This is a genomic window from Nocardia puris (assembly GCF_003315035.1).
In the GTDB taxonomy this organism is placed as follows: Bacteria; Actinomycetota; Actinomycetes; order Mycobacteriales; family Mycobacteriaceae; genus Nocardia; species Nocardia puris.
Map to the genome: position 1 here is coordinate 1 of NZ_QNRE01000020.1, position 57,671 is coordinate 57,671.

Annotated in this window: 44 protein-coding genes and 3 pseudogenes (1 of these 47 running past the window's edge); 25 read left to right on the forward strand and 22 right to left on the reverse strand. The window is 69.6% G+C overall.

Annotation, left to right across the window (positions count from 1 at the left end):
• The 4 genes and pseudogenes from DFR74_RS36365 to DFR74_RS31645 all read left to right on the forward strand — a co-directional run.
• A pseudogene (locus tag DFR74_RS36365) lies at positions 1–705 on the forward strand (hypothetical protein); the annotation flags it as partial.
• 3 nt (positions 706–708) lie between these two features.
• Positions 709–1,491 (forward strand): hypothetical protein, encoded by a 783-nt coding sequence (locus tag DFR74_RS31635; protein WP_067513715.1) that lies wholly within the window; start codon positions 709–711, stop codon positions 1,489–1,491.
• Entirely contained in the window at positions 1,488–2,780 is a 1,293-nt protein-coding gene (locus DFR74_RS31640) for an adenine nucleotide alpha hydrolase family protein (protein ID WP_067513714.1), read from the forward strand. The genes DFR74_RS31635 and DFR74_RS31640 overlap by 4 nt, the downstream gene beginning before the upstream one ends.
• Positions 2,781–2,803: 23 nt before the next feature.
• Positions 2,804–3,547, forward strand: coding sequence for a TatD family hydrolase (locus tag DFR74_RS31645; RefSeq protein ID WP_232331900.1), 744 nt, complete (start codon positions 2,804–2,806; stop codon positions 3,545–3,547).
• A 930-nt stretch (positions 3,548–4,477) separates the two neighbouring features.
• Here the strand turns inward: DFR74_RS31645 and DFR74_RS36370 are convergent.
• The 4 genes from DFR74_RS36370 to DFR74_RS31660 all read right to left on the reverse strand — a co-directional run bounded on the left by DFR74_RS36370 (position 4,478) and on the right by DFR74_RS31660 (position 7,790).
• Positions 4,478–4,615, reverse strand: a complete 138-nt coding sequence (locus tag DFR74_RS36370; RefSeq protein WP_157115880.1) for a hypothetical protein — start codon at positions 4,613–4,615, stop codon at positions 4,478–4,480.
• Positions 4,616–4,874: 259 nt separating this feature from the next.
• A complete protein-coding gene (locus DFR74_RS31650; protein WP_067513710.1) occupies positions 4,875–5,147 on the reverse strand; it encodes a hypothetical protein in 273 nt (90 codons plus the stop codon).
• An 896-nt stretch (positions 5,148–6,043) separates the two neighbouring features.
• Complete coding sequence (locus tag DFR74_RS31655) at positions 6,044–7,123, reverse strand: sensor histidine kinase (protein ID WP_113975377.1); 1,080 nt, start codon at positions 7,121–7,123, stop codon at positions 6,044–6,046.
• Complete coding sequence (locus tag DFR74_RS31660; protein WP_067513706.1) at positions 7,116–7,790, reverse strand: response regulator transcription factor; 675 nt, start codon at positions 7,788–7,790, stop codon at positions 7,116–7,118. The genes DFR74_RS31655 and DFR74_RS31660 overlap by 8 nt, the downstream gene beginning before the upstream one ends.
• Positions 7,791–7,879: 89 nt before the next feature.
• Here DFR74_RS31660 and DFR74_RS31665 point away from each other — a divergent pair, with 89 nt between their 5' ends.
• A complete protein-coding gene (locus DFR74_RS31665; protein ID WP_067513702.1) occupies positions 7,880–8,470 on the forward strand; it encodes a M15 family metallopeptidase in 591 nt (196 codons plus the stop codon).
• Entirely contained in the window at positions 8,467–9,759 is a 1,293-nt protein-coding gene (locus tag DFR74_RS31670; protein ID WP_067513701.1) for a DoxX family protein, read from the forward strand. Before DFR74_RS31665 ends, DFR74_RS31670 begins: the two co-directional genes overlap by 4 nt.
• A 12-nt stretch (positions 9,760–9,771) precedes the next feature.
• On the opposite strand, the gene DFR74_RS31675 is transcribed toward DFR74_RS31670, so the two are convergent.
• The 4 genes from DFR74_RS31675 to DFR74_RS31695 all read right to left on the reverse strand — a co-directional run bounded on the left by DFR74_RS31675 (position 9,772) and on the right by DFR74_RS31695 (position 13,530).
• The gene (locus tag DFR74_RS31675; protein WP_232331898.1) at positions 9,772–10,713 is read right to left on the reverse strand and encodes a sigma-70 family RNA polymerase sigma factor; all 942 of its coding nucleotides are present in this window, start codon (positions 10,711–10,713) and stop codon (positions 9,772–9,774) included.
• A gap of 10 nt (positions 10,714–10,723) precedes the next feature.
• The gene (locus DFR74_RS31680) at positions 10,724–11,908 is read right to left on the reverse strand and encodes an NAD(P)/FAD-dependent oxidoreductase (RefSeq protein ID WP_067513700.1); all 1,185 of its coding nucleotides are present in this window, start codon (positions 11,906–11,908) and stop codon (positions 10,724–10,726) included.
• Positions 11,909–12,090: 182 nt separating this feature from the next.
• On the reverse strand, positions 12,091–12,519 hold the full coding sequence (locus DFR74_RS36375; RefSeq protein WP_067513699.1) for a hypothetical protein: 429 nt from the start codon (positions 12,517–12,519) through the stop codon (positions 12,091–12,093).
• Between the two features lie 111 nt (positions 12,520–12,630).
• Positions 12,631–13,530, reverse strand: coding sequence for an alpha/beta fold hydrolase (locus DFR74_RS31695; RefSeq protein WP_067513698.1), 900 nt, complete (start codon positions 13,528–13,530; stop codon positions 12,631–12,633).
• A 464-nt stretch (positions 13,531–13,994) separates the two neighbouring features.
• Between DFR74_RS31695 and DFR74_RS31700 the strand changes: the two genes are divergently transcribed.
• Complete coding sequence (locus DFR74_RS31700; RefSeq protein WP_067513697.1) at positions 13,995–14,780, forward strand: alpha/beta fold hydrolase; 786 nt, start codon at positions 13,995–13,997, stop codon at positions 14,778–14,780.
• Here DFR74_RS31700 and DFR74_RS31705 read toward each other — a convergent pair.
• From DFR74_RS31705 to DFR74_RS31730, 6 genes are all read right to left on the reverse strand, one after another.
• The gene (locus DFR74_RS31705; protein WP_067513696.1) at positions 14,720–15,238 is read right to left on the reverse strand and encodes a M48 family metalloprotease; all 519 of its coding nucleotides are present in this window, start codon (positions 15,236–15,238) and stop codon (positions 14,720–14,722) included. The two genes, DFR74_RS31700 and DFR74_RS31705, sit on opposite strands and share 61 nt — an antisense overlap.
• A gap of 132 nt (positions 15,239–15,370) precedes the next feature.
• Positions 15,371–17,203 carry a glutamine--fructose-6-phosphate transaminase (isomerizing) gene (glmS, locus tag DFR74_RS31710; protein ID WP_067513693.1) on the reverse strand — a complete coding sequence of 611 codons (1,833 nt, stop codon included), beginning with the start codon at positions 17,201–17,203 and terminating at the stop codon, positions 15,371–15,373.
• Positions 17,204–17,218: 15 nt separating this feature from the next.
• Positions 17,219–17,488 (reverse strand): hypothetical protein, encoded by a 270-nt coding sequence (locus DFR74_RS31715; RefSeq protein ID WP_067513720.1) that lies wholly within the window; start codon positions 17,486–17,488, stop codon positions 17,219–17,221.
• A 271-nt stretch (positions 17,489–17,759) separates the two neighbouring features.
• On the reverse strand, positions 17,760–19,217 hold the full coding sequence (locus DFR74_RS31720) for a DHA2 family efflux MFS transporter permease subunit (protein WP_067513688.1): 1,458 nt from the start codon (positions 19,215–19,217) through the stop codon (positions 17,760–17,762).
• 6 nt (positions 19,218–19,223) lie between these two features.
• A complete protein-coding gene (locus DFR74_RS31725; protein WP_067513684.1) occupies positions 19,224–19,760 on the reverse strand; it encodes an NADPH-dependent FMN reductase in 537 nt (178 codons plus the stop codon).
• Positions 19,761–19,926: 166 nt separating this feature from the next.
• Positions 19,927–20,226 (reverse strand): MarR family winged helix-turn-helix transcriptional regulator, encoded by a 300-nt coding sequence (locus tag DFR74_RS31730; RefSeq protein WP_067513683.1) that lies wholly within the window; start codon positions 20,224–20,226, stop codon positions 19,927–19,929.
• A 382-nt stretch (positions 20,227–20,608) separates the two neighbouring features.
• On the opposite strand from DFR74_RS31730, the gene DFR74_RS31735 reads away from it, so the two are divergent.
• The 5 genes from DFR74_RS31735 to DFR74_RS31755 are packed head-to-tail and all read left to right on the forward strand — an operon-like array spanning position 20,609 to position 25,056.
• On the forward strand, positions 20,609–21,259 hold the full coding sequence (locus tag DFR74_RS31735) for an ABC transporter permease (protein ID WP_067513681.1): 651 nt from the start codon (positions 20,609–20,611) through the stop codon (positions 21,257–21,259).
• Positions 21,252–22,478 carry an ABC transporter ATP-binding protein gene (locus tag DFR74_RS31740; protein ID WP_067513678.1) on the forward strand — a complete coding sequence of 409 codons (1,227 nt, stop codon included), beginning with the start codon at positions 21,252–21,254 and terminating at the stop codon, positions 22,476–22,478. The genes DFR74_RS31735 and DFR74_RS31740 overlap by 8 nt, the downstream gene beginning before the upstream one ends.
• Positions 22,475–23,254 carry an ABC transporter permease gene (locus DFR74_RS31745; RefSeq protein ID WP_067513671.1) on the forward strand — a complete coding sequence of 260 codons (780 nt, stop codon included), beginning with the start codon at positions 22,475–22,477 and terminating at the stop codon, positions 23,252–23,254. Before DFR74_RS31740 ends, DFR74_RS31745 begins: the two co-directional genes overlap by 4 nt.
• Positions 23,251–24,237: a glycine betaine ABC transporter substrate-binding protein gene (locus tag DFR74_RS31750; RefSeq protein WP_067513665.1), complete on the forward strand. Its 987-nt coding sequence runs from the start codon at positions 23,251–23,253 to the stop codon at positions 24,235–24,237. Before DFR74_RS31745 ends, DFR74_RS31750 begins: the two co-directional genes overlap by 4 nt.
• 6 nt (positions 24,238–24,243) lie before the next feature.
• Positions 24,244–25,056, forward strand: a complete 813-nt coding sequence (locus tag DFR74_RS31755) for a hypothetical protein (RefSeq protein ID WP_232331897.1) — start codon at positions 24,244–24,246, stop codon at positions 25,054–25,056.
• On the opposite strand, the gene DFR74_RS31760 is transcribed toward DFR74_RS31755, so the two are convergent.
• Positions 25,032–25,451, reverse strand: coding sequence for an ArsR/SmtB family transcription factor (locus DFR74_RS31760; RefSeq protein ID WP_084538125.1), 420 nt, complete (start codon positions 25,449–25,451; stop codon positions 25,032–25,034). The two genes, DFR74_RS31755 and DFR74_RS31760, sit on opposite strands and share 25 nt — an antisense overlap.
• A gap of 85 nt (positions 25,452–25,536) precedes the next feature.
• Between DFR74_RS31760 and DFR74_RS31765 the strand changes: the two genes are divergently transcribed.
• Positions 25,537–26,412 (forward strand): NAD(P)-dependent oxidoreductase, encoded by an 876-nt coding sequence (locus DFR74_RS31765; protein WP_067513663.1) that lies wholly within the window; start codon positions 25,537–25,539, stop codon positions 26,410–26,412.
• 384 nt (positions 26,413–26,796) lie between these two features.
• Complete coding sequence (locus tag DFR74_RS31770; RefSeq protein WP_232331896.1) at positions 26,797–27,585, forward strand: hypothetical protein; 789 nt, start codon at positions 26,797–26,799, stop codon at positions 27,583–27,585.
• Between the two features lie 341 nt (positions 27,586–27,926).
• Here the strand turns inward: DFR74_RS31770 and DFR74_RS31775 are convergent, their stop codons facing one another.
• Positions 27,927–28,355, reverse strand: a complete 429-nt coding sequence (locus tag DFR74_RS31775) for a nitroreductase family deazaflavin-dependent oxidoreductase (protein ID WP_067513662.1) — start codon at positions 28,353–28,355, stop codon at positions 27,927–27,929.
• Positions 28,356–28,578: 223 nt separating this feature from the next.
• Here DFR74_RS31775 and DFR74_RS38175 point away from each other — a divergent pair.
• Positions 28,579–29,439: pseudogene (locus tag DFR74_RS38175) on the forward strand (SDR family NAD(P)-dependent oxidoreductase).
• A 137-nt stretch (positions 29,440–29,576) separates the two neighbouring features.
• On the opposite strand, the gene DFR74_RS31790 reads toward DFR74_RS38175, so the two are convergent.
• Positions 29,577–30,887: a S1 family peptidase gene (locus tag DFR74_RS31790; protein ID WP_067513661.1), complete on the reverse strand. Its 1,311-nt coding sequence runs from the start codon at positions 30,885–30,887 to the stop codon at positions 29,577–29,579.
• Between the two features lie 326 nt (positions 30,888–31,213).
• On the opposite strand from DFR74_RS31790, the gene DFR74_RS31800 reads away from it, so the two are divergent.
• Positions 31,214–31,972: a LysR family transcriptional regulator gene (locus DFR74_RS31800; RefSeq protein WP_067513660.1), complete on the forward strand. Its 759-nt coding sequence runs from the start codon at positions 31,214–31,216 to the stop codon at positions 31,970–31,972.
• 330 nt (positions 31,973–32,302) lie between these two features.
• Here DFR74_RS31800 and DFR74_RS31805 read toward each other — a convergent pair whose 3' ends face one another.
• Positions 32,303–32,890, reverse strand: coding sequence for a TetR/AcrR family transcriptional regulator (locus DFR74_RS31805; RefSeq protein WP_232331899.1), 588 nt, complete (start codon positions 32,888–32,890; stop codon positions 32,303–32,305).
• Between the two features lie 106 nt (positions 32,891–32,996).
• Here DFR74_RS31805 and DFR74_RS31810 point away from each other — a divergent pair, with 106 nt between their 5' ends.
• Positions 32,997–35,180 (forward strand): MMPL family transporter, encoded by a 2,184-nt coding sequence (locus DFR74_RS31810; protein WP_067513658.1) that lies wholly within the window; start codon positions 32,997–32,999, stop codon positions 35,178–35,180.
• A 132-nt stretch (positions 35,181–35,312) separates the two neighbouring features.
• Here DFR74_RS31810 and DFR74_RS31815 read toward each other — a convergent pair whose 3' ends face one another.
• Positions 35,313–36,164 carry an alpha/beta fold hydrolase gene (locus DFR74_RS31815; protein ID WP_067513657.1) on the reverse strand — a complete coding sequence of 284 codons (852 nt, stop codon included), beginning with the start codon at positions 36,162–36,164 and terminating at the stop codon, positions 35,313–35,315.
• 52 nt (positions 36,165–36,216) lie between these two features.
• Here DFR74_RS31815 and DFR74_RS31820 point away from each other — a divergent pair, with 52 nt between their 5' ends.
• The 3 genes from DFR74_RS31820 to DFR74_RS31830 all read left to right on the forward strand — a co-directional run bounded on the left by DFR74_RS31820 (position 36,217) and on the right by DFR74_RS31830 (position 38,612).
• Positions 36,217–36,816: a TetR/AcrR family transcriptional regulator gene (locus DFR74_RS31820; RefSeq protein WP_232331895.1), complete on the forward strand. Its 600-nt coding sequence runs from the start codon at positions 36,217–36,219 to the stop codon at positions 36,814–36,816.
• A 285-nt stretch (positions 36,817–37,101) separates the two neighbouring features.
• Positions 37,102–37,380 carry a hypothetical protein gene (locus DFR74_RS31825; protein WP_147266012.1) on the forward strand — a complete coding sequence of 93 codons (279 nt, stop codon included), beginning with the start codon at positions 37,102–37,104 and terminating at the stop codon, positions 37,378–37,380.
• 92 nt (positions 37,381–37,472) lie between these two features.
• On the forward strand, positions 37,473–38,612 hold the full coding sequence (locus DFR74_RS31830; RefSeq protein ID WP_067513655.1) for an AI-2E family transporter: 1,140 nt from the start codon (positions 37,473–37,475) through the stop codon (positions 38,610–38,612).
• Between the two features lie 54 nt (positions 38,613–38,666).
• On the opposite strand, the gene DFR74_RS31835 is transcribed toward DFR74_RS31830, so the two are convergent.
• The gene (locus DFR74_RS31835) at positions 38,667–40,304 is read right to left on the reverse strand and encodes a long-chain fatty acid--CoA ligase (protein WP_067513717.1); all 1,638 of its coding nucleotides are present in this window, start codon (positions 40,302–40,304) and stop codon (positions 38,667–38,669) included.
• A gap of 240 nt (positions 40,305–40,544) precedes the next feature.
• On the opposite strand from DFR74_RS31835, the gene DFR74_RS31840 reads away from it, so the two are divergent.
• Entirely contained in the window at positions 40,545–42,008 is a 1,464-nt protein-coding gene (locus DFR74_RS31840) for a flavin-containing monooxygenase (protein ID WP_067513650.1), read from the forward strand.
• Between the two features lie 30 nt (positions 42,009–42,038).
• Here the strand turns inward: DFR74_RS31840 and DFR74_RS31845 are convergent, their stop codons facing one another.
• Entirely contained in the window at positions 42,039–42,431 is a 393-nt protein-coding gene (locus DFR74_RS31845) for an SCO5389 family protein (RefSeq protein WP_067513649.1), read from the reverse strand.
• Positions 42,432–42,502: 71 nt separating this feature from the next.
• Positions 42,503–43,549 carry a nitronate monooxygenase gene (locus DFR74_RS31850; RefSeq protein WP_113975378.1) on the reverse strand — a complete coding sequence of 349 codons (1,047 nt, stop codon included), beginning with the start codon at positions 43,547–43,549 and terminating at the stop codon, positions 42,503–42,505.
• Positions 43,550–43,776: 227 nt separating this feature from the next.
• On the opposite strand from DFR74_RS31850, the gene DFR74_RS31855 reads away from it, so the two are divergent.
• The 4 genes and pseudogenes from DFR74_RS31855 to DFR74_RS31870 all read left to right on the forward strand — a co-directional run.
• Positions 43,777–44,643: a M23 family metallopeptidase gene (locus DFR74_RS31855; protein ID WP_084538155.1), complete on the forward strand. Its 867-nt coding sequence runs from the start codon at positions 43,777–43,779 to the stop codon at positions 44,641–44,643.
• A gap of 106 nt (positions 44,644–44,749) precedes the next feature.
• A complete protein-coding gene (locus DFR74_RS31860) occupies positions 44,750–45,730 on the forward strand; it encodes a helix-turn-helix domain-containing protein (protein ID WP_067513855.1) in 981 nt (326 codons plus the stop codon).
• Between the two features lie 198 nt (positions 45,731–45,928).
• Complete coding sequence (locus DFR74_RS31865; RefSeq protein ID WP_067513854.1) at positions 45,929–53,245, forward strand: non-ribosomal peptide synthetase; 7,317 nt, start codon at positions 45,929–45,931, stop codon at positions 53,243–53,245.
• Positions 53,246–53,416: 171 nt separating this feature from the next.
• Positions 53,417–57,671 (forward strand): annotated as a pseudogene (locus DFR74_RS31870) (amino acid adenylation domain-containing protein); its annotated part runs 11,093 nt beyond the window's last position; the annotation flags it as partial.

The following is a 57,671-nucleotide window of genomic DNA, read 5'->3' on the forward strand; positions in this document are numbered from 1 at the left end:
CTTGAAGGATCACGCGGTGGCCATCTCCTTTCCGGCTACGACACGCCGGTCACACCGGACGATCCGGCTGATACACCACCCTGCCGGACGCAACCCGCTGTTCAGGCTGCCGCGAACCAGGGCGAGTCGATCCCGGCATCGGATGAAGTCGCCAGCGGCACATCGGAAACCAACGACACGACGCCGGCTCCCGTCTTCACCGATGGACTGGTCAGATGGGCGAAACTTCCACCGCTGCTGGAGGCATCGGAAGTATCGTCTTATCTGTACTTGGCTGCCTCGTTCTCCAATACGCCACTGGTGGCCGAGGGGCTTCCGCAGAGGTTGCGTGATATCGCGGCGAACCTGACATCCAGCAGCAGGGTCGATCAGCAAGCGGTTTCCGACGATGACCTGCGCGCACTGGATGGTGCCGATGTACGCCAGCTGGTCGATTATCTCGCGCGATCCACCCGCGACCAGCCGGTGATTCAGAAGTTCACCGTGCAATCCATCCTTCGGATCATCGACTGCCACCCATCAGCGACCGATGCCGCTATTGCAGGGTTGAAACGGATTCCCGCGAAGGATCTGAAGCCAGCGACGGTCCTGCTGTTCCTGAACCGAGACAAGACCACTTATCAGCCGCTTTTCGATGACTGGTCGCAGGGCAATCCGCCGGTCCCTGTCCGCACCGCCATCGAACAGGTGAGCGGGAGCCGCTGACCGATGGGTACTAGCGGTTCGTTCGGCGGCAGTGGTGGCAAGGACGCGCAGGACCTGCGTGAATCGATAGCGGGCTGGCTCGATGACGACTCATCGACCGACCAAGCCGCCGACGCACAATCCGTCGATACGCGCAATATCGACCGGTTACGGCCGATGATCCGGATGCTGGCGAACTCCCGTGGTAGCGGGAGTGGCGGCGGCGGTGGATCAGCGGGTGGTTCCAGCGGTGGTGGTGGACGTTCGTCTGGAGGCGTAGCTCGTTCCGTCCAGCGGACCTCTCGCGTAGCGGGCAGAGCAGGCAGTCTCGCGTCGGCCTATGCCGCCGGTGATCGCGCGACGCTGGCTGCCGCCGGTTTGAACTACGACGAGCTGATAGCGCTCAATGATCCCCTCGAAGTCGGATCACGCATCGCGAAGGCTGCTCTGGATAGTCAGAGTGACGGAACCTTCGAGTCCGGTGAGGAACGTGTCATCGTCGCCGAACTCATCGCGTGGATTATCGAGAGTCCTCCTGATTCCGTGCCCCGACCTGATGAGGTTGCGCGGAAATCTATTGAACTGATCATCGCCGAGTGCTCCCTGTCGGAGGTGTCGGACACCCTGCGCTCCGGTCCGATGAATGCCAGCGAGCGCAGACAGGTCGAAGACGAGATCCGCGAGGCTGCTGGCGTTCTCGCTGGCCAGGCGAGGCTTTCGGCCACCGGGGCAACCGAAGCCGAAATCACACAGGCTATCCGGAACGGCATCGACATGCTGGTGAAAATCTATGGAGGTTCGGCATGACCTCGATTCTCTTCGAGGTATCCGAGGCGCGCGCGACCAGCGCAGCTGGGTTCGATGAGGTCTTCTTGTGGAATGAAACAGCTACCTCGACATTCCAAGGTCCGCTCAAGCCCTCACTGACCCAGCTCGGACAGGTGCAGCCGCTCAACTCCGATTTCGTACGAATCGCCTTGGCAGTGCTGGCGGCCGATCGCTCGGTGCTGCGCGCCCGCGGCGGATCGGAGTGGAACCGGCGGCAATTCGACCTCACCGTCGCAGTGGACCATCCCGATGTCTGGGTAGGCCAAGCAATTCACCTGGCACAGGTCGTTGGGTTCCTCACCGGTGACACATGGTCGTTCACCTTCGACCAAGCCGCCCCGCTGCCCACCCACACACCCGCTTCGGCCCTGGAGAATACATCCCGTGTCGTTCTCCTCAGCGGAGGCGCCGACTCGGCAACCGGCGCATTGATGTCCAGACACAACCTGTCCGAGGGCGAAGGCCACATCCTGATCTCGCAATTCAGCCAGCACGCCATCGCTGGCGTACAGGAAGCGCTTGCAGCACAGATCGAGCGCCTGGTTCCCGGCAGGGGACAGACGCATCACCGGATACAACTCACCCGTAAGAGCGAGCGGTTCGATGGCACTAGGTTCAAAGACGAGCGATCGACACGCTCCCGGTCGATCCTGTTTCTGGCACTCGGCCTTGCGGCAGCCTCGGTCACCGACACCCCACTGCGGATACCGGAGAACGGGTTCGCTTCGCTCAACCCTCCACTGGGTCCCGAACGTCGCGGCAGCCTGTCCACCAAGACCACCCACCCAAAATTCTTGAACGACCTGCGGCAACTACTGACCGACATCGGCGCGCATGGTGACATCGTCAACCCCTACGAGCAGATGACCAAAGGAGAGATGTTCCGTGACCTCGCCGACACCTTCGGCGATGATGCCGCCTCAACGTATCTAAGCAAGACCAACTCTTGCTCGCACGCGGATGGCAGATTTGCCGGCATCAGCCCCGGCAGTTCATGCGGTGTCTGCTTCGGATGCCTCGTTCGGCGAGCGTCCTTCCACGCCGCAGGACTGGTCGATCGAACGACCTACCTGAGCGACGACAAAACAGGAAAGTCAGCCGACTACGTGAAGGGCAAGTCCATCGAGGTCGCGATGCGGGACTTCGTATCAGCGGGCGTCAGTAATGCCATGATCATGGCGATGGACCTCCCAGATGGTTACTCGGCCAGAGACGCCCACGCCCTCTGCGTTCGAGGGGTAGCCGAACTCGCGGAGTTTCTGAAATGAGCCGACAACTTCCCCCGCTCGACATGCATGCCCACGTCGAAACCTCAGTGCCCCAACGAGACCTGGAAGGACTCGGAGCCGTCGTCTTCGCCGCTACCAGATCGCAGAAGGAGTTTACGCAAACTCTCGATCGGCATGACCAGATTGTCGTATGGGGTCTTGGATGCCATCCGGGAGTCCCCGTGGCACACGTCTCCTTCGACGCAGACGCATTCCGCGAGCAGCTCGCAGCCACACCCTTCGTGAGCGAGATCGGATTGGACTCGCGATCGAAAGTTCCTGCGGCCGAACAGCAGCAAACCTTCCGCTCGATACTTGAGCTCTGTAAGGGTTCGCCGCGAATCCTGTCCGTCCACAGCAGCGGACGAACACAACAGGTCCTGGACCTGGTCGAGGACGTACACATCGACGGTATCGTCCTACACTGGTGGCTCGGGACGGAGCAGGAGACCCGCCGGGCCATCGAACTCGGCTGCTACTTCTCCGTGAACTACGCAATGCTCGGCAAACCGCAACTAAACGCCATTCCCCACGACCGCCTACTGCTCGAAACGGATCACCCCTCCGGTGACCGACGCTCCTCCCGCCCACGTAGGCCAGGGAACACTCATACAGTCGAGGAGGAGATCGCCCGACTCAGTGGCAAAGACGTCGCGTTCGTCCGGGATCTCCAATGGCAGAATCTAGTGCGCCTGGTCGATCAACTCACGTTGACGCATCTGTTTCCGGTGGCGATTCAACGCATGCTTGCCTACAGCCGACGATAGAGGAATCCGCCGCATCTTTCCTCTCGGCCACCGCCGGCCGCATCCTTACCCCAGCTCGCTTCAACGCCTTCGCCACCGTGCTCGCATCCACCCCCAACTCCTTGCCGATCTGCGCCGTCGTCCACAACTCTTCGATGTACAACTTCGTCGCTCGCTCCACCAGCGACTCCGTCATCTTCACCATCGGTCGCTTCGCCACCCCAGCTCGCCGCAGGTGAGCTTCCACTGTGTTCCGATGTGCCCCATACTCTTCGGCTAGCTCCATCATCGAGGCTCCACGTCGATACCGCTCCACCAACGCCGCGACTTCGTCGGGTTGCAACTTCCGGTTCGGTCGATACGCCACCTCGTCGCCAGGTTTCTCACAAGCTCCCAGCTCAGCGCCCTCGACTTCAACTTCCAGCTCCTCCCCCAACTCCCGAACCAGCCGCGCTAACGGTGCAGGAAAAATTGAAAGGGATTCACGGAGGCGCACTTATCTGCGACGGCATTTCCGCAGGTCAACGATGCTTCGACTGTAGCCCCGAATAGCTCGACATCAGGAATTTCAGGTCACACGCGGTCCCGCTTGTACCGCCGCAGGGCGCACCGAACAGGGAACCCACTCCAACGTGATGCGATCACCCCGCCGGACGAGAAGCCGAGCAGACCCGGCGGTCGCGCGCACCGATCTTCTACGGGGGCGGGGTCAAGGCGAATCTGCTGTTCTTGTTCGACCGCGCCTGTTTGTGTCGGGTGCCGAAGAGGGGTCGGCGTTGACCTGATCGAAGATCAGATCCTGGCGCCCTGCTCGGTGATCCGCGTACGGATCCGGGTACACGTCGAAGGGGACGTTGTCCCCGTCGATCACCGGCTCCTCACAGGAGTACTCGCTGACCAGGTTCTCGCGCGCGAGCTACCGGCACGTGGCGGCCGAGTCGTTTTGAGGCTTCAGTCCGGGCCGGCGCGGAAGGCGCTCCACCGGTGCAGCACCTCACGGTCGATGCCGGGGGGCAACTCGGCCAGTAAGGATCCGTCGATGAGGTCCAGTGTCAAGCGCGCGGGCAGACGCGGGTCACGGGTCGCCATGGTCCATATCCCAAACCCGATGTACATGCGCGCACTGAGCGCACGAGAACCGATACCCGAATGCCTTGTCCACCAATTCTCAGGCCCCGCAAACGAACAACACCTCCCGCGCATCCTCGCCGTCCAGTGTGGCGACATCGGCACGTACCCACGCCCAGTCGAGCCGCGGGACCACACCGTAGGTGCGGGGCCGGAGAATCACCGCCACCGGGTGCGCCGGCGCCGTTCGATGCAGGCGGCGCACCAGCGTGTGCGTTCGTTACGGGGTGTAGAGGAAGTTCGTCCACTCGACGTCGTGGCCGTGGCAAGTGGCCCGGAACTCGACCTCAGGATGCTCGTCCATCGCCTGGTACCTGCTCACCAGTTCGGCAATCTTGGCGGCGGTGTTGAGCAATTTCGTTCCCTGCTCGGCGAACACCGCGCCCTCGGGGTTCGTCGGTTCGGCGACAGCTGTGCGCGTGACCGGGGAGAAGGTCTGCGGCCACGGGAGTCGATACACCCGCACCAGCGCCCCGGTCTCGGGGTGAGTCATCCGCCGGTCTCGACGCAACTGACCGTCGCTGTCCGCGGTGAGGACGGTGATGATCTGGGCGAGGTTGTAGACACAGTGGGTGCTGTGATCGTTGGGACGGCCCCCGCTGGACGGATTGCGGGCGAAATATGCTGCACGCCCGTGGTTTTCTCCGTCCGTGCGATCTCGGCCACAGGATGCACCCGCGCCCCGCACCCGATGGTGTGCAGGCCGATGGCTTCGGCCACGACTGCCCGTAGTCGGCGATCTGGGAGGCGAGCAGAATCGCGCCCGTGCCCGGGTGGCGAGCGCGTGACATCGCGGCCTTCGATGAATATTCTGCGCCTCTGCCATCACAGTCCGTCCGCCCCGCTTCGTGATCACGCTGCTCAATCCAGAGTAGGACCGAAACGAGCCAACCTTCGCCGAGGGCGACCGACCCGGCGTCGCGCTCATCACCTTCTTCGTCGGGCTCGCCTTTGCTCGTCCTGCTCGTGATCCGCCGGCTGTGCATGCCGGTGCCCATGATCAACGTCCGCCTCTTGCGGGGCCAGGCTTTCACCGGCGCGGCGGTCACCGACCTGCTGTCGATGTTCACCATGGTCTCGAGATCCTTCCAGTTGTGCTGCGCTACAGGGTGATACGCTCGGACAGTTGGGGAGCTCGGATGGTGGTGCCGATCGTTCACCACACTGTGGCATCCAGAAGGCTGATGCGCGCTGAGGAGTCGATTTCGGATGCATGGGCCGGAACCCGGAGAGTCGAGCCGCCTCGACCGAAAGATCGGCTCCGGGCGGCAGGGCCTAGCGCGAAAAACCGTCAATGATCGATATAGGGATCATCGACCACATCGGGCGCGAAAGATCTATATATGAATCATCGACGTGGGCGAATCTGCATCCCCGGGATCGCCACGCTTACCCCGCCCCAGGAAACCGCGCGACAACGACGAGTCCACCCCCCTCCCGCGCCGACAACGCAAGCGTCCCCGAATGCGCCCGCGTGATGCTGTCGGCAATCGCCAAACCCAACCCGACCCCCGCATGGTGGTTGCGCACCCGCTCCGCTCCTCTCTGAAACGGTTCGGTAAGCGTCGCAACAACTTCCGGCGACAACACCTGACCAGTGTTCTCCACGACGAGCGCCACACCTCCGGGATGCACGCCGGTCGTGACCCACACCGCCCCGCGCCCCGGCAGGTTGTGGACGATCGCGTTGTGGACGAGGTTCGTCGTGAGTTGGAGGAGGAGGGTGGGGGAGCCGAGGGTGGGGGCGACCACGCCGGAGGTTTCGAGGGTGATGCCGTGCCGTTCCGCAAGGGGCAGAAGGGTTTCGGTGGCTTCTTCGGCGAGGAGGGAGAGGTCGACGGGTTCGCGGGTGAAGGAGCGCTGGTCGGCGCGGCTGAGCAGGAGCAGGGCTTCGGTGAGGTCGATCGCCCGGGTGTTGACGGCCTGGAGGCGGTCCACGAGTTCGGCGCTGTCGTGGTCGCGGTCGTTGCGGGCCACGTCGAGCAGGGTCTGGGTGATCGCGAGCGGGGTGCGCAGTTCGTGCGAGGCGTTGGCCGCGAACCGGCGCTGTTCGGCGACGTGGGCTTCCAGCCGGGCGAGCATGGCGTCGAAAGTGTCGGCGAGCTCGCGCAGTTCGTCGCGGCGGCCCGGCAACTGGATTCGGTGCGAGAGCGACCCGTTCGCGGCCATGCGGGCGGCGGCGGTGATGCGCGTGAGGGGAGCGAGCATCCGGCCGGCGAGGATCCACCCGCCCAGCAGACCGAACATCAGCAGGAAGAGCAGCACCACCGCCATGAACGGCACGAAGGCGCGCAGGAGGAGCGAGCGGTCGATCCAGAAACTGTCGGTGGCGTTGATCCAGCCGGTGGGCAGGAAGTACAGGTAGAAGATCAGCACGGCGGCGAGCAACAGGACACCCGCGACCATGAGGAAGCCGGCGTAGCTGAGGGTCAGCTTGAGGCGGACGCTCAGTCCGGGGGCCCTATGCACGGCCGGTGTCCGCGTCGATGCGGTAGCCGACACCGGCGACCGTGGCGATGATCCACGGTTCGCCGAGGCGTTTGCGCAGCGCCGAGACGGTGATGCGCACGGCATTGGTGAACGGGTCGGCGTTCTCGTCCCACGCCCGCTCCAAGAGTTCCTCGGCGCTCACGACTCCGCCCTCGGCCGCGACCAGGACTTCGAGCACGGCGAACTGCTTGCGGGTCAGCGCGACGTAGCGGCCGTCGCGGTAGACCTCGCGGCGGAACGGGTCCACCCGCAGCCCCGCGATCTCCCGCACCGGCGGCCTGCTGTGGGCGCGCCTGCGGTCGAGCGCCCGGAGGCGGAGCACGAGTTCGCGGAGGTCGAACGGTTTGGTGAGGTAGTCGTCGGCGCCGAGTTCGAAGCCGGTCGCCTTGTCGTCGAGCCGGTCGGCGGCGGTGAGCATCAGGATCGGCATGCCGCTGCCGGAGGCGACGATGCGCCGGGCGATCTCGTCGCCGGACGGGCCGGGGATGTCGCGGTCGAGGACGGCGATGTCGTAGCTGTTGACGCTCAACAGTTCCAGCGCGGCGTCGCCGTCGCCCGCGATATCGGCGGCGATCGCGTCCAAGCGCAGCCCATCGCGGATGGCCGTCGCCAAATAGGGTTCGTCCTCGACGATCAGTACACGCATAGACCCTCGATCCTCCCAGCCGGGGTATATCGCCGGCGTATCGAAAACCGCATACGGGCCGGCAACGCCGCGCTGCCTTGACTGGGCGCATGAACTATCGCCAACCAGCACGAACCCGGCCAGCTGTCCTCCTGGCACTCGTGGTCGGCGCCGCCCTGCTCCTCGGTGTGCTCGCGTACCAGCCGCTCGCGTCGCTGGGCACGTCGTCCGTCGCGTCCATCGGCGTACCTCCCGGCGCCCACCATGATCCACCCGGTGTGTCGGTCTTCGCCGACGACATTCCGTCGGTGGCCAATCTCGATCCCGATCTGCTCCGCGCCCTGCGCCGCGCCGCCACGGACGCCGCCGACGACGGCGTGGAGTTCGTCGTCAACAGCGGCTGGCGTTCGCGGGAGTACCAGGCGCAACTGTTGCGCGACGCGGTGGCGGAGTACGGCTCGGAAACCGAGGCCGCGCGGTGGGTGGCCACCCCCGACACGTCCGCGCACGTGTCGGGCGACGCGGTCGACCTCGGGCCGGACGCGGCCACGGCGTGGCTGTCCAGGCACGGCGCGAGCTACGGACTGTGCCAGATCTACGCGAACGAGCCGTGGCATTACGAACTCCGCTCCGACGCAACTGATTACGGCTGCCCCACCCCGTACGCCGACCCCGCCGAAGATCCGAGGATGCATCAGTGACCACACCGGAATGGCGCCTGCCGACGCGAATTCTGTTCCGGTTCAGCGCTATCTACTTCAGCCTGTTCTGCCTGCTCGTCACGCCGATACCGTTCGCGCTGCTCGGTGTCCTCGCCCGCTGGGTTCCCGGACACGGCGGGCCGTGGGGCGCGACCGTGACCGACCCGGTCACCGGTTGGGTGGGCGAGACCGTATTCGGCGTGGATGCGTTGCTGCGCAAGGATTCCGGGGCCGGTGATCAGACGGCGATCTGGGTGCTGGTGTTCTGCGTGCTGGTCGTCGCGGTGGTGGGCGCGACGGCGTGGACGGTTTTCGATCGTCGCACGTCCCACCCCCGGCTCCGGGCTTGGTTCACGTTGGTCCTGCGGCTGTGCTTGGGCGGGCAGATGCTCTCGTTCGGCATGGCGAAACTGATCCCCAACCAAATGCCCGGCCCGAACCTGGCGCAACTGCTCCAGCCGTACGGCAGCTTCAGCCCGATGTCGGTGATTTGGCTGCAAGTGGGCAGTTCGCCCGCGTATGAGATGACGCTCGGTGCGGTGGAAGTCGCTGCGGGACTACTGCTTTTCGTGCCGCGGACCCAAGTGCTGGGTGCGGCGTTGAGCTTGTTGAGCACGGCGCAGATCCTGCTGATGAACCTTACGTTCGACATCCCGGAGAAGCTGCTCTCCGCGCACCTGCTGGGGATCAGCCTGGTGCTGCTCGCCCCGTATCTCCGGCGACTGTTCGATGTGTTCGTGCGACAACGCGCGTGCGAACCGCTGAAACCGCCCGCGCTGTTCACCGACGGCCGGAAGAACCGCACGGCGGCGTGGGTTCAAGTCGCCCTTGGTGTTTGGCTTGTGGTGAGCGGCAGTATCGACAACTGGCGGGTCTGGCAGGAGCAGCACAGCGCGGCGAGTCCCCGGTCTCCGCTGTATGGCATCTGGGAGGTGCGAGACTTCACCCTCGACGGACAGGCGATTCCACCGCTGACCACCGACGAGACTCGTTGGCAGCGGCTGGTTTTCGATGGCCCGGAGGAAGCGACCTACCAGCGGATGAACGGCGAACTGATACCCGCGCGCGCCGTCTTCCACCCCGACGGACGGTTGGAACTCACCACGAGAGACGAGCAGCAACCCTTCGCGACCGTGTTTACCGAGCGGCCCACCGCGGACCGGCTGATCATCCGCGGACACCTGAACGGCCGCTCGCTGACGATCACCTTGGATCGCGTGGACCTGAACACCTTCCCCTTGCGCAGCCGCGGATTCCACTGGGTGCAGGACTACCCGTACTTCCGCTAGGCGCGCCAACCGTCACCAAGTCGTGAGAATCGGTTCCGAGTGTTCGCGCTGCCGCCACAGTTCGCCGAGCCGGGCGACGCGGCTCGGGTAGCCGGCCGACGTGATGTGGGAGATCCGGTCGCCGTCGGTTTCGAGGACCAGGGCGCCGAGCACTTCGCCGTTCTCGCGTACGGCGATCGCGGCCGGGGAGCCGTTGACGATGTCGGCGTGGAAGGAGACCGGGCCGCCGAGGATCCGCCGTTTCGTCGCGGTGGCCTTGAAGGCGCCGCGCAGGGAGATGATCATGCGTCTCGGGTTCGGGTAGACCAGGATCTTGCCGGTCAGTCCGCCATCGGTGATACCGCTGGCGTCCTGGGTGAGCAGGGCGACGAGCTGCTCGGTGCGGCCCGACACCGCCGCCGCGAGAAAGGCCGTGACGATCTTGCGGGCGGCGGCGGGGTCGACGGCGCCGCCGCGCCGCGCGGACGCGACGTGGCGGCGGGCCCGGTGCGTGTGCTGCTGGCTGGCCGATTCGCTGATGTCGAGCATGTCGGCGATCTCGGCGTGGCTGTAGCCGAACGCCTCGCGCAGCACGTACACCGCGCGTTCGACCGGCGCCAGGCGTTCCAGCAGCACCAGCACGGCCAGCGAGACCGATTCGCGCTGTTCGGCGGTCTCGGCGGGGCCGAGCAGGGGATCGCCGTCCAGCAGCGGCTCGGGCAGCCACGATCCGGCGACGCGTTCGCGGCGCGCGGCCGCCGAGCGCAGCCGGTCCAGGCACAGGTTCGTGACGACCTTCGCCAACCAGGCCTGCGGCACGTCGATCCCGGACCGGTCGGCGGACTGCCAGCGCAGGAAGGCGTCCTGCACGGCGTCCTCCGCGTCGGCAGCCGAGCCGAGCAGGCGGTAGGCCAACGAGGCCAACCGGTCCCGGTCGGCCTCGAAGAGCTCCGTGGCGGCGTGGTCGATCGTCACTTCCGTCACTCTAGGCGGCGACTCTTTCCGGGAGCGGCGCGTCGGGCGACAGGCGGCGCTTGCGTTTCGGCATGCCGCCGCCCGCGCGCAGCACGTTCCAGGCCGCGCCCCAGAGTACGAACGCCTTGAAGCGCGCCGTCTTGCGGCCCGTGAAGGCCACCTTCGGCCGCAGGTCGGCCCCGACGGTCTGGAAGATCGCGTCCCGCTCGCCCAGGCCGATGCAGTTCCCGAGGTACTTCAGCGGTTCGACGTCGAACCGGCGCCCGGTGAGCCGGCCCTCGAGCGCGGCGACCGCCTGCATGCTGGAGAAACCGGCCGAGGCGCACGACATCGGCAGCGGCTGGCCGTTCGCTCCGATGACATGGACGCTGTCGCCCACGGCGTAGATCTCCGGATGCGAGACCGACCGCAGGCTGCCGTCGGTGACGATCCTTCCGGTGTCGCTCACCTGCACGCCCGCCGCCGCGGCGATCGTCGGAACGGTGAAGCCGGCCGCCCACACGGTGACGTCGGCGGGGAAGATCGTGCCGTCTTCGGCGACCGCCCGGGTGGGTTCGACCCGCGCGATCACGGTGTGCTCGTGCACGGCGATGCCCAGGTGGTCGAGCCTGCGGCGCAGGTGCTCCTTCGCCTTGGTCGACAGCCAGTCGCCGGGCGCGGTGCGGGAGGCGAGCGTGACCGCGAGATCCGGCCGGGTCTCGGCGATCTCGGTGGCGGCTTCCAGGCCGGTCAGACCACCGCCGACGACCAGGACTTTCGCGCCGTCGCCCAACTCCTGGAGTCGCTGTTGGAGTCGCAGCGCGGACGGGCGCCCGGCGATGTCGTGGGCGTACTCGGCCACGCCGGGCACCCCGTCGCTCGCCACCGCGCTGCCGAGCGCGTAGACGAGCGTGTCGTAGCCGATCTCCTCCTCGCACTCCTCGTCGGCCACCGTGACCGACCGGCGTTCGGGATCGAGAGCGGTCACCCGGGCGACCCGCAGCCGCACCCCGGTACCCGCGAAGGCGTCGGCGAGCGCGCGGGGCCGGTAGTCCCGGCCGACCGCCACCTGATGCAGGCGGATCCGCTCGACGAAGTGGGGATCGGCATTGACGACGGTGATCTCGAAGTCGTCCGGATGCAGTCGGCGGGCCAGGTTCCCGGCGGTGTTGGTCCCGGCATATCCGGCCCCGAGGACAACGATGCGGTGTGTCATGGTGTCGCTCCTGTCTGGTTCGCGTGCCCTTTGAACGAGACGGGAGGGGGATTCCTGACAGGGGCGGGTGTGGTGTGCGTCACGGGCGCGCGGCGATCACGAAGACCACGCCGCCAGGAGTTGCGCCCGATTGTAGGCCGCGTCGAGGCCCAGGCAGTCGATGCCGCTACGTGAAACAGCGATCACCGGCACGGGTTCGGGCGTGAGCGCGGCGCGGTGAACGGGGCCGGGGACTCGGCCGGGGCGGGACCTTCGTCGGTGACGGCCTGCTCGATGCCGACCGTCAGTTCGACCGGCAACCGCTCGGGAGCGCCGTCGGCGACGTGGGCCCATTCGAGGGCGAAGTAACAGCGTCCGCCCCCGCGGCAGGCGTCGGTGACGGGAGTGCCGGTCTTCGGTTGCGCGGCGCCGGTCCACGCCATGGCGCCGGTCAACGCGACGCCGTCGTCGGACCTGGTCGCGAGCGCGCTCTCGGAGACGCGGCAGTCCTGCCCCTGCGCACCGTGCACGCGCAGATCCGTGCGATTGTTGGCGAACATCGACGCCGCGGCGTTGCGGAGGAACGACAGGGTGCCGCCGAAGCACGCGGTCGCGCCGTCGGGGATGTCCACCGCGTAGAAGCGTTGTGCGCGGTGCCCGAGGACGTCCAGGTACTGTCCCGGCTCGGCGATCGCGTCGAAAGGCCCGGAGCCACGAGGTTCCGGGCCTGCTCCGGGGTCGGGTCAGGATTTCGCGGTCCGGTCGAGAAACGTGGTGATCATCGGGACCAGCAGTTCCGGGCGGTGGACGCCGGAGATGTGGGAGGCGCCGGGCAGGATGGCCAGTTCGGAGTCGGGGAGACCGGCGGGGGTGTCGCCCATGATGCCGCCGCCGCGCAGGCGGAAGATCTCGACGGCGTGCTCGGGGGTGACGATGTCGGAGTCGGCGACGATGGTGAGGGTGGGGGAGGGCATGGCGGCCACGGCGTCGGCCGGGAAGGTCGGTGTGTTCGCGTCCATCTCCTTCACCTTCGCCACCAGGGTCGGGAAGTCTTGCGGGCGAGGCGCATTGGCCAGGTAGTCGGTGTGGAACGGGGAGCCGTGCAGCATCTCCGGCTCGAGCTGGGTGATGCCGTCGAGCACGCCGGGATGCAGGCCCTTCGGCGAGAGGCCGACCGAGAGCAGGACCAGTTTGCGCACCAGGCCGGGATGGCGCAGCCCGATGTCGAGGGCGACGCCGGCGCCCATGCTGTAGCCGAAGAGGTCGGCCTGCTCGATGCCGATCTGGCGCAGCAGCGCGGCCGTGTCGTCGGCCATGTGCTCGGTGCGCAGCGGCCGGTCGATATCGGCGGTGCGCCCGTGCGCCTGCTGTTCGATCGCGATGATCTGGCGGTTCTCGGACAACCCGGGCAGCACGTCACCGAAATCGGTCCCGATGCCCGACAGCGCGCCGTGCAGCAGCACCAGCGGCGGCTGATCGCTCTCCTCCCCGTGCACCTCGTAGTACATATCGAGTCCGTTGACCTGGGCGTGGCGACCGGGCTGCGCGGCCGGCGATTCGCCCGCGCTATCGGTGCACCCGGTCAGCAGGGCGGTGGTGGAGAGGGCGAGGGCGGCAACCGCGGCCAGTGCGGGCTTGATCATGGTCTGCTCTTCTCAGTGCTGAAGGTGGTGGGCGAGGCCGCGGTTCCTCGCCGGTGTCAGTCATGGAGACGGGGGTCGAGAGGGGAATTCATCGCAGAGCGGAGATTCGTTGTCGCGCCTGCTCGTATCGGCACCGCCCTGGGCCGCTCGTGCCAAGGCTGCGGAGCTGGCATGGGGTTGAGCGATCTGATGCGCTGTGGCACCTCAGCCGGGCACACCGGGGCGGCGCTCGGCCGGATTTGATCCACCTCGCGGCCGGTCGCGACGCACGAGCGGTGGCGCGCTGGTCGGCTGGCGGAATGTAACCCAGTCGCTCGTTACATTTCCTGGTCGCGTGCACGAGATTCGTCGTGCGGGCGGTCCGGCGGAGGTGGAGCGTGCCGATGATTTTCGGCGCTGGATCGCGTCGTAGCCGGTAAACAGATGTGCGGGCCCGTGGGGTTCGTGGCGGAAGGAACGGGAATATGCCGGTGGTTGCGTCGAAGGACGGTACGGAGATCGCGTATGACATTGCGGGTGCGGGGCCGGCGCTCGTGTATATCACCGGTGCGACGTGCTTTCGGCGGTTCCGGCCCGTTGTCGCGGATGTGGATGTGTTCGCGAAGGGGTTCACGGTTTACAGCTATGACCGGCGGGGGCGTGGGGACAGTGGGGACACGTTGCCGTATGCGACGGAGCGGGAGGTCGAGGACGTCGAGGCGATCATCGATGCCGCGGGCGGATCGGCTGTGTTGTACGGGCATTCGTCGGGGGCCGTGCTGGCGCTAGAGGCCGCGAGCCGGTTTCCGGACAAGGTCGAAGGACTGGTGATCTACGATGCGTCGTACGTGCACGACGAGAGCGAGCGGGTGTCGTACGCCCGGCTCGCCGAGCAGGTCGGTGCGCTCCTGGCCGAAGGTGGAAATGCCAAGGCGCTCAAAGTGTTTCTCCAGGGGATCGGTATGCCGAGGGTGTTCGTCGCCCTGCTGCCGCTGATGCCGGGTTGGAAGTCCATGAAGGCGCTCGCCCCCACCCTCATGTACGACATCGCGCTCACCGCGGACCTGCCGCCCGTGGAGCGTTTCGCGAATCTCGACCTGCCCGTGCACGTGACCGTCGGGGAGAAGAGTCCGCCCGGTCTGCACGACGTGGCGCGTCAGCTGGCCGACGCCCTTCCGCGCGCGACCCACCGGATGCTCGCCGGGCAGGATCACATGGTGAGCGCGAAAGAGTTGATGCCGATCCTGGCGGAATCGGTCGCGCACCGCTGAACGAGAGGCTTCGACGCGGCCAGCCGGACGCGCTGATCCACCAGCAGGTGATGGCCCAGTTCGTGGGCGAGCACGGCTTCCAGCCGGCGCGGCCCCAGCGCGCCGACCGCCCAGCTGGTGACCGCGACGATCCGGGTAGGCCCGGCGTACGCGTTCAGCTGTCCCGACGGTTCGATCCACAGCGAATACGGCCACCCGTCCGCCTGCGCGATGCGGGTGACGTTCTCCCATGCGGCGGTGAGGGTTTCGAGTTCGCGTTCGGACGGCTCGCGAAACTTGAAGGCGGTGGCGAAGTTCTGGCGGCTCGGGCTGAACCACGCGGCGTCGAACAGCAATACGCCGACGAATACCCACAGCCCGGCCACCACCGCCGCGACCCAGGGCCCGACCCACAGCGCGAGAGTCACGAGGATCAGCGCACTCGCCGCCACGGCCGGCGCGCTGAGGAGCGCGCTCACCCATCGTGAGGATCCAGGAGATCGCGGATCATGCGGTCGTTCCACACCCGCCCCTCTCCACCGCGTATCCGAGTAGTACCCGCCCGTGACCGCCGATACTCCGCGTCCCGCACCCGGGGCGCAACTCGGCCCCTACTCCACCGTCACGCTCTTCGCGAGGTTGCGCGGCTTGTCCGCATCCCTTCCCAGCGCCAGCGCCGTGTGATACGCCAGCAGTTGCAGCGGGATCGTCAGCACGATGGGGTCGAGTTCGGGGGTGATGCGGGGGACGCGGATCACCTCGTCGGCGCAGTTCGGCGGGAGATCGGCGTTGGTCACGGCGATGACGGGGCCGCCGCGCGCCTTGATCTGCTCGATGGTGGCGAGGTTCTTGGACAGCAGTTCGTCGTCGGGGACCAGCACCACACTGGGCATCTCGGGGTCGATCAGGGCCAGCGGGCCGTGTTTGAGCTCGGAGGCCTGATACGCCTCGGCGTGGATGTAGGAGACCTCCTTGAGCTTCTGCGCGCCCTCGCGGGCGACCGGCCACATGCGCACCCGGCCGAGGAAGAACATGCTGCGGGCCTTGGCGTACTTGTTCGCGATGCCCGCGATGGCGGGCTCGTCGGTGAGGACCTGGTCGACGGCGCCGGGCAGTTCGCGCAAGCCCTCGACGATGCGCCGTCCGCCGGCCACCGAGAGATCGCGCACCCGGCCGAGCAGCAGCGCCAGCATGGCGAACGACACGGTCATGTTGGTCAGCGCCTTGGTGGAGGCGACCGACACCTCCGGGCCCGCGTGCAGGAACATGCCCGCACCGCACTGGCGGGCGATGGCGCTGCCCACCACGTTGACGGCGCCGATGACGCGCCCGCCCTTGCGCTGCAACTCCTGGACGGCGGCGAGGGTGTCCATGGTCTCGCCGGACTGGCTGATCGCGACATAGAGCGCATCGGGATCGACCACGGGGTTGCGGTAGCGGAATTCCGACGCGGGTTCGGCGAGGGCGGGGATGCGCGCCAGCTCCTCGACCAGCTGCGCGCCGAGCTGGCCCGCGTAGTAGGCCGACCCGCAGCCCAGGAACACGACCTTGCTGATGCCGCGCAGCTCGCGGGCGTTCATGTTCAGGCCGCCGAGGTGGGCGGTGGCGAACCGGTCGTCCAGGCGTCCGCGCAGGGCGCGGCGCACGGCCTCGGCCTGTTCGGCGATCTCCTTGCGCAGGAAGTCGGGGTAGCCGCCGAGCGCGTAGTCCTCGGCGCCCATCTCGATCGTGGTGGGTGTCTTGATCGTGCTCTGGGCCTCGTGACCCAGTGTGCTGGTGCGGAATTCGGTCGCGCGCACCGTGGCCAGCTCGCCGTCGTCCAGGAACACCACGCTCTGGGTGTGATGGACGAGCGCGGCGACATCGGAGGCCACGAACATCTCGCCGTCGCCCACGCCGAGGACGATCGGGCTGCCATTGCGCGCCACCACCATCTCGGCGGGGCGGCGCGCGTCGAGCACCAGCAGGCCGTAGGTGCCCTGGACCCGCTGCAACGCGGCGCGCACCGCGTCCTCGAGTGAGTCCGATTCCTCCAGTTCGGCGGCGACGAGGTGGGCGATCGCCTCGGTGTCGGTGTCGGAGACCAGGCGGGTGCCGCCTTCGGTCAGCTCGGCTCGGAGCTGTTCGGCGTTCTCCACGATTCCGTTGTGCACCACCGCGATTCGCCCGCCGCTGTCGGTGTGGGGGTGGGCGTTGACGTTGCTGGGCTCACCGTGCGTGGCCCAGCGGGTATGGGCGATACCGGCTTTGCCGCGCAGCGCCGCCACATCGGCCATATCGCGCAGATCCTGCACCCGCCCTTGCGTTTTCGTGACGCGCAGCTTCCCGCGGTGCGGCAGGGCCAGCCCCGCCGAGTCGTAGCCGCGGTACTCCAGCCGATGCAACCCTTCCAGCAGGACCGGAACAGCTTGCCGGTGACCGATGTAGCCGACGATTCCACACATTGCGAGACGGACTCCTCACCCGTAGACGATGCGACGCAGTTGCCGTTCGGTGAACGCCGGGGCCGCCACCGGGCGCCGGGCCAGCTCGTCGGCCAGCCGCCGCCAGATCTCGGCGTTGCGCACCTGCCTGGCCTGCAACTCGGCGTGCCTGCGGCGGACGAACTGCTCGGCGGTCTCGTCGAAATAGCCGACGACATCGGCGACCACCCGGGCCGCCACCTGTTCCGGCAGCCCGGTGGACGCGGCCACGTGGCGGACCAAGTCGGCGGGTGCCCCGTCATTCACCCGGACGATATTGCCCGCCGCGCGCGGTTTCGCCAACTTTCCTGCCCGAATTCGGGCAGATTCGGCGGGCGTATCGAGGTCAGTGGCGGGTTTAGAGTTCGCTCGGCGGGTGTGGTCGGGTAATCGGTCCTGGTGCTTATTTGACCCTGTGCGGCACTTCGTAGTGCCGCTAGGTCTGCCAGGCGGCGCGCACGATGGCTTCGGTCCGGAACGGTATTCCCGGCACGACATCGGCTTCCGGGCAGGTCTCGCCTCCGGGTGAGAGCCCGGGTCACGCGACCTGGGCCTCCTTTCGGCGGGGCAACAGGAACGCCGGGATCAGCGCCAGCGCCATCAGCGCCGGGGCGACCAGATAGGTCTGCCGGAACGCGGTGGCCAGGTCGGGCGCCACGGCGGCGTGTTCGGCGGCGCTCATGGCGTGGATCTCCTGGAGGCCGCCCGCGACCGGCAGCAGCCAGCCAAGCACCACCGAGGACACCGCGATGCCGATCGCCATCGCCGTCGTGCTGATCATGTTGACGGTGGTCGATCCGGCCGCCTGCTGGTCGCGGGTCAGCGCCCGGGTGGCGGTCGTGATGACGGGCATCATCGTGCCGCCGCCGCCCGCGCCCATCAGCAGCATCGTCGCGCCGAGCGCCCAGTACGGGGCGTCCGCGTCGAGCTGCACGACGAACAGCACGAATCCGGTCAGCGCGACCGTGATCGAGACGGGCAGGTACCGGCCCGGCGGAATGCGGTCGATGAGCCGCCCCGCGACCTGCATGGTCGCACCCGACGCCAGCGCGAACGGCACGCCCAAAGCCCCCGCCATCAGCGCGGTTTCGCCGCGCACCACTTGGAAGTACAAGGGCAGCAACAGCATCGAGCCGAAGTATCCGGCCGCGAAGAGCGCCAGCAGCACCGCCGAGAGGCCGGTTGTCCGGTGGGTGAGCACCTTCAGGTCCAGCAGCGGTTCGGGCACCCGCAGCGCGCGGCGGACGAACGCGACGATCAGCGCGACGCCCACCACCAGCGGCCCGAGGACGGCGGGCTCGGTGAACCCGCCCCGCTCACCCGCCGCGGTGACCCCGTAGATGAGCAGGGCCAGGCCGGGGGACATCAGCAGCAGTCCGCGAACGTCCAAGGCGCGCGGAACTTCCCGCACGTCGTCGGGTAGCACGCGCGCGGCCAGGATCAGCACCAGCGCGCCCAGCGGCAGGTTGATGAAAAACATCCACCGCCAGGACAATTCGTCGATGAAGTAGCCGCCGATGACGGGCCCGAGCAATGGCCCCACCAGGATCGCCAGCCCCAGCGTGCTCATCAGTCTGCCGAGCCGCTCGGGCCCCGCGGCGCGCAACAGGATCGTTATGCCCACGGGCATCAGCAGCCCGCCGCTCAGTCCCTGGATCACGCGGAAGGCGATGAGCGACTCCACATTCCACGCCGAGCCCACCAGCACGGAACCGAGCGCGAACATCGCGACGGAGGTCAGGTAGAGCCGTTTGGCGCCGAACCGGCCGACCAACCAGGCCGACGTGGGGACGATCGCGCCCAGGGCCAGCGAATAGCCGGTGACGGCCCACTGGATCGTCCCCAGCGCGGCGTCGAAATCGAGCGAGAGCCGGTTGATCGCGACGTTCACCACCGTCTGGTCGAGCGTCGCCATCACCAATCCGGCGACCAGCACCAAGGCGATCCGCATCGGGTCGCGCACCGGCCGTGCCGTGTCGGGAATCGTCGTGGTCATCTCGGGTCACTTCCCGTACGGGCGGGTCGCGCGGGCGTCGCGCAAGGTCTCGGCCCACCAGATCAGTTGGTCCAGCAGCGTTTCGGCCGCGGTCTCGGCGGCGGCGGGTTCGATGAGTTCGCCGCTGTCGTCGAAGCGGCCCCAGGGATTGTGGAAGCTCACGGTGTCACGCACGGTCACGGCGTGCAGTTCGGCGAAGACCGGGCGCAGGTGCTCCACCGCGCGCAGTCCGCCGGACAGCCCGCCGTACGCCACGAAGGCGACCGGTTTGGCGTGCCACTCCTTGTCGTGGCTGTCGATCAGGTTCTTCAAACCGCCCGGGTAGCTGTGGTTGTACTCCGGTGTGACGACGGCGAATCCGTCCGCGTCGGCGAGGGTGCCGGCGTGCTCGGTGTCCCTGGCGTCGACGATGTCGATCTGTAGTCCGTCGCGGCGGCGGGCCCGGCGCACGAACCAGTCGGCGATGGTGGGACCGAATCGACCCTCCCGTGTACTGCCCACGATGACGGCGATACGCAGCGGATGTTCGGTCGCGGTGGTCATGGTTCTCCCTCGATTCGGCCGCCGGGATGTCCGAGCGGCTGGAGACCACCTTGCAACCTCAATGTATGTTGAGGTCAAGTCCGCGCCGGTCGATCGCCGACGGCCGGTGAACGGTGTGGCTGCGACCTGGTCATCTGCCGCGCCACGGCCTCGGAGGAGTTCGGTCTCAGCCCGCGTCGTCGCGTCGGGTCGCGGCTCGGGTGAGCGCCGTGAGCGACCGCACGAGCGCCTCGCGATCCGCCTTCGGCAACCGGCCGAGCAGCCGGTCCTCCGCCGCGTGGATCGCGCCCTGGACGCGGTCGCGCACCCGCTTGCCCTCCTCGGTGATCTCCACGAGCCGCACGCGGCGGTCGGCGGGATCGGGGTGGCGGGCGATCAGTTCGCGGTCCTGGAGGTCGTCGAGGATCGGGATCAGGCGCGACTTGTCGGCGCCGATGGCCTCGGCGAGCGCCGCTTGGGTGCGCACCGGCTCGTCGTCGCCGTGCCCACGCTGCGTGCGGGCTGGGATCTCGCCGCCCTGCTAGATCACATGACGGTCCAGAATCTCGGCTTCACGGCGGCGGCCGCTGGGGCGTGGTGGGCACGACGGCGCCGACCGCGCCGAGCCGGGCGCCCACTTCGCCCCGCGCGCGACCCTCCGCCGGGCGCGACCGCCTGGGAGACCACGCTGGCGCTGTACGGACGTTCACCGCACTGGCCCGATCGGTGAAGGTGCGCCGCGCGGTAGTCCGGCGAAAACCGGTCGCGCTGAGCGCGCTCGGCTCGCCGACATCCGCCAAACGGCGTTTCGCGGCGGGGTGATGGGGTACACATGATCTCCGGGGCCGGTTACCGGGGAGGCGGAGACACTGGACGCACTGTGGACGTTCGTGGTGAATCGGCGGCATCAGCTGCTCACCGACTCCTACCTGCATGTTTCGGCGGTCGTGCAGTCGGTGGTGCTGGGCGCGATCGTCGCGGTGGTGATCGGGGTGCTGGTCTACCGGAGTCCGCTGGGGGCGTCGGTGGCCACGGCGGCCGCCAGCACGATCCTGACGATCCCGTCGTTCGCCCTGCTGGGCTTGCTGATCCCGCTGCTCGGGCTGGGCGTGGCGCCCACCATCACCGCGATGGTCCTGTACGCGCTGCTGCCGATCCTGCGCAACACCATCGTCGGGCTGTCGGCGGTCGATCCGGCCATCACCGATGCGGCGCGCGGCGTCGGGATGAACAAGCTGGGCGTGCTCGCGCGCATCGAACTGCCGCTGGCCTGGCCCGCGATCCTCACCGGCATCCGGATCAGCACCCAGATGTTGATGGGCATCCTCGCCATCGCCGCCTACGCGAAGGGGCCGGGCCTGGGCAACCTGATCTTCTCCGGCCTGACCCGCCTCGGCACGCCGAACGCCGTACCGCAGGCCCTCACCGGCACCGTGCTCATCGTGGTGCTGGCGCTGGCGCTGGACGGCCTGCTGCTGCTCCTCGGCAGGCTCACTACGTCGAAAGGGATCCGTGTCTGACTCCGAACCCGTGTCCGGTGTCGAGATCGTCCTCGACGCGGTCACCAAACGCTATGGCGACCAGCGCGATCCGGCGGTCGACAACGTCAGCATGACGATCCCCGCCGGCGAGATCGTGGTGCTGGTCGGCCCGTCGGGCTGCGGCAAGACCACCACCATGCGGATGATCAACCGCCTGATCGAGCCCACCTCGGGCACGATCACCATCGGCGGCAAGGACGCGCTGTCCATCGATCCCGACGAATTGCGCCGCGGCATCGGCTATTCCATCCAGCAGGCGGGGTTGTTCCCGCACATGACGGTCGCGAAGAACGTGGCGACCGTGCCCGGCCTGATCGGCTGGGACCGCAAGCGGATCACCGAGCGTGTCGACGAAATGCTCGAACTGGTGGGACTCGATCCCGGCACCTATCGGAATCGCTACCCGCGCCAGCTCTCCGGCGGACAGCAGCAGCGCGTGGGGGTGGCGCGTGCGCTGGCGGCCGACCCGCCCGTGTTGCTGATGGACGAGCCGTTCGGCGCGGTGGACCCGATCACGCGCGGGTTGTTGCAGGACGAGCTGATGCGATTGCAGTCGGAGCTGCGCAAGACGATCGTGTTCGTCACCCACGATTTCAACGAGGCGGTCAAGCTCGGCGATCGAATCGCGGTGCTGGGCAACCAGTCCCGCATCCTCCAATACGACACACCCGCCGCGATCCTGGCGGACCCGGCCGACGACACGGTCGCCGGTTTCGTCGGCGCCGACGCGTCGCTGAAGCAGCTCACCCTCACCCGCGTGCGCGACGTCGAGCTGGGGAACTGCCCGACCGCCGCCGAGGACGACCCGGTGGACGACCTGCGCCGCGCGCTCGACGGCGCCGACTGGCCGTGGGCGCTGATCCTGGACGGCAGGCAGCGCCCGGTGCGCTGGGTGTCGACTCCGCATCTCGCGCACGCGGATTCGCTGCGCACGGTGGGAAGCGCGGTGGGCGAGATGGTGTCGCTGCAATCGACGTTGCAGGACGCGCTCGAGGCGCTGCTCGCGGAGAGCACGGCGACGGCGGTGGTGACGGGGCGGCGCGGTGAGTACGCGGGGTTGATCACCATCGACACGCTGGTGGGGCACTTGTCGGCAATGCGCGCCGAACACGCGCCGAACGGTGCGGCAGAGGAGGATTCGCCTTCCGGTGCGGTAGGCGCGGCGAATCCGGTCCACCGCGACGAGGGTCCGGCATGACCGCGATCACCGCCCCGGCTCGCACCGCCTCCCCGTCCGCGGAACGGCGGTCCGAGCGCCTGCGCCTGCTGGTGCAGCCCGCCATCGTCCTGATTCTCGCGGCGGGCGTGCTGATCTGGGCGTTCAACCGCGAGCTGACGATCACGCAGCAGGCCAGCCTGAACGCCTCGAACCTCGTCACGGTCACCTGGCAGCACGTGCTGATCACCGCGACGGTGGTGCTGATCGTGGTGGCGGTGGCGGTGCCGCTCGGCACGCTGCTGTCGCGCCCGCGCTATCGCAAGCTCGCGCCGCTGTTCGTCGGCATCGCCAATATCGGCGCGGCCGCGCCCGCCATCGGTCTGATCGTGTTGTTCTACCTGGTCACCAGGACCACCGGCTTCTGGATCGGTGTCGCGCCGATCGCGTTCTATTCGCTGCTTCCGGTGTTGCGCAACACGATTCTGGGCTACCAGCAGGTGGACCGGACGCTCATCGACGCGGGGCGCGGGCAGGGCATGTCGACGCTGACGGTGTTGCGGCGCATCGAATTCCCGCTCGCGATCCCCTATATCTTGGCGGGCCTGCGCACCTCGCTCGTGCTCGCCGTCGGCACCGCCACGCTCTCGTTCCTGGTGAGCGCGGGCGGGCTCGGCATCCTCATCGACACCGGATACAAGTTGCGCGACAACGTGACCCTGGTCGTCGGCGCGGTGCTGGCCGTGGCGCTGGCGCTGCTGGTGGACTGGCTCGGCGCGCTGGCCGAGGAGTTCCTCGGGCCGCGGGGGCTGAAATGAGTGCCCGCCCGGTGGTCGCCGCGCTCCGGAGTCTGTGCCTGGTCGCGCTGCTGGTGGTGGCCGGGTGCGGGTTGGAAGCCGGTTCGTCGGTGCCGTTGCGGGTGGGGCCGGGCAGTATCCAGCCCGTGCCCGAGCTGGAGGGTGTGGCGATCACGGTGGGGTCCAAGGACTTCACCGAACAGAACGTGCTCGGGTACCTCATCGAATTCGCGCTGGTCGCCGCGGGCGCCGACGTGCGGGACCTCACGAACATCCAGGGCTCCAACAGTTTGCGCGACGCCCAGTTGCACGGCCAGATCGATATCGCCTACGACTACACCGGCACCGGCTGGATGAACTACCTCGGCAACGAGACGCCGGTGCCCGACGAGCAGGGCCAGTTCGACGCTGTGGCCGAGGCGGACCTGACCGGGCACGACATGGTCTGGGCGGCAATGGCTCCCATGAACAACACCTACGCGCTGGTCACCAACGAGGCCACCGCCGCCGAGACCGGGGTGCGCACGCTCTCGGACTACGCGCGCCTGGTCGCCACCGACCCCGGGCTCGCGGCGACCTGCGTGGGCACCGAATTCAATGTGCGCCAAGACGGTTTCCCCGGAATGGCGCGCAAGTACGGCATCGATGACGGCGCGGTCGAGAAGCGGATCGTCCAGGACGCCTTGGTCTACACCTCCGTCTCCGACGGGCGCCAGTGCCGCTTCGGATCGGTGGCCGCCACCGACGGCCGCATCCCCGCGCTGGGTCTGCTCCTGCTCGAGGACGATCAGCGGTTCTTCCCCAAATACAATGCGGCGCTGGTGATGCGGCGCGATTTCGCCGAGGCCCATCCGGCCGTCATCCGCGTCATGGAGCCCATCTCGGCCCTGCTCACCAATCCGGCCATCACCGAACTCAACCGCCAGGTCGACGTCGACGGGCGCGAACCCGCCGACGTGGCGCGGGACTGGCTGGTCGCGGAGGGATTCGTCACGAAAGGGTGAAAGCTGATGTCGCCGAAGACCGTTCGATCTGCTGTGGCCCAACGGGACGCCGAACGTCGCCGGACTTCGGTGACGTTCGAACGGCGGCGTCGCTGGCCGATCTTGTTGGCGGGTGTGGTGCTGGTGCTGGCGAGCTGTACCGACCAGCCCGACGACACGGCGCCCCAGGAATCCGCGCCCGTGCCTACTGAGGCCGCCACGGCGACCAGCGACGATCCGACGGCGACTGCCGACCCGTCGGCGACCACCAGCGAAGTCGCCGCCACCGAGGTCTTCTCTCTGATCGCAGTCGACGCGTCCGGCGCGCCACGCGACGGATTCTCGGTGATCACCCCCGACTCCTTCGGTGAACTCGACTGTCGTGACGCCACTCCCAGCCGCTCCGCCGACACCCCGGGTATCTACCACTGCGGCGCCTCCGCCGACGCAGCCGACGTCTGCTGGCCCTCGGGCACCGAACTTCTGTGCGCCAACGATCCGTGGCGCCGAGAACTGCGCCGCTACACCCTGGCCGGCCCCCTCGAACCCATCGGCCGCACCGACTCCCCCGAACCCTGGGCCATCGAGCTGGCCGACGGCCGCCAGTGCCGAATCCGAGTCGGCGGCGCCTGGGGCGGCCGCTCCGACGGACTCGTCGGCGCCTACTCCTGCACCGGCGGCGACGTCGTCCTCCAACCCTCCACCGCCCGCACCGCCCTCGACAAATCCACCCCCACCTGGCGCGTCCGCATGGGCCCCCTCGGCGCCGCCGACCCCGACTTCCCACCCCCGTCCGTGGTCGACGTCAGTACCGCCTACTTCGCGGCCGCGCCCGAGTAGCGGCCAGGGGCAACCGGCCGCCGGAGGGCTGCCAGCAACTTCTCCCGGTCCTCGGCCGACCCGTCCCACTGCTCCTCGATCATGTCCACCAGCCCGCGGAACACCACGTCCAGCAGGCCGGGGAAGCGCGCGTGCAGGTCCTCGTAGCGCAGCCGCATCACGCGGGTGCGGCCTCGGATCGTCGTCCGGGTGATCCCCGCTTCGCGCAGGACCCGGTAGTGGTGCGAGAGCGTCGATTTGTGCAGCGCGATGTGCTGGCTGAGGTCGCCGCAGTTCTCGCCTTCGTCGCAGGCCAGGCACGCCACGAGCTGGAGGCGGACGGGGTCGGAGAGCGCGTGCAGGACTGACGCCAGCTCCAGGTCGGCCGTCTCCGGGTGCGGCAACTCGGCGGGCACGGGCACCTCTTTCTGCTCCCTTGACAGTTTGATGATCGTACAACAATCATAGTTGGAGATTCGTCAAACAATTAGGAGGTGCCGGATGTCCGGCGAAACACGCACGCCCGTCACGGTTCTGGGGCTCGGGCTGATGGGCTCGGCGATCGCGAGGGCCTTCCTGGCGGCCGGGCATCCGACCACCGTCTGGAACCGCACCGCCGCGAAAGCGGACGCCCTGGCCGAACTCGGCGCGACGCGCGCGCCCTCGGTGTCCGAGGCGGTCGGCGCCGCGCCGCTGGTGGTCGTCTCGCTGCTCAACGACGAGGCGGTGGCTGCGGCGTTGGGCGAGGTGTCCTTGCGGGGCCGGGTGCTGGTGAACCTCACGTCCTCCACGCCGGACCAGTCGCGGGCGCGGGCAGCGTGGGCGACGAGCCAGGGTGCGGAGTACGTGGACGGCGCGGTGATGGCGGTTCCGCAGGGCATCGGGACGCCGGACGCGCTACTGCTGTTCTCCGGCTCCGAAAGTGGTTATCGCACAGCGGAACCGGCGTTGCGGGCGCTCGCCGAACAGCGGCCCTACCTCGGTGCGGACCACGGCCGTGCCGCCGCGTTCGACGCCTCGCTGGTCTCGGTGTTCTGGCTCTCGCTGCTCGGCGTCTCGCTCGGCATCTCGCTGGCCGAGGCGGAGGGGATCAAGGGGAGCGAGCTCGTCCCGTTCGCGCCCGCGGTGGTGACGCTGCTGCCGGATCTGATGGCGCAGATCGCCGGCCAGGTCGAAGCCGGCGACTACCCCGGCGACGACACCACGCTGGCGTCGGCGTTCGAAGCCTTCAGCACGCTGCGCGGCGTGATCGCGCGGCACGGCATCGACACCGGCGTGTTGGACGCGTCGGGCGAACTGTTCCGCCGAGCCCTGGACGCGGGCCACGGCGCGGACGGGCTCGCCAGGCTGGTCCCGATCATGAGCGGAAGCCGTTAGCGCGCAACGGTACCCGGTCCTAGCGCGATCGGACCCGGCCCGTGCGCAACGGAACTCAGCCCGGGGCAACAAGGCTCCGCGAGAGCACAACCGGAGTCAGCCGGCGCGCAATGGAACCGGGGTAGATCCATTCCTTCTGAGCGCAACCCTGTCGAATCCTCATCACTCACGCCCACAACCCGCCAATCGGGCTTGCCCGAGTCGGCGAATGGGCGACTTGTGGCAAACGCGGCCGGACCACCCGCCCTCAACCAAACGGGCGACCCCAAGTCCGCAAAGCGGGACCCCGAAGCGAATGCGGAGGGGACCGCCGATGTGCAGCCCGAAGCGAAGGCGGAGGGACCACCTCTTCGAGTTCGGTGAACGCATCGGGTTCGACGGCGCGTGGATCCGGCAGCGGCATCTGGAGCACGGCGTCGGGTCGGCCGCTCCTACGGACGCATCGCCCGCCTGATCGACAACCTGCGCGGCGATTACCTCGGCGACCCGGACACGGTGATCCAGTCGCCCGGCAACACGCAGCGCCCCCGGCTGCAACCGCACAGTCCCGGCCTCATCGACCGCCTCTGGTACGGAGGCGGGAGCACCCGCTCGGTGCGCTGGGCCGGGGAGAACGGCCTGAACCTGCTCAGCGGCAATATCGTGTTCGGCGAGCACAGCGACGATTTCGGCACCACGCAGTCGGCGCTGATCGACGAGTACCGCCGACTCGTCGACCCGTCCCGCCCGGCGCGGGTCGCCGTCGGACGGGTGATCGTGCCGTACGACAGCGCGGATCGCGTGACCCGCGCCCGCTACCAGCGCTACGCCGCGAGCAGGCACGAGCGAACCCTCGCGCCGCGCGGCGAGCGGCGCATCCTCTTCGCCCCGGACCTGGTGGGCGCCTCGGAGGAGGTCCTCGACGGCCTGCGCACCGACCCGGTCCTCACCCGCACCACCGAACTGCGACTGGAACCGCCCTACGAATTCCACCGCGCCGACTACGAACAGATCCTGCACGACACCGTCGAATCCATCGCCCCCGCCCTGGGCTGGCGCCCCGACCCCAGTTCCGCAAATCGGGATCACGCTTCAACCAAGCGGGCGACCCCACCTCCGCAAAGCGGGATCCCGGAGGGGACCGCCAATGTGCAGCCCGGAGCGAAGGCGGAGGGACCACTCCGCGCGCAGTGACCAGCCACTACACCTTGTCCCTCACGTGCCAATACTCCCCGTAGCGTGGCCGGGCGGTGACGACGCGCCCCAGGCCTGCTCGCGCCCAATCCCCTCGCCCAGGCGCGGGCATCACTACCCCCGCGCAGCCCGAAGCGAATACGTCGGACCACGCTCCAACCAACCAGGCGACCCAGGTCCGCGAACCGGGACCACGCTTCAACCAACGAGCGACCCCAAGTCCGCAAAGCGGGACCAAGGTTCAACCAAGCGGTCGACCGCCAGGTCCGCAAAGCGGGATCCGGAGCGAATGCGGAGGGAATCGCCAATGTGCAGCCCGGAGCGAAGGCGGAGGGACCACCTTAGCGCGCGGTGAGCAGGATCAGCGGGTACTGCTTGTCGGCCTTGCGCTGATACTTCTCGTAGCGCGGCTGGGCCGCGACGACGCGCTTCCAGGCCTGCTCGCGGTCGGCGCCCTCGAGCCGCCGCGGCGTCACCGGCACCGTGCCGATCTCGGGCGATTCGACGGCGACCTTGTCGGGGTGCGCCAGCAGGTTGGCGTACCAGTCCGGATTCCGGTCGCCGCCGCCCGAGGCCACGACGAGCCAGGAGCCCTCGTCCCCGGGGAACCAGGACAGCGGGGTCTCGCGCGGCTGTCCGCTGCGCCTGCCCTCGGTGTGCAGCACGAACATGTCCATCCCCATGTACCTGCCGCCCTTGCGGCGGATGCGCTTGGTCGTGCGGGTGTTCATCGTCCGCTGGAACCACAGCGACAGCTTTCCCTGGGACATCTCGGCTACCTCCCTCGTGCGGAACCGTCGCGCCGTACGGCGGGAGCCGGACCCTCCGGCTCGTCGACGGATCTTCTGCGAGGAACGGTACGGCCACGCCGTCTACCTGCGCTTCTCGATTCGTGATCGGTTCGGTCGGCGGGCGTGTCGTCCGCGTCGGCGAGTTCGGATCGCGCCGAGCGGGATCGCTCACTCCGGTGCGCGATCTTGTTAGCGTGCGGCGGTGGATCTGAGACTGGAAGGCAAACGGGTGATCGTGACCGGCGGGAGCCGGGGCATCGGATACGCCGTGGCACGTGGGCCGGCGAACGAGGGCGTGGACGTGGTCCTCGCCGCGCGCACCGCCGAGACGCTGGAGACGGCCGCGCGGACGCTCGCGGAGGAGACCGGGCGGCGGGTGATCCCGGTGCCCACCGACACCGGCGACGACGAGCAGGTGCGCGCCCTGGTCTAGCGCACCGTCGCCGAACTGGGCGGCGTGGACATCCTGGTGAACTCCGCCGCGACACCGTGGAGCGCGGGGCCGGGCGCGGACCTGGCGGCGACGAGCGACGACATCGTCCGCCGCGAGGTCGAGATCAACGGTTCAACCAAGCGGTTTCCAAGTCCGCAAAGCGGGAGCACGGAACTACCATGGCGGGGACCAAGGTTCGGCCAAACGGTCGACCCCAGGTTCGCCAAGCGGAAACCCGGAGCGAATGCGGAGGGGACCGCCGATGTGCAGCCCGGAGCGAATGCGGAGGGACCACTTCGATCGCGCAGACCATCCGCAATATCAGCGTGTCGGCGCTGACGAAGAACCTGGCCGACGAGCTGGGCCCGAAGGGCGTCAACGTGACCGTGGTGCACCCGGGGCTCACCAGGACCGAACGGCTCACCGCCCGCCTGTCCCCCCAGTCCGAGGCGACCGGGCGCGCGGTCGCCGACCTCGAAGCCGACCTGGTGCGCAACTCGGTGCGCCGCGTGATCGACGCGGGGGAGGTGGCGGATGTGGGTGACGTTCCTGGCGTTGCCGCGCAGCGTCGCGATCACGGGTGACGCGATCGCGGCGGGCGGCGGGGTGCCGGGGCCGATCTACTGCTGAGGCGGGGTCGCGACGCCGGGTATCAGCGGCGCGGCCGTCGGCATGATCCCGTCCCGAAACGCGAACGGTCCGCACCAGCTGGTGCGGACCGTTCCATTAAGAACCTGTGCCGGCGCTTCCCTCCGGCGCGATTCGCGTCAGTTGGTGCGGACGCTCAGACCGGGGTTGTCGGCGAGGACCGTGTGCAGCGGCTGGGCGAACAGCTGCGGGGCATTGCCGGTGAGCAGGCCCAGGAAGTTGGAGAACTCGCAGAACGGGTCGTCGGCGACCGAGGACGCGCTGGCGATGCCGAGGGCCAGGGTGCCGGTGATCACCGGGCCGCCGCTGTCGCCGCGCAGACCGCAGATGTTGGCGGAAAAGGTCTGGGTCTGCTCCCGCTCACCCACGAGCACCGTCTGGTCGACGGCGTTGATCACGCCGCAGCTGAAGCCGGTGGTGGTGCCGGACTTGCAGACCGGCGCGCCCACCACGGGAACGGCGGTGCCGGTCAGCGCGATCGGCGCGCGACCGGGCACGCCCACCAGGTTGTTCTCGAAGCGCGGGCGCGACTGGTTATTGACCCGCACGATCGCGTAGTCCTGCGCGCCGAGCACCGACTTGTGGAAGGTGCCGAGCTGCTGGCCGATCTCGTCGCCGGGGAAGACCTCGAACACGCCGGCGGCGCCCGGAACCTCGGGGTTGCAGTGGCCCGCGGTGATGTTCACGACGTTGCCCGCGCCGTCGGTGCCGTTGAAGCCCAGCGAGCAGCGCATGAAGACATCACCCGACACGGCCGCGTACGCCTGGCCCGCCACCAGCGCGCCGGTGCCCGCCTCGGCGATCTCGCGGGGCTCGGCGATGGGCTGGCCCGTGACCGGCGGCGCCGACACGATCACACGGGCCGGGTCGATAAAGGTCGGCAGCGGCAGACCGGCCTGGTCGACGCGCACCGCGATCGCGTTGTTCACGGTGTCGATCACCGCGCCGCGCACCAGCTTCGACACCCACTCGGGCTGCCCGTCCAGCCACTGCGAGAACGCGGAGATCTCCTCGCGCAGCGCCGACTCGCTCTTGGCGACCTCATTGACGGTGAAGCCCGCCTCCTGCGCCGCCTCGCGCGCGGCGTCGGCGCCCTCGCCCTTGGCCAGCGCGATCACGCCCTGCCCCGCCTCGTTCAGCCAGGCGCCCGCGAAGACCTGCGGGAACTTCGCCTGCGCGTCGGTGGCGAAGGCGGCCACCTGCTGCGCCACCCCGGCGCGGTCCACGTACTCCTGCGGCGAGATCTTCAGATCCCGCTGCACCGCGGCGGCCAGTTCCTCCGGCAGCTGCGGCCCCGCCGGCTCCGCGTGCGCGCTCGCCGCGAGCGGACCCGCGATCAGCACGGCGGCCGCGGCGACGGCCGCACGGCGAACGAAGGCGCGAGTGCGGCCTGGGGAAGAGGGCGAGCGACGCATATCCGGCAGAAGCATGTGCCCGACTATATGGGGTGTCCGCCGCCGTGACCATCCGCCGTGATGATGAGCTCGCGCCGGGGGAAACCCGGTGCTGCGGCGGGGCCGGGCGCGGGCCATCCGGCGGGGATGCGTTCGAGCACGCCACCGGCGAAAGTGTCGTAGAGAGGCAAGGTTTCGAGGTGCACGTAGCCGATCTGGCAGTCGCACAGGGCGAGTGGGCGTCGCCTGGACCTTCGGCCTCACCGAGGAGGAGTATCACCCGAGCCGGGAGACGTAGGGGCTGGGCCGATCTTCGGTAACCCTGGTTCGGTGACCGGTGGAAAGGCGCCTTCGCTGGATGTGTGCGGACGTTCCTGGCGGTGTACCGCACCGGGTCGTTCACGGCCGCCGCGAAGGCGCTGGCCATCACTCGGCCGACGGTCACCGATCACATCGGGGCGCTGGAGCGGCAGCTCGGGCGGGAACTGTTCGTGCGCAACGCCGCCGGGACCACGGCGGCGCCGCACGCGCACGAGATGGCCGCCGCGTTCGGTGACCAACTCGACCACACCGACCGATTCTTCCTGGACGAGGTCGAGGCCGGCGAGGCGGTGCCGGTTCTGCACGTGGGTGGGCCGGCCGAGTTCACCACGTGCTGCTTGATTCCGGCGCTCGCCGACGTGCGGCACCGCCTGCCCGCCTTGGAGATGGTGTTCGACGTGGCGGGCGAACTGATCACCCAGCTGGTCGCCGGACGGTTGGATCTGATCATCTCCACCGTGCGGCCGCGGGAGCAGGGCGTCACCGCGTGGGCGGTCGCGGACGAGGAGTTCTGGCTGGTCTGCTCGCCGCGACTGGCGTCCGCCGAGCGCGACGCGATCCCGACGCTGCCGATCGTGACCTATCACCGCAGCCTGCCGATCGTGCGGCGTTACTGGACAACGATTTTCGGTGAGCAGCCGGATCTCGAGCCCGCGCTGGTCCTGCCGAATCTGCTGGCCGTCGAGGCCGCGGTCGTGCACGGCTACGGGATGTCGGTGTTGCCGACTATCTCACGCACCGCCGCGTCGCCGCCGGGGAATTGGTGCGGCTGGACGGCGCGGATGAGGTGCCACCGCTGAACACGCTGTTCCTGGCCGGGTAGACCGCGCGGCTGAAGCGTAGGACCGATCTGGCCAACGCCGCCGCGACCATCACGGACGCGCTCAAACGGCACCAGCCCGCCATCACGCCGTGACCCGCCTATGGGCGCCATCACACCGGGCAGAATCCCGCGTCGGCGACCGGACTCGCCGAAGCGGTGGTCAAGGTGCTCGCCGACCGGCAGTTCTCGGTGGGAACGCAGCTCGGGTGGGAGCGTCGGTCGTGCGCGCGGACGGGAACGCGGGTCCAGCATTCGGTAGGCGAGCGTGCGGCCTCGTCCCCGTCCGCGGGGCGGGGCCGCACGCGCGTCAGCGGCCGGCGCGGGCCAGGAGGTAGGAGCGCAGGACGAGGCGGAGTTCGGCGACCATGGCGGGGCGCTCGGATTCGGGGGCGTCGACGATCATCGGCATCATGCCGCGCAGGGTTTGGATGGCGACGGCGGAGGTGCGGGAGCGGTCGTCCGGGGTGAGTTCCGGGAAGACCGCGCCGATCAGGGTTTCCACCTGGCGGTGGATGGCCTGGTGGGCGGGGGCGACGGCCTCGCGCATGGCGGCGGGCATGTCGGTGCGGGCGAACAACGCCTTGAACCCGGGGTTGGCGAGGTTGAACTCGACCAGTGGGCCGAGGATGTGGTCGAGCAGCGCGTCCAGGTCGGCGGAGCCGGAGACCTCGAAGGCGCCCCGGAACTGGGTGAGCCGTTCCCGGTACAGCTCGGCGAGCGCGGCCGCCAGCTCCTCCTTGTTGCGGAAGTACTGGTAGAGCGAGCCGGGGGAGATGCCTGCGGCGGCCGCGATCGCGTTGGTGGTCGCGTTCTCGTAGCCGCGTTCGGCGAAGACCTCCGCCGTCGCGAGCAGGATCTGCTCGATGCGGCGGCGGCCGCGTTCCTGGCGGCGCACCTCGGCCAACACCCCTCCTCTTGAATATGCGAGCAATTACTCGTATTCTCGGCTGCACTTACGAGTAGTTGCTCGTATAAGTCGCAGACTATCAGAGGAACGGCCCATGCTCGGACGGTTCGTCACCCATCGACCACGCTCCCTACTGGCCGCCGCGCTGGCGGCATTCCTGCTGCTCGTCGTGTTGGCGAGCGGTGCGATGAACGCGCTCTCGCTGAACAGATTCGAGAATCCGAACGCCGAATCGGCGGCCGCCGCAGCCGAACTCGCGGATCGGTTCGACACGGGCGCGCCGAACGTCGCGGTTCTCGTCACGGCCGCCGACGGCGATGTGCGCGCCGCCGATGTCGAAGCCGTCGGCACCAGGCTCACCGACGCGCTCGCCGAGTACCCCGGCGTGGGCGACGCCTGGTCGTTCTGGTCGGAAGGCGCGCCGGATACCTTGGCGGCCAAGGATTTCAGCAGCGCGCTCGTCCTGGCGTGGGTGCCCGGCGACGCGGATCGCGTGCGCGGGGAGATCCTGCCCGGCATCGAGGCCGATGTCGTAGACGCGCTCGCCGACCCGGCCGTGACGCTGTCCCTCGGCGGTGCGGACGAGGTGTTCCGCGATGTCGCCGCGCAGGCGTCGGCCGACTTCATCCGCGCCGAATTGATCGTGCTGCCACTGGTTTTCGGTCTGCTAGCCCTGGTGTTGCGCCGGGCGGCGCTGGCGGCGGTGACCGTGGGCATCGGCCTGTTCTGTGTGATCGGCACGCTGGCCGCGCTGCGTGTGGTGAGCACGTTCACCGACGTGTCGACGTTCGCCGCGAACATCGCGCTGGTCATGGGCATCGGGCTGGGTGTGGACTACGGGCTGTTCATGATCTACCGGTTCCGCGAGGAGCTGACGGCCGGTCACGACGTGCCCACGGCGGTGCGGCGGGCGGTTGCGGGCGCGGGGCGCACGATCGCGTTCAGCGCGTCGACGGTGGCGATCAGTCTGGCCGTGCTGTTCGCGTTCCCGTTCCCGTTCCTCCAGTCGTTCGCGTACGCGGGTATCGCGGTGGCGGTGACGGCGGTGGTGGGGTCGGTGGTGATTCTGCCCGCGGCGTTGATGTTGCTCGGGCGCCGCGCGCTGCCGAAGAAGGCGATTCCCGCTCCGGAACAAGGCTTTTGGTATCGCACGGCCGAGTGGGTGATGCGCAAGCCGGTGCTGGCGGGTGGTTCGGCGCTGCTGGTCCTGCTGCTGCTCGGCGCGCCCGCGCTGGGAGTGAACTTCGGCCCGCCGGACGACCGGGTGGTCGGCACCGAACAGCCGGTGCGCGCCCTGTACGACACCATCCGTGCCGACTTCGAGACCGAAGAGGCCGACGTCGTGCACGTGGTCTCGCCCTACGCCGAGCGCGCAGCGATCGCGCCGTACGCCGAACGCCTCGCCGCGATTCCCGGCGTGCTGCGGGTGGATTCGGCCGCCGGCACGTTCGGGGAGGGCGCGTCCGCCGTGTCCGCCGACCCGGGTCGCTTCGCGGACGGGGAGGCGACGTGGTTGCGCGTGCTGCCGACCGGTGAGCGTCTCGCGTCCGATCCCGACGGGCTGGTTCGCGAAATACGGTCGGTGGAAGCGCCTTTCGAGGTGCTGGTCGGCGGGTACCCGGCCGAGTTGGCCGACTACAGCGACGGTGTGATCGACCGACTGCCCCTGGTGGCGGCGCTCATCATGCTCGTCACCTTCGCGGTGCTGTTCTTGATGACCGGTAGCGTGCTCGCGCCGCTCAAGGCGTCGGTGCTGAACCTGCTCTCCATGTCGATCATGTTCGGCGTGCTGGTGTGGGGCTTCCAGAACGGCGCTCTCGCAGGGATTCTCGGCTTCACGCCGACCGGGGTGATCGAACCGAGCATCCCGATCCTCATGTTCTGCATCGCCTACGGCCTGTCCATGGACTACGAGGTGTTCCTGCTGGCGCGCATCAAGGAGGACTACGACCGCACCGGCGACCCGATCGGCTCCGTCCCGCGCGGCATCGCCCGCTCGGCCCCGCTGATCACCGCCGCCGCCCTCATCCTCGCCGCCTCCTTCGCGGTGTACGCCACCGGCGGCGTCGCCTTCCTCCAGCAACTGGGCATCGGCATGGCGCTCACCGTCGCCATCGACGCCACCCTCGTCCGCGGCATCCTCGTCCCCGCCCTCATGCGCCTCGCGGGTTCCGCCAACTGGTGGGCCCCCGCCCCCCTGCGCCGCTTCCACAACCGGTTCGGGTTGAAGGAGTCGGTGGAAGATGTTGTGCCCGAGGCAGTTCCGTCGCGGGTGTGAGTTGCTGAGCCGTCGCTGCCCGGCCGATCTCCTTCGGCCGGGCGGCTGGCTGTCTACGACACCCGTCGATCCGGGCGAGGTGCGACGCCGAGCACGCGTCCGTGCGATATCCGGACCGGCCGGCGCAATTGGTCAGTTCCCCCGCTCCGCGCGGGCTTCGGTGAGGAAGGCTGACATCGCGTCGGCGACCGCTTCGGGTTGGTCGAGCATCGACAACACGTAGGCGTCGTCTATTTCGACGAGGCGGGAGGAGGGGAGGAGGGTGGCGAGGCGGGGGCCGTGGTCGCGGGGCATGACTTTGCCCGCGGAGGACCAGAGGACCAGGGAGTCGCCGGAGAAGTGTTGGAGGGCTTCGGTGTTGGCGATGAGTTCGGCCTTGTCGAAGCGGGACTTGGTGTAGGCGAGGAGGTCTCGGCGGATGCGCTTGTCGCGCAGGCCGGGTTCGGTCCAGCCGCGTACGAGGTCGGCCGAGAGGGGGCGGCGGGCCATCCAGCCCAACATCAGGGGCGTCCGGCGCAGCCAGCCGATGCGTAATTGCCACAGTGCCACGCTGATTCCGCCGGGGGTGTAGGTGGCGAGGGCGGTCATCTTGCCCGGCAGGCCGGGCGGGAAGTTGTCGAACGCCTCGCAGGGCAGGATGATCAGCCGGCCGACGCGTTCGTCCAGGCCGTACGCGGTGAGGAACAGTCCGCCGCCCCAGTCGCTGTGCACCAGCACGACGTCGCGGAGATCCAGCGCCGCGAGGAATTCGGCGATCAACGCGTTGAGGCCGCGCAGGCTCAGGTCGGTGCCCGGTTCGAGGGGCAGCGGGTGCGCGCCCAGCGGCAGATCGGGCCGGAGGTAGCGGAAGCCCTCCGGCAGCAGGTCGATGACATCGTCCCAGACCGTGTGGTTCATGAACAGGCCGTGCAGCAGGACCACGGCTGGTCCTTCTCCCTGTTCGGCGTAGTGCATCCGGCCCGCGGAAAGTTCGACCGTCGGCATGGCGCGCCCCTTTCGAGCGATCGCTCTAGAGTGTTTGCTCTAGTCTGGAGGGGTGACCGAGAAGATGTCAATCAGCACCCGCGAGCGCCTCGTCACGGCGATGGCCGAACTGCTGCGCACCCGCGGCTACAGCGGCACCAGCGTCAAACAGGTCACCGCCGCCGCGAAAGCGCCCATGGGGTCGCTCTATCACCACTTCCCCGAGGGGAAACCGCAGCTCGCCGAGGCCGCGCTGCGTACCTCCGGCGCGGCCTACGGACAGCTCATCCCGCTGCTCATGGACCCCTACGACGACTTGCGCGAGGCCGTGCCCGCCGCCTTCACCGCCGCGGCCGAACAGATCGAGCAGACCGGCTGGATCAACATGTGCCCGGTCGGCACCGTCGCCGGCGAGATCGCCGACGCCGAACCCGCGCTGCGCGAGGTGACCGCCGAGGTGATCGGCGCGTGGATCACCGACGGCACCGAATACTTCACCCGCCGCGGCGTCCCGCCCGCCGCCGCCCACGACCTGATCCTGGCGATCCTCAGCGCCCTCGAAGGCGCGTTCGTCCTGTGCCGCACCCTGCGCTCGGCCGAGCCGCTGCGGTCCGCGGGCCGGGCGATGAGCGCGCGTGTGGAGGAGATCCTGTCGAGCAGCGTGCGCGCTTGATCGGGGCGGAGGGGATGAATTTCTGGTGCGGCGCGGCCCGCCGCCGCCGATATGGTCGAAAGCCGGACCGGTTCCCATACGTTCCGGTTCGTGTTCTTCCGCAGGGATCTTCCCGAGTCGAGTGCCGCGAACTTTCTCCTGCGGGCGATTGCGCCGCGAGGGTCGCGTGCTCGCTATCGCTCGCGCTCTTACGCCATGCCAGACGCGGAGCTGACGTGCGACTGGCCGTTGTGCGACCGATGCCTGCGGCGAATCCGATACTTCCGTGTCGCGATACTGCTGGCGATGGGGACCGGGCTGGTCGGACTCGCTACCACCGTGCTGATGGTGGCCACCCGGGACGGAATGCGGACCGAGGCGGAGAGCTACGGGCTCATCGCGTTGCTCCTGGGAGTTGCCATGGCGATATTCCTGGGCGCGGACTTCTCGCGTTCGGCGGTGGGTCCAGGGAAGCTCACCATGATGTCTGCTTTCGACGCGGTCATAGTGTCCGCCCACCCGGCCTTCGCGGCGGACCTGGCACGGTCCGCGCATCACGGTCCGGAATCGGGTGAGCCCGGGTAGGACTGTCCTCGGGATCGCCCGGGTGATATCGGCTGTGAACTCGCCTGTACCGGGTGAGGAAAATTTGCCCGTGGATCGCTCACACTGAGGCAATGGCAGAGGGTTCGCCCGGGGATGAGCAGGAGGCGCAGGAGGTCGGGGCGCGCCGGATGCCCCGGTGGTTGCCGAAGGCGCTGATCCTCGCCTTCGCGCTGTTCGGCCTCTTCCAATTGGCGGATTGGGCGGCGCATCGGCTGATCGGGTTGTTCCTCGTGCTGGTGGTCGCGTTCTTCGTGTCGCTGGCGATGGAGCCCGCGGTCGACAGCCTGATCGCGCGCGGGGTGTCGCGCGGGTGGGCGACGGGGTTGGTGTTCGTGGCGCTGGCGCTGTTCGTGGCGGGGTTCGTGGTGGCGCTGGCCGTGCTGCTGGTGCAGACCGTCGACGACGTGGTCACCGAGCTGCCCCGGCTGGTGAACGATCTGGTGGACTGGGTCAATCGCACGTTCCACCAGGACTTCACCCTCGACCAGCTGCGCGAACAGCTCACCAAGGACGCCGACACCCTCACCGCCTACGCCGAACGCGCCGCCGACAACGCGTGGGGGCTGTCCACCACCATCCTCGGCGGACTCGCGAAGCTGCTCATGGTCGCGCTGTTCAGCATCTACCTCACGGCGGGCGGGCCGGCGCTGCGGCGGTCGGTGTGCTCGATGCTGCCGCCCGCGAAACAGGACGAGGTGCTGCGGGCCTGGGATCTCGCGATCAAGAAGACCGGCGGCTACCTCTATTCGCGCGCGGTGCTGGCGGTGATATCCGCCGTGGCGCACGGTGTGTTCCTGGCGGTGCTCGGCATCCCCAACGCGATCGCCATGGGCGTGTGGTTCGGGGTGGTGGCCTCGTTCGTGCCGACCGTCGGTACCTACCTCGCGGGCGTGCTCCCGGTGCTGGTCGCGCTGACGATCCGCCCGCTCGACGCCGTCTGGGTGATCCTGTTCGTGGTGATCTACCAGCAGTTCCAGGACTACATCCTGCAACCGCGCCTCACCGCCCGCACCGTGGACGTGAACCCGGCCGTCGCCCTGCTCGCCGTGCTGGCGGGCGGCGCGCTGCTCGGCGCGGTGGGCGCGCTGCTGGCCATCCCCGCCACCGCCACCGTGCAGGCTTTCCTCGGTGCGTACGTGAAACGCTATGAGGTGAGCGAAGATCCGCGCATCGACCGCGCGCGGGCCAAACGCGCGAAACGCAAGCCCTGACGGCAAGAAGCCCGGTCCCGTTGCGGCGCAACGAGACCGGGCTCCGGCCGTGGCTCAGGACAGCGTGGTGACCGTCAGCTCACCGTCGGCGAACTGCGCGCGCAGGCGCTTCTTGTCGAACTTGCCGACGCTGGTCTTGGGCACCTCGGGCACGAACGTCCAGTGCTCGGGCAGCTGCCACTTGGCGAACTTGTCGGCCAGGAACTCGCGCAGCTCCTCGGCCTTGGCCTCGGCGCCCTCGGCGAGCGTGATGGCCACCAGCGGCCGCTCGTCCCACTTCTCGTCGGGCACGCCGATGACGGCGGCCTCGGCCACGGCCGGGTGCCCCATGACCGCGTTCTCCAGGTCCACCGAGGAGATCCACTCGCCGCCGGACTTGATCACGTCCTTGGAGCGGTCCACCAGCGTGAGGTAGCCGTCGGGGCTGATCTTGCCCACGTCGCCGGTGCGCAGCCAGCCGTCGTCGAACTTGTCCGGGTCGACCGCCGCGCCGTCGGGCGAGTAGTACGAGCCGGTGATCCACGGGCCGCGAACCTCCAACTCGCCCAGCGACTCTCCGTCGTTGGGCACCACGCTGCCGTCGTCGGCGACCAGGCGGGCCTGCACGCTGGCGGGGAAGCGGCCCTGGGTGTAGCGGTAGGACCATTCGTCGTCGCCGGTGACGCCCGCGGGCGGGTGCGCGACGCTGCCCAGCGGCGAGGTCTCGGTCATGCCCCAGGCGTGCACGACGCGCACGCCGTGCTTCTCCTGGAAGGTGTGCATCATCGACGGCGGCACCGCCGACCCGCCCACCACCACGGTGCGCAGGTGCGAGATGTCCTGCGGCTGCGCGGCCAGCCCGGCCAGCACGCCGCCCCAGATGGTGGGCACGGCCGCGCCGAACGAGGGCTTCAGCGCGCCCATCAGCTCCAGCAGCGGACCCGGCTGGAGGAACCGGTCGGGCATGATGACGTTCGCGCCCGACATGAGCGCCGCGTAGGGCAGGCCCCAGGCGTTGGCGTGGAACAGCGGCACGATGGCCAGCACCGTGTCGACGCCGGTGAAGCCCATGCCCGAGGGGGAGCACACCTGCATGGCGTGCAGCCAGTTGGAACGGTGCGAGTACACGACGCCCTTCGGGTCGCCGGTGGTACCCGAGGTGTAACACATTGCGGCGGCGGATCGTTCGTCGATCACCGGGAAGTCGAAGGTGTCGGGCTGGCTGGCCAGCAGCTCCGTGTAGGAGTGCACCTGCACGCCCTCGGGCGCCGTCAGGGTGGACGCGTCACCGTTGGCGACGATGACGTGGCGCACCGTCTTCATGTTCGGCAGCAACTGCGCGAACAGCGGCACCAGCGTGCCGTCCACGATGACGACCTGGTCCTCGGCGTGGTTGGCGACGTACACCACCTGCTCGGGGAAGAGGCGGATATTGAGCGCGTGCAGCACCGCGCCCATGGCGGGCACGCCGATGTAGGCGACCATGTGCTCGTTGTTGTTCCACATGAAGGTGCCGACGCGGTCGCCGACGCCGATGCCGAAGCCGCGCAGCGCGTTCGCCAGCCGCGCCGCCTCCGCGCCGAGTTCGCGGTAGGTCATGGTCCGCACGCCGTCGCCGGTCCAGGTGGACACCGTGCTCTCGCCCTGGAAGGTCGAGGCGTACTTCAGCAGCGTGGCCAGCGACAGCGGCTCGTCCTGCATCGTGCTCAACATCGGGTACTCCTTCTCCTCGGTGGTGGCATGAGCCACGTCACAGGGGCGATGCTACCCAAGGGTCACCCGCAGGTGGGGGGCCGCGTGGCAATCCGGATTTGAGACACGCCTGTCCGGGCGTGTCGATTTGTCTCCAACGCCGAAATCGCAGCGCGCAGCCCGTTCCATCGTGGCCGGAAATACCGATTTCCTGACCGCCGATCTCTCGGTGCGCCGGGTCACGACGTCTACCCTCGAGGTATGACGACGCCCTCCCTGATCATCATCGGCGCCGGGTTCGCCGGACTCGGCCTCGCGCTCGAGCTGCGCCGGGCCGGCCTGGAGAATTTCACCATCCTGGAGAAGGCCGCCGACCTCGGCGGGGTGTGGCGGGAGAACACCTACCCCGGCGCGGCGTGCGACGTGCCGTCCCCGTTGTATTCGTGGTCCTCCGAGCCGAAGTCCGATTGGCCGCGCCGGTTCTCCGAGCAGCGCGACATCCACGAGTACATGCGCGGCGTCGCCCACAAGCACGGGCTGACGCGGTTCATCCGGTTCGGCGTCGAGGTCACCGACGCCGAATTCGACGAGGCCGCCGGGCAGTGGCGGGTCACCACCGGCACCGGGGAGCAGCTGAGCGCCGACCTGCTGGTGCCCGCCGTCGGCCAGCTGTCGCGGCCCGCGCTGCCGAACCTGCCCGGTATCGACACCTTCGAGGGCGTGGCGTTCCATTCCGCCGAGTGGAACCACGACGTGGACCTGGCGGGCAAGCGGATCGCGTGCATCGGCACGGGAGCCAGTGCCATCCAATACATTCCGCGCATCCAGCCGGAGGCGGCGCATCTGACGCTGTTCCAGCGGTCGGCGGCCTGGGTGCTGCCCAAACCCGATGTGGAGTACAGCGCGCTGCATCACGCGCTGTTCAAATACTTCCCGCCGAGCCGGCTGGCGGAGCGGTTCGCGATCTGGTCGTTCTTCGAGGTGCTCGCGCTGGCGCTGACGGATATCCCGGCGATCAAGACGCCGGTGATCGCCCTGGCCGACCGGCATCGCGAAAAGCAGGTTCCCGACCCGGAATTGCGCGCCAAGCTCACCCCGGACTACGCGGCGGGCTGCAAGCGCGGACTGTTCTCCAACGAGTACTTCCCGGCGTTGGCGCAGCCGAACGTCACGGTGGAGACCACGGCGATCGAGGCCGTCACCCCGACCGGAATTCGCACGGTGGACGGCGTGGAGCATCCGGTCGACGTGATCGTCTACGGCACGGGATTCAAGGGCACCGAATTCCTCGCGCCCATGAACATCTACGGGCTGGGCGGGCGCAAGCTGGCCGACGTGTGGGGCGACGCGGGAGCCCGTGCTTACCTTGGACTTTCGGTGCCCGGCTTCCCGAACCTGTTCATGATGTACGGGCCGAACACGAACGTGGGGTCCGGTTCCATCATCTACATGCTGGAATCGCAGGCGCGCTACATCCGGCAGGTGGTGGAGTACCTGGCGGGCGAGCCGGGCCGCTTCGTCTCGGCCAAGGCCGAGGCCGAACAGCGGTGGGACGACTGGTTGCAGCGCCGCCTGAAGGACACCCCGTGGAACTTCTGCTCCAGCTGGTACCGCAACGCGGCCGGGCGCATCACCAACAACTGGCCGGGTGCGACCGTCCTCTACCGTTGGAAGACAAGGACTTTCGATCCTGCTCAATACGAGCAGGGGCGGGCGCGGGGGTGACCGGCCCGAGCGGGCCGGTCACGAAAAGCGCTAGCAGTTGCGCAGTTCCGGGCTCTGGTTGAGCAGCTGGGCGCGCGTGGAGATGAACCGGGAATAGGTTTCGCCGCCGACGGCGGCGAGCGGGAAGGCCGCGACCCGGTGGCAGTTCTGGAACGCCAGCTTCACGCCGAAATGGCGTTCCAGGCCGCCGCGGATGGCGTCGGAGGCCAGGGCGCGCAGCAGTTGGCCGCGGGCGGTCTCGTCGGGCGGCGCGATCTGGTTGTCGGCGAATTCGGCGGTGCCGGACTCCAGATCGGCGGCGACCCGGCTGACCACCTCCCACGCGTAGGGCAGGGAGGTCCGGACGCACTCGACGAAGTCGGCGTCGTCGATCTCGCCGAGTTCGGCGCGTTCGAGCAGGGCGGCGGGGACATCGAGAGACATGGCGCGCTCCTCGGGGGGATGAGGGTGGACGGCGGGTGCGATGCCCTCGCGAGTCTAATCGAAAGGCGTTGTCAGTAACCCCGGAATCGGCGCGAAAAGGCCGTTTCCAGTGCGGTTTTCGCGTCCGCCGCCAGCTGTGCGACGAGTTCGCCCGCCGGTTGCTCCACCGCGAGCGCATGGGCTTGGCCCGCCCACAGGTTGACCTCCTCCGGATTGCCCTCCGCCCGCGCCCGCGCGCGCAGCGGCCCGGTGGCGTAATGGATTTCGGGGTAGGCGACCGGCGCTGTCGCGGTGTGCTCGTCCAGGAAGCGGTTGCGGATGCCCCGGGCGCGCCGTCCGGTGAACGCGCGGGTGAGCGCCGTCGGGGTGGCGGTCGGCACGGCGGCGCGGTGCACCGGGTTGGTGCCCGCCTCGGGGCAGCGCAGGAAGGCCGTGCCCACCTGCGCGGCCGCCGCGCCCGCGGCGAGTGCGGCGGCCACGCCCGCGCCGGTCGCGATCCCGCCGGCCGCCACGATCGGCCGGTCGACGGCCGCGGTGAGCAGTTGCACCAGGGCGAGCAGGCCGAGCGGGTCGGTGCGGTCGTCCTCGGCGCGATCGACGAAGGTGGCACGGTGCCCGCCCGCCTCCGCGCCTTGGGCCACAAGGACATCGGCGCCGGCCGCGACCGCGAGTTCGGCCTCGGCCACGGAGGTGACCGTCACCCACACCTCGGATCCGGCCGCGTGCAGCCGCGCGATCTCGTCGGCCGAGGGGCAGCCGAACGTGCAGGTGACCACGGCGACTGGGTCGGCGGTCAGCAGGTCGAGCTTGGCGTCCCAGTCGTCGGTGTCGTGGGCGGGCGTGCCGAGTTCGTACCGGGCGCCCAGCTCGGTCAGGTAGGCGGCGAAACGCTCGGGCGGGGTGGCCGGGCCCGGGACGAAGAGGTTCACGCCGAACGGCGCGTCGGTGAGTGCGCGGGTCGCGGCGATGCGGGCCGCGGCGTCGGCGGCGCTCAGGTATCCGGCGGCCAGCTGGCCGAAGCCGCCCGCCCCGGAGACGGCGGCCGCCAGCTCGGGAGTGGAGGGTCCGCCCGCCATCGGGGCGAGCACGATCGGGACGCGCAATTCGTCGATGATCATGCGTCGAGTCTCGCTTGTTACCGCCCTGTGACCCAGCTCTCACCAGCGACCTCGAACTCGAAGGTTGCGAAATGGTCACGACGGGGTAGAGTTCCCGTCACAACGGATGCCGAAACGTTACAAAGTTCGGCCACCGGGAAATCGGGAGAGCTTCGCGATCCTATCCGGTACCGCGCCCGGCGCGACGGCTTCGTTGATGACTTGTAGTCGGACGCAAGGACGCAGCTTTGTCTCAGCACCGGGTAGGCCCCAGCTCCATTTCCGTCAGCGCGCTCCTCGGCGACGGTGTGACGGGTCGGCCGACGCGGCACCGCGCCGAGACCGGTCAGTTCGAGAAGGTCCGCGCCGCCGCGGGCGCCGCCGTCGCCGCGGGCGCCCTGGTCGGCACCGTCGCGCAGCTGGCCCCGGCCATCGCCAACGCCTCCCCGCTGGGCCCCTCCCGCGAGGCCGACGCGGCCGCCGACGAGATCACGTTCAAGGGCACCGTCGAGGCGCCCGCCCTCGCGGCCAAGCAGGTGTCCGCCCCGGTCGAGGCCGCGCCCGAGCCGGTCGTCGAGGCCACCCCGGTCGCGTCGCCCGTCGCCGCCCCCTTCGGCATCCCGAATCTGCCGCCCGAGCTCGCGGGCCCGCTGGCCCACGTCGAGGACGTGCTCAAGGGCGCCCAGCAGCAGTTCGCGCCCCCCGCCCCGGCCGCGGTCCGCCCGGTCGGCGGCGCCATCAGCTCCGGCTACGGCACCCGCTGGGGTGCCTTCCACTACGGCATCGACTTCGCCGATCGGCTCGGCGCCCCGATCCATTCGGTCAGCAGCGGCACCGTCGTCGAGGCCGGTCCGGCCTCGGGCTTCGGCCTGTGGGTGCGCGTCCTCCAGGACGACGGCACCACCGCCGTCTACGGCCACGTCAACGACATGTACGTGACGCAGGGTCAGCGCGTGAACGCCGGCGACGTGATCGCCTCGGTCGGGAACCGCGGCCAGTCCACCGGCCCGCACCTGCACCTGGAGATCTGGGATCAGGGCGGCGCCAAGATCGACCCGCTGCCCTATCTCGCCTCGCGCGGCGTCCCGATGCACTGGGGCCCCACCGCGCACTGATGCCGGTGCGCCACCCCACGTCGATGGCCGCCGAGACGCCACGGCGGGTGGTCCGGCGCGTATTCCTCCCACGACTCCGTCTTCCGGCTCCCGTTAAGCTCGGGCCGTGACCGAGCTCGGCGATATCTTCGAGCCGGCGTCGCTCCACGGGCGGGCCTACGCCGTGCTCGTGCACCATCCGCGATCCGGCCTCACCGATATCGCGCGCCTTCTGGACGTGTCCGCCGAGGAGGCGGCCGCGACTCTCGACGTGCTCGTCGCGATGCAGGCCGCCGTCCGCGTCGACACCAACGGTGAACCGCGCTGGGACGCGCACGCGCCGGAAGCACTGTCCGAGGCCGAGGCCCGGCGCCGCAGGCACGAGATCGACCAGATGCACGCCGTGGCCGCGCGGCTCAGCGAGACCTTCCGCTCGGTGCGGCGTTCGCCGCGCGGCAACGGCAGCGTGGTGCCGGTCTACGAGCGCCTGGAGATGCTGGCCGATTTCGAGGAGATGCAGACCGGCGCACGCGGCAGCGTCAAGATCATCGAGCGCGGTCCCTACCTCAGCGACCCGGACCGCGAGAACCAGCAGTACCTGCTCAAACGCAGCAGGATCGGCGAGGGCATCCGCTATCAGACCCTCTATCAGGACACCATCTACCAGGACGCGGACCGGTTGCGGCACGCCCTGTCGACCAATGCCGGCGGCGCGCAGGCGCGCACCCTGCCCGAGCCGCCGTTCAAGCTGATCATCAGCGACGACGAACGCGCCAGCCTGGTCCTGCACGCCGACGAGCGCCGCCCCGATCCGATGGGCCTGCGTTTCACCGACTCACCCGCGCTGCGCGCCTTGGTGCGCACCTTCGACGTGCTGTGGTCGCTGGCCGCGCCGATCTCGGTGAACCCGTCCGCCGATGAACTCGACGAGCGCGACAAAGCGATTCTCACCCTCATGGGCCTCGGCGCCACCGACGACACAATCGCGCGCAGGCTCGGCATGTCCCGGCGCACCGTGGTGCGCCGCACCGCGCGGCTGCTGGAAAGGCTCGGGGCCAGCACCCGGTTCCAGGCGGGCGTGCAGGCCACCCGCCGCGGCTGGCTGTGAGCTGCCGCACATCCGTGTTGCCCTGACGGTGCTCACGGGCGATACCCCACGGAAGTACCGGCACGGTGCGGGCTCGGCGGCTGCGTATATTGGATTTCTCCGAACGTGGCTCCATGTTCGAGAGTGCCGTGTGGGTTCGGGGACGGTCCGCCAATGCGGTCTGCAGGCGCGTGAACGGCGTGAGAGGAAGAACTAGCAATGGTTGGAGCCCGTCGATCGGGTCGGGGGAGCCGTCGTGCCAGGTCCAGCGCTCCGCTGCTGGCGCAGTTGCTCACCTCCGCGGTCGAAGGGGCCGCCGACGTCGTCGCGGTGCGCTACGCCCCGCTCGACGATCCCGCCGCCGAGCGCAGGCTCACCTACCGCGAACTCGACGAACTCTCCTCCCGGCTGGCGCGCGCGCTCATCGCGCGCGGCATCGGCCCCGGTGACATCGTCGCCGTCGGCATCGCCCGCAGCATCGAATCGATGCTGTCGGTGTGGGCGATCGCCAAGTCCGGCGCGGCGTTCGTGCCCGTCGACCCCAACTTCCCCGCCGACCGCATCGCGCACATCGTCGGCGACTCGGGCGCGGTGCTCGGGCTGACCACGTCGGTATACCGCGATCGGATGGATCAGAGCATCCCGTGGCTGGAGCTGGACGACGCCGAACTGCTGGCGCGAATCGAGCAACTGCCCGGTCACCCGGTGTCCTACGCCGACCGCGTGCGCGCGCTCGACCAGCGCCATGCGGCCTACGTCATCTACACCTCCGGCTCGACCGGCCGCCCGAAGGGTGTGGTGGTCAACCATCTCGGGCTCGGCGCGCTGGCCGGGGCGCTGCGGGACCGCTACGACATCCGGGGCGGGGAGCGCGTGCTGCACGTCAGCTCGCCGAACTTCGACGCGTCGGTGATGGAGATGCTGATGTCGTTCCCGCACGGGGCGACGCTGGTGATCTCCCCGGCCGCCGTCTTCGCGGGTGCCGACCTGCGCGAGCTGATCCGCCGCGAGCGGGTCGCGATCGGGGCGATCACCCCGGGCGTGCTGGAGTCGATGGACCCCGCCGGACTGCCCGATCTGCGGGCCGTGGTCGCGATCGGCGACCGGTTCGGGGCCGATCTGGTCGGGCGGTGGACCGTCGACGGCCGCGCCTTCTACAACGGGTACGGCCCGACCGAGACCACGGTCGTGGTGACGACCACCGAGCCGATGCGCGCGGACGAGCCGGTCACGATCGGCACGCCGCTGCCCGGTGTCGGCGCGTTCGTCCTCGATTCCCATTTGCGGCCGGTGCCCGCCGGGGTGACCGGCGAGCTGTACCTGGCCGGGGGCGGGCTGGCCGAGGGCTATCTGAATCGGCCCGGACTCACGGCGGAACGCTTCGTGGCCAACCCCTTCGGCGCGGACAGCGGCCAGCCGGGCGCGCGCCTGTACCGCACGGGCGATCTGGTGCGGCGGACCGCCGCGGGCACGATCGAACACCTCGGTCGGTCGGATTTCCAGGTGAAGATCCGCGGCCTGCGCATCGAGCTGGGCGAGATCGACAGTGCGCTCACCGCGCACCCGGACGTCGACTTCGCCGTAACTCTGGGGCGTGAGCTGCCCTCGGGCGCGACCGCGCTGGTCGCCTACGTGCTGCCGAGTCCGGGCAAGACCGTGGACACCGCCGCGCTCGCGGAGTTCGCGGGCCGTTCGCTGCCCGCGTACATGGTGCCGTCGGTGATCATGGTGCTCGACGAGATCCCGCTGACGCCGGTGGGCAAACTGGACCGCGCGGCGCTGCCCGAGCCCGAGTTCGCGGTGCGCGAGTACCGCGAGCCCGCGACCCCGGCCGAACGGATCGTCGCGGAGGTGTTCGCCGCCCTGCTGCTGCGCGACCGGGCCGAGGCGCGGATCGGCGCGGGCGACGACTTCTTCGAACTGGGCGGCAACTCGCTGCTCGCCGTGCAGGCCGCGGCCCGGATCGGCGCGGCACTCGGCACACAGGTGCCGGTGCAGACGTTCTTCGAGGCCGGCACCGTCGAGGAGCTGGCCGCCCGGCTCGACGGTCTGGCCGAGGCGCCGTCGCTGCCCGAGCTGCGGCCGCGCCCGCGCCCGGATCGCATCCCGCTGTCCTACGCACAGCAGCGGATGTGGTTCCTGAACCGGTTCGACCCGGCGAGCGCCGTGAACAACATCCCGCTGGCCGTGCGGCTTTCGGGTCCGCTGGACGTGGCCGCGCTGCGCGGCGCGGTGCGCGATCTGGTGACCGGCCACGAAGTGCTGCGCACGGTATACCCGAGTGTCGATGGCGAGGGATTCCAGCTCATCCTGCCCGTCACCGACGAGCACGCCGTGCCCGAACTGCCGGTGCGGCCGGCCACGCCGGAAGAACTGCCCGGCCTGATCACCGCCGCCGTCACCGAGGGGTTCGACGTCACCGCCGCGCCGCCGATCCGGTTGCGGCTCTGGGAGATCGGCGACGACGAGCACGTGCTGGTGTGCGTGGTCCACCACATCGCCGGTGACGGTTTCTCGATGGCCCCGCTCACGCGCGACCTGATGGCCGCCTACGTGCGCCGCACGTCCGGCGCCGAGCCCGAGCCGCCCGCCCCGGCCGTGCAGTACGCCGACTACACGCTGTGGCAGCGCGAGGTGCTGGGCAGCGAAGACGATTCGGAATCGACGCTGTCGGAACAGATTGCGTTCTGGCAGCGCGAATTGGCCGGGCTGCCGGAACAATTGGATCTGCCCGCCGACCGTCCGCGCCCTGCCACCGCGTCGAATCGCGGTGCGACGCACGCCTTCACGGTGCCGCCCGAGGTGCACGCCGGGCTGCACGAAGTGGCGCGCGCCCACCACGCGACGCTGTTCATGGTGGTGCACGCCGCGCTCGCGACCTTGCTGGCCCGGCTCTCGGGCACCCGCGACATCGCCGTCGGCACCCCGGCGGCCGGGCGCGGCGAGGCCGCCCTGGACGACGTGATCGGCATGTTCGTCAACACCCTGGTGCTGCGCTCGGAGGTGGACCCGGGCGCCGGGTTCTCCGAACTGCTGGAGCGGGTGCGCGCCCGCGATATCGCCGCGTTCGGGCACGCGGACGTGCCGTTCGAGCGGCTGGTGGAACTCCTCGACCCCGCGCGCTCGGCGGCGCGGCACCCGCTGTTCCAGGTGATGCTGACCTTCCAGAACCTGGAGCGCACCGAACTCGCGCTGCCCGGCCTGACCGTCTCGGGCGTGGACATGGCGGCCGCCTCGGCGAAGTTCGACCTCCAGGTCACCGTGGTGGAGGAACCCGATTTCGGCGGTATCGCCACCGAATTCACCTACGCCACCGATCTTTTCGACCCCGAGACGGTGCGCGGCTTCGCCGAGAAGCTCGGGCGCGTGCTCGCGGCGGTGGCGGCCGACCCGGACGCGGTGGTCGGTGACATCGACCTGTTCGCCGCGGGTGAGCGGGATCTGGTGCTGCGCGAGTGGAACTCCCCGGGCGCGCAGGTGCCCGAGGTGACGCTCGTGGACCTGGTGGAATCCCGTGCGACGGCCACGCCCGACGCCGTGGCTGTGCGCTTCGGCGACACCGCGCTGTCCTACGCCGAGCTGCGGCGGCGTGCGAGCCGCCTCGCGCGGGCGCTCATCGCCCGCGGTGTGGGGCCGGAAGCCAAAGTGGCGGTCGCGCTTTCGCGCACCGAGGAGTTGCCCTTCGCGCTGTACGCGGTGCTGCTCACCGGTGCGGCGTACGTGCCCATCGACACCACCTATCCGGCGGCCCGCCTCGAGTTCACCCTCGGCGACGCCGCTCCGGTGTGCGTGCTCACCACCGCCGCCGACGCGGAAGCCGTTCCCGCCGGGGACATTCCGCTGGTGCTGCTCGACGAGGTCACCGACTTCTCCGACGCCCCGGTCACCGACGCCGACCGCCTCGCGCCGCTGCGCCGCGACAACCTCGCCTATGTCATCTACACCTCGGGCTCGACCGGTGTGCCGAAGGGCGTCGGTGTCTCGCACCGCAATGTGGTGCAGCTGTTCGCGAACACCGAGCCGCTGTTCGGATTCGGCGCGGACGACGTGTGGACGCTGTTCCACTCCTACGCCTTCGACTTCTCGGTGTGGGAACTGTGGTGCGCGCTGGCGACCGGCGGCACCGTGGTGGTGGTCGACTACCTGACCTCGCGGTCGCCGGAGTTGTTCCGCGCGTTGCTGATCCGCGAGGGCGTCACCGTCCTGAACCAGACGCCCTCGGCGTTCTATCAGCTGGCCGAGGCCGACGCGGCCGCCACCGACCCGGGACTCGCGCTGCGGTACGTGATCTTCGGCGGCGAGGCGCTCGACCTGCGCAGGCTGCGCCGCTGGTACGAGCGGCACCCGGCCGACGCGCCGCGCCTGGTGAACATGTACGGCATCACCGAGACCACCGTGCACGTCTCGTACGTGGCGCTGGACCCCGCCGACACCGACGAGGCGGCCAGCGTCATCGGCCGCGCGCTGCCCGGGCTGAGCGCCTTCGTGCTGGACAGCAGGCTCGCGCCCGCACCCGTGGGTGTGGCCGGCGAGATCTATGTCGCGGGCGATCAGCAGTCGAGGGGCTACCTGGGCAGACCGGGACTCACCGCCGCGCGGTTCGTCGCGAATCCGTTCGGGGAGCCGGGTTCTCGCATGTACCGGTCCGGCGACGTGGGCCGGTGGGCCACGCCCGGCGGTGCCGCGCGGCTCGAGTACGCGGGCCGCGGCGATCAGCAGGTGCAGTTGCGCGGGTTCCGCATCGAACTGGGTGAGATCGAAGCCGCCCTGGAGCGGTGCGCGGGCGTGCGGCACGCGGTGGTCGTGGTGCGCGCCGACGAACATGCGGGCGACCGCCTGATCGGTTACGCGGTGCCCGACGCGGATGCCGCCCTCGATCCGACGGAATTGCGTTCCGCCGCAGCCGAATTCCTGACCTCCTACATGGTGCCCGACGCCATCGTGGTGCTCGGCGAACTGCCGCTCACCCCGAACGGCAAACTGGATCGCAAGGCCCTGCCGGAACCGGAGTTCGTGTCCGGGGCGGAGTTCCGCGCCCCCGCGACCCCGGTGGAGCAGGCCGTGGCGGGCGTGTTCGCCGAACTGCTCGGCGCCGACGCGGTGGGCCGCGACGACGACTTCTTCGCCATGGGCGGCAACTCCCTGCTGGCCACCAGGGCGGTGGCCCGGATCAACGAGGCCGTCGACGCCGCGCTGGCGGTGCGCGAATTGTTCGAATCGCCGACCGTCGCCGCGCTGGCGGGGCGGATCGTGCCCGGCGGCGCGTCCGACCGGCCGCCGCTCACCGCCGCCGAGCGCCCGGCGCGGATTCCGCTGTCGCTGGCGCAGCGGCGCATGTGGGTGCTCAACCAGCTCGACACCGAATCCGCCTCGTACAACATCCCGTTCGCGCTGCGGCTGAGCGGCGAACTCGACGTCGCCGCGCTGTCGGCGGCGGTCGCGGACGTGCTGACCCGTCACGAATCGCTGCGCACCCGCTTCCCGTCCGACGGTCCGGGCGGCGAGCCGTACCAGGAGATCCTGCCGGTGGGCGAGGCGCTGCCGGGCGGGCTCGCGGTGCGCACCGTCGCCGATGTCGCCGCGGCGGCCACCGCCATGGCGGACGCGGGATTCGATGTCACGCAAGGGGCTCCGGTGCGCGCCGCGTTGTTCACCGACGGCACGGCGGGGGAGTGGCTGCTGGTCGTGGTGGTGCACCACATCTGCGCCGACGGCGCCTCCCTCACGCCGCTGGCGCGCGATCTGGTGACCGCCTACCTCGCCAGGAGCGCGGGCCAGGAGCCCGGCTGGCCGCCACTGGCGGTGCAGTACGCCGACTTCGCGCTCTGGCAGCGCGCCGTGATCGGTGACGACGGCGACGAGAACAGCGTGGCGGCACGGCAATTGGCGTACTGGCGCGAGCAGCTCGCGGGCCTGCCCGAACTGCTGGAACTGCCGCAGGACCGGCCGCGCCCCGCACTGCCCTCGCTGCGCGGGGCGACCACCTCGCTCGACCTGCCCGCCGAGCTGCACGCGGGTCTGGAGCGGATCGCGCGCGAGCACAAGGCCTCGCTGTTCATGGTCGTGCACGCGGCGCTGGCGGCGCTGCTGGCCCGGCTCTCCGGCGGCTCCGATATCGCCGTCGGCACGGCGGTCGCCGGGCGCGGGGAACGCGCGCTCGACGATCTGGTCGGTATGTTCGTCAACACGCTGACGCTGCGCACGGCGGTCGACAAGTCCGCCGCGTTCGACGATCTGGTCGAGACGGTCCGCGCGACCGATCTCGCCGCGTTCGCCAACGCCGACCTGCCGTTCGAGCGGGTCGCGGAGGTGGCCGCGCCGGGGCGCGGCGGCGAGCACAACCCGCTGTTCCAGGTGGTGCTGAACTTCCTGAACAACGAGCGGGCGAGCCTGGCGCTGCCCGGACTCGAGATCGCGGCCGTCGAGCCGGGCGCGGTCGCCGCCAAATTCGACTTGCAGGTCAACGTGGCTCCGGTGCCCGGCGAGGGCGGCGAGCCGGGTGGGCTGGCACTCGTCTTCACCTATGCCACCGACCTTTTCGACGAGGCGACGGTGCGCGCGCTCGGCCGCCGTTTCGAGCGGCTGCTCGCGGCCGTGGTGGCCGACCCGCAGGCGCCCGTCGGCGATATCGACATCCTGGACGAGGACGAGCGCGCCCGCCTGACCGGTGCGGCGCAGCCCGCGCCCGTCGCCGAACAGGCCGCGCCCGGGGGCGGCACCGCGCTCGCGCAGTCGTTCGGCGCGGCCGTCGAGGACGATCCGGACGGTCCCGCGCTGGTGTGGGGCGAGGAGGAGATCGGCTACGGCGAACTGGACGCCCGCTCCTCGCGCCTGGCCAGGGCGCTCATCGCGCGCGGTGTCGGACCGGGCGCGGGGGTGGCGGTGCGGCTGGATCGCGACGCACACTGGGCGGTCGCGGCGTGGGCGGTGCTCAAGGCGGGCGCCGCGGTGGTCCCGCACGCCGGGGCCGCCGTGCCGTCGGAGGGGCCGCCGGTCGCGATCGGCGTCACCGACTCCCGCCACGAGGGCGGCGACGGCGTCGACTGGCTGAACCTGGACGATCCCGCGGTGACCGCCGATATCGCGGTGCGTTCGGCCCGCCCGGTGACCTACGCCGACCGCACCCGCGCGCTGCGCGGCGCCGACCCGGTGTTCGCCGCGGGCGGGTGCGTCCGCACCTACGACGAGCTGGCCGCCGCGGCCGAGCGCCTGCGCGCCCGCACCGAGCTGACCTTCGAGTCGCGCACCTTCTACCGGGGCAGGCCGGTGTCGTTCGGCGCGCTGCTGGAACTGGTGGCGGCCGGAGTGTCGGGCGCGTCGATGGTGCTGATCCCGGAGCCCGAGGCGGGCGAGCTGTCCGCGGCGCTGGCCGAGGAGTGGGTGACCCACCTGGTTGCCGGGAGCTCCGGCCTCGACGCGATCCGCACCGACGGGCTGGAGGACCTGCGCGCGGTGGTCATCGACGGGGGCGCGACGCCGGATCACGTCGGGACCGTGGAGCTGGTGGTCGGCGTGGACGAGTTGCTGCGGGTGTGAGCGGCACACCAGCCTAGGCTGGGTAACGGCCCGCGGGGCGCGGTCCGATGAACATCGGTGGGGCGGAGGGCCAGGCGGCGCCGTCACGCTATCGGGTGGTTCGAAGATATGCGAGGTGGTAGACGAATGACCAGTACGGCTCGGACACGACCGGTCCGCACGCGCCGTCAACGGGTCATCACCCTGCCGCACCTGATGGCCGCCGCCGTCGAGGCGGGGCCGCAGTCGGTCGCCGTCGTGCACGCCGACGCGACCGCCACCCTCGGCTCGCTCACCTACGCCGAACTGGACGAGCGCTCGAACCGGCTGGCCCGGCTGCTGTTCGCGCGCGGCGTGGGCCCCGGCGATCTGGTCGCGGTGGCCGTGCCGCGCGGCCTGGACTCGGTGGTCGCGGTGTGGGCGGTCGCCAAGACCGGCGCCGGCTTCGTGCCGGTGGACCCGAACTACCCGGCCGATCGCGTCGAGCACATGGTCACCGACTCCGACGCGGTTCTCGGTCTCACCGTCGGCGCCGTGCGCGCGGGCCTGTCCGAGCGGGTGGAGTGGCTGGTCGTCGATGGCGACGAGCTGAGCGAGGCGCTGGCGCAGGCGTCGGCCGAGCCGGTCACCCACGTCGACCGCCCCCGCGCGATCCGCGCCGAGGACGCCGCCTATGTCATCTACACCTCCGGTTCGACCGGCCTGCCCAAGGGCGTGGTGGTCACCCAAGCCGGGCTGGGCAGCTTCTGCGAGGAGCAGCGGCAGCGCTACCGGGTGAGCGCCGACTCGCGCACCCTGCACTTCGCCTCGCCCTCGTTCGACGCGTCGGTGCTGGAACTGCTGCTCGCCCTCGGCGGCCCGGCGACCATGGTGGTGGCCGACCCGTCGGTGTACGGCGGCGACGACCTGGCCGCGCTGCTGCGCCGCGAACGGGTGACGCACGGCTTCATCACGCCCGCCGCGCTCGCGTCGGTGGACCCCGCCGGACTCGATGACCTGCGCGTGGTAGTGGCCGGTGGCGAGGCCTGCCCGCCGGAACTGGTGCGCCGCTGGGTGCTGCCGATCGCCGAGGGGACTCGCGAGTTCTACAACGGGTACGGCCCCACCGAGACCACGATCATGACCAATATCAGTGATCCGCTGGTACCGGGCGAGGTCGTCACCATCGGCGCGCCGATTCGCGGCATCACCGAATACGTGCTGGACGAGCGGCTCACGCCGGTGCCCGGCGGCGTGGTCGGCGAGCTGTACATCACCGGCGCCCAGCTCGCGCGCGGTTACCACCGGCGCCGCGCGCTCACCGCGTCGCGATTCGTGGCGAATCCATTCGAGCCCAGCGGTTCCCGGCTCTACCGCACCGGCGACCTGGTGCGGTGGACCGCGAGCGGCGCGCTGGAATACATGGGCCGCAACGACTTCCAGGTCAAGATCCGCGGCTTCCGCATCGAGCTGGGCGAGATCGACGCGGTGCTCGCCGCACACGACTCCGTCGACTTCGCCGTCACCGTCGGGCACAAGATCGACAGCGGCGCCACGATTCTCGCCTCTTACGTGCACGCCGCGCCCGGCGCGACGGCGGACCCGGCCGAACTGATCGCCTGGGCCGAGCGCAGCCTGCCCGCCCATATGGTGCCGACCGCGCTGACCGTCCTCGACGCCATTCCGCTCACCCCGGTCGGCAAACTGGACCGCGACGCGCTGCCCGCGCCCGTGCTCGAGCAGAAGGAGTACCGCGCCCCGCGCACGCCCGTCGAGCAGGTCCTGGCCGAGGTGATGGCCGAGGTGCTCGGCGTCGAGCGGCTCGGCGTGGACGACGACTTCTTCGCCCTCGGCGGCGACAGCATCACCTCGATCCAGGTGGTGTCGCGGGCGCGGGCGCGGGGCGTGGTGTTCACTCCCCGTGAGCTTTTCGCCACCCGCACCATCGACCAGCTCGCCGCGCTGGCCCGCACCGAGGACCCCGAGACGCTCGCCGACGACTTCGCCTCGCGCGAGCTGGTGCGCCTGGACGACGCGGAACGCGCCCGCCTGGCGGCCGCCTACCCCGGCCTGTCCGATATCTGGCCGCTGACGCCCTTGCAGTCGGGCATGCTCTTCCACGCGCAGCTGGCCGAATCCTCCATCGACGCCTACATCACCCAGTTCGTCATCGACCTCGGCGGCGAGGTCGACCACGACCGCCTGCGCGCCGCGGCGGCGGGCGTGCTGGGCAGGCACGCGAACCTGCGCGTCGCGTTCACCGAGGACGCGGCGGGCGATCCGATCCAGATCGTCCTCGACGACGTCGAAGTGCCCTGGCAGTACCTGGATCTCAGCGGCGACACCGATCCGGACGCGGCCTTCACACGCCTGCTCGACGCCGACATGCTGCGCCGGTTCCCGATGGACTCCGCGCCGCTGCTGCGCTTCACGCTGGCGCGCACCGGTCCCGGCACGCACCGCTTGATCGTCACCAGCCACCACATCCTCATCGACGGCTGGTCCATGCCGCTGCTCACCCGCGACCTGCTGACCTGGTACGCGCTCGGCGACGGATCGGTGCTGCCGCCCGCCCGCCCGTACCGCGACTACCTCGCCTGGCTGGACGCGCAGGACCAAGAGGCGAGCCGCGCGGCCTGGCGCGCCGCCCTCGACGGCGTCACCGAACCGACCCCGCTCGCGCCCGTCGATCCCGCGCGCGAGATCGCTGCGGGCATCGGCGTGGTGGATCTGGCGCTCTCCGAAGCGGATACGGCCGCGCTGTCGAGTCTGGCCGCCGCGACCGGCGTCACCGTCAACACCATCGTGCAGGCCGCGTGGGGCCTGCTGATCGGGCGCGCGACCGACCGCGACGACGTGGTGTTCGGCGCGACCGTATCGGGCCGCCCGCCCCAGCTGGCCGGGGTGGAGACCATGGTCGGCCTGTTCCTCAACGCGATCCCGGTGCGCGTGCGGCTGCGGCCCGGCGCGACGCTGGCCGAGCTGCTGCACGCCGTGCAGGCCGAACAGGCCGAGCTGCTCGACCACCACTACCTGGGGCTCAGCGAGATCCAGGGTCTCGTCGGGGTGGAGGGGCTGTTCGACTCGCTGGTGGTGTTCGAGTCGTTCCCCATCGACCGCGAGGCGCTGAACACGGCCGGTGAGATCGCCGGCGGCCTCACCGTCACCGGTGCGCTGGCGGTGAACGGATCGCACTACCCGCTCACCGTGATGGTGATTCCCGATGCGGCGCTGCAACTCTCGTTCAAGTACCTGCGCGACGTGTTCACCGAGGACGATGTGCGCGCGCTGGCGGGCCGCTTCACCGCGCTGCTGCACCGCTTCGTCACCGAGGCCGACGCGCGCGTGGCCGACGTGGACGTGCTGACCGCCGCCGAACGCGCCGAGCTCACCGCCCGCAACGCCACCGACGTCCCGGAACTCGTCGACGACGCGACCCTGATCCGCCTGTTCGACGCGCAGGCCGACCGCACCCCCGACGCCCCCGCCGTGCTGGCCGAGGGCGTCACGCTCACCTATGCCGAGCTGCGCGAGCGTTCGGCGGCGCTGGCCGGTGCGCTGGCCGCGCGTGAGGTGGGCCCGGAAGCGCTTGTGGCCGTGGCCATGCGGCGGTCGGTGGAGCTGGTGGTCGCGGTCTACGCGGTGCTGCGGACCGGGGCTGGGTACGTGCCGATCGATCCCGATCACCCGGCGGAGCGCAGCGAGTTCGTGCTCGCCGGTGCCGAGCCTGTTTGTGTGTTGACCAGGGCCGCGGACGAATTCACCACTTCGGCGGACATTCCCGTTGTGGCAGTGGACGACTTGACGGGCGCACCTTTGGCGGCGGCACCGGTGGTGCGCCCCGACAACGTGGCGTACGTGATTTACACGTCGGGTTCGACGGGTCGTCCGAAGGGTGTGGCGATCACGCATCGGCAGATGGTGAATCAGTTCCGGTGGGCGCAGAGTGCGTATCCGCACGACGGTTCGGATGTGGTGTTGCACAAGACGCCGATCACGTTCGATATCTCGACGTGGGAGCTGTTCTGGCCCTTGCAGGTCGGGGCGGCGATCGTGGTCGCCGAGCCCGACGGGCACCGCGATCCGGCGTACCTGGCGCGGACCATCGACGAATTCGGCGTCACCTCGGTGCATTTCGTGCCCTCGATGCTGGACGCCTTCCTCGACGGCGCGGAGGCCGACGGACGCCACGAATCGCTGCGCTGGGTGTTCGCGGCCGGTGAGGCGCTGTCCACCGAGACCGCCACGCGTTTCGCCAAGGCGCTGCCCGGCACCCGCTTGGAGAATTGGTACGGCCCCGCCGAGGCGACGGTGGTGACGGCCCATCCCGCCGCCGACGCCGAGGGCGTCTCGGTGCCGATCGGCGTGCCGGTCGCGAATACCCGTGTGTACGTGCTGGATCGGCAGCTGCGCGAGGTGCCGCCCGGTTCGCCGGGTGAGCTCTACGTCGCGGGTGTGCAGTTGGCGC

Bases quoted from the DNA above. Each gene is read 5' to 3' on its own strand.
- DFR74_RS31635 (WP_067513715.1), top strand. From the start codon at position 709: ATGGGTACTAGCGGTTCGTTCGGCGGCAGTGGTGGCAAGGACGCGCAG.
- DFR74_RS31640 (WP_067513714.1), top strand. From the start codon at position 1,488: ATGACCTCGATTCTCTTCGAGGTATCCGAGGCGCGCGCGACCAGCGCA.
- DFR74_RS31645 (WP_232331900.1), top strand. From the start codon at position 2,804: ATGCATGCCCACGTCGAAACCTCAGTGCCCCAACGAGACCTGGAAGGA.
- DFR74_RS36370 (WP_157115880.1), bottom strand. From the start codon at position 4,615: ATGGCGACCCGTGACCCGCGTCTGCCCGCGCGCTTGACACTGGACCTC.
- DFR74_RS31650 (WP_067513710.1), bottom strand. From the start codon at position 5,147: ATGACTCACCCCGAGACCGGGGCGCTGGTGCGGGTGTATCGACTCCCG.
- DFR74_RS31660 (WP_067513706.1), bottom strand. From the start codon at position 7,790: ATGCGTGTACTGATCGTCGAGGACGAACCCTATTTGGCGACGGCCATC.
- DFR74_RS31665 (WP_067513702.1), top strand. From the start codon at position 7,880: ATGAACTATCGCCAACCAGCACGAACCCGGCCAGCTGTCCTCCTGGCA.
- DFR74_RS31680 (WP_067513700.1), bottom strand. From the start codon at position 11,908: ATGACACACCGCATCGTTGTCCTCGGGGCCGGATATGCCGGGACCAAC.
- DFR74_RS31695 (WP_067513698.1), bottom strand. From the start codon at position 13,530: ATGATCAAGCCCGCACTGGCCGCGGTTGCCGCCCTCGCCCTCTCCACC.
- DFR74_RS31700 (WP_067513697.1), top strand. From the start codon at position 13,995: ATGCCGGTGGTTGCGTCGAAGGACGGTACGGAGATCGCGTATGACATT.
- glmS (WP_067513693.1), bottom strand. From the start codon at position 17,203: ATGTGTGGAATCGTCGGCTACATCGGTCACCGGCAAGCTGTTCCGGTC.
- DFR74_RS31720 (WP_067513688.1), bottom strand. From the start codon at position 19,217: ATGACCACGACGATTCCCGACACGGCACGGCCGGTGCGCGACCCGATG.
- DFR74_RS31725 (WP_067513684.1), bottom strand. From the start codon at position 19,760: ATGACCACCGCGACCGAACATCCGCTGCGTATCGCCGTCATCGTGGGC.
- DFR74_RS31745 (WP_067513671.1), top strand. From the start codon at position 22,475: ATGACCGCGATCACCGCCCCGGCTCGCACCGCCTCCCCGTCCGCGGAA.
- DFR74_RS31750 (WP_067513665.1), top strand. From the start codon at position 23,251: ATGAGTGCCCGCCCGGTGGTCGCCGCGCTCCGGAGTCTGTGCCTGGTC.
- DFR74_RS31755 (WP_232331897.1), top strand. From the start codon at position 24,244: ATGTCGCCGAAGACCGTTCGATCTGCTGTGGCCCAACGGGACGCCGAA.
- DFR74_RS31765 (WP_067513663.1), top strand. From the start codon at position 25,537: ATGTCCGGCGAAACACGCACGCCCGTCACGGTTCTGGGGCTCGGGCTG.
- DFR74_RS31775 (WP_067513662.1), bottom strand. From the start codon at position 28,355: ATGTCCCAGGGAAAGCTGTCGCTGTGGTTCCAGCGGACGATGAACACC.
- DFR74_RS31790 (WP_067513661.1), bottom strand. From the start codon at position 30,887: ATGCTTCTGCCGGATATGCGTCGCTCGCCCTCTTCCCCAGGCCGCACT.
- DFR74_RS31810 (WP_067513658.1), top strand. From the start codon at position 32,997: ATGCTCGGACGGTTCGTCACCCATCGACCACGCTCCCTACTGGCCGCC.
- DFR74_RS31815 (WP_067513657.1), bottom strand. From the start codon at position 36,164: ATGCCGACGGTCGAACTTTCCGCGGGCCGGATGCACTACGCCGAACAG.
- DFR74_RS31825 (WP_147266012.1), top strand. From the start codon at position 37,102: ATGGGGACCGGGCTGGTCGGACTCGCTACCACCGTGCTGATGGTGGCC.
- DFR74_RS31830 (WP_067513655.1), top strand. From the start codon at position 37,473: ATGGCAGAGGGTTCGCCCGGGGATGAGCAGGAGGCGCAGGAGGTCGGG.
- DFR74_RS31835 (WP_067513717.1), bottom strand. From the start codon at position 40,304: ATGTTGAGCACGATGCAGGACGAGCCGCTGTCGCTGGCCACGCTGCTG.
- DFR74_RS31840 (WP_067513650.1), top strand. From the start codon at position 40,545: ATGACGACGCCCTCCCTGATCATCATCGGCGCCGGGTTCGCCGGACTC.
- DFR74_RS31845 (WP_067513649.1), bottom strand. From the start codon at position 42,431: ATGTCTCTCGATGTCCCCGCCGCCCTGCTCGAACGCGCCGAACTCGGC.
- DFR74_RS31850 (WP_113975378.1), bottom strand. From the start codon at position 43,549: ATGATCATCGACGAATTGCGCGTCCCGATCGTGCTCGCCCCGATGGCG.
- DFR74_RS31865 (WP_067513854.1), top strand. From the start codon at position 45,929: ATGGTTGGAGCCCGTCGATCGGGTCGGGGGAGCCGTCGTGCCAGGTCC.